A 46,169-nucleotide genomic window follows, 5' to 3' on the forward strand; every position below is an offset into this window, starting at 1 on the left:
GGGACCCTGTGGGAGAGTAGGACGCCGCCGAACAAATTTTGAAGAAAACCCCCGTACCGGGAATCCGGTACGGGGGTTTTCTGCGTTCCAGGGTCTTTGTCATGTGTCGTCTTCTGCCTGATCGCGTCGTTTCGAAGACCAGTCGAAGGCTTCGCTGATACAGGCTGACAGCTGCCGACGACCGTTGTCAGCGTGCTGTCCGCGGGCTGTCAGGGGCGACCGGCAACCTCGTGGTCATCGAGAACGAGGACCTGACGAGGAGTTGTCGAACATGGAGTACGCGATCCGGGCCGAGGGCCTGGTCAAGAAATTCGGGGACTTCACCGCTCTGGACGGCGTCGATCTGGAGGTCCCGGCCGGACAGGTCGTGGGAGTCCTCGGCCCCAACGGCGCAGGCAAGACCACCACCGTGCGCATCCTGGCCACGTTGATGCGCCCCGACGGAGGCCACGCCACCGTCGGTGGCCACGACATCGTCAAGGCCCCTGTGAAGGTACGGCAGTTGATCGGGCTGACCGGACAGTTCGCCTCCGTGGACGAAACCCTGTCCGGCACCGAGAACCTGGTGCTCATCGCGAGGCTGCTCGGGCTGTCCCGGCGCGACGCGAAGGCTCGGGCGGCCCAGCTCCTGGAGCAGTTCTCCCTGGCCGAGGCCGCCCGGAAGCCGATCGCCACCTTCTCCGGCGGTATGCGACGGCGTCTCGACCTCGCGGCGTCCCTGGTCGGCCGGCCCCAGGTGCTCTACCTGGACGAGCCCACCACCGGCCTGGACCCGCACGCCCGGCAGGAAGTCTGGGATGTCGTGCGGCGGTTGGTCGCCGACGGCTCCACGGTGCTGCTCACCACCCAGTACCTGGAGGAGGCCGACCAACTCGCCGACTCCATCACCGTCTTCGACAAGGGCCGAAAGGTCGCCGAAGGCCGGCCGGGTGAGCTGAAGCGCCGCGTCGGCGGGCAGATCCTCCAGGTCCGGCCCACCGTTGCCGCCGATGTGCCGCAGGTCGCCGGGATGCTCGCCGAACTGACCGGACACACGCCCGCCCAGGACTCCGGCGTACTCACCGTGCCGGCCGACGACCCGCTGATCGTCGCCGCGGTCGCCCGCCGCTTGGACGGCGCCGGCATCACCGCCGACGAACTCGGCCTGCGGCTGCCCAGCCTGGACGAGGTCTTCCTCGCCCTGACCGGACACGCACCCGCCGTCAAGGACGACCAGCCCGTCACCGTCTGAGCCCGTCGGCTCCACCGTTTCGCACAGACTTTCCCGGGAGGACCCCGTCATGAGCACCCAGCCCCTCGGCGGCCACGCCGAACTCTCCAGCCGCATCGGCCTCGCGCAGACCGCCCGGCACAGCTTCGCCCTCGCCGGCCGCGGCGTCACCAAGTTCATGAAGTCGCCGATCCAGCTGGTCGATGTGATCCTCACCCCGATCATCAGCCTGCTGATGTTCATCTACCTCTTCGGGGACGCCATGTCCGGCGGCGACACCGACGGCTACCTGCGGCTCGTCGTTCCCGGGGTCATGGTCATGGCCGTCTTCCAGGCCAGCGTCGGTATCGGTGCCTCGCTCTGCGCGGACGCCAGCACCGGGATCTTCGACCGGTTCCGCAGCATGCCGATCGCCCGCTCCAGCCCCCTGATCGGTGCCGTCCTCGCCGACATCGTCCGCTACGTCGTCTGCCTGGCCACCCTGGTCGTCCTCGCCCTGATCATGGGCTACCGCGTCGAGACCGGCCCCGTCGCCTCGCTCGCCGCGCTCACCCTGCTCGTCGGGTTCGCCCTCAGCTTCTCCTGGATCTCGGTCTACCTCGGGATGCTGATCAAGAACCCCACTTCCGTGCAAGGTCTGATGACCATCCTCATCCTGCCGCTCACCTTCGCCAGCAACGTCTTCATCCCCAGGGACGGCATGGCCGACTGGCTCCGGGCCTGGTCCGACGTCAACCCCGTCTCCCTGGTGGCCGAGACGGTCCGCGGCCTGCTCAACGGGGGCCCGGTAGCCGATTCCCTGTTCGGCACCTTCGCCTGGATGGTCGGCGTGATCGTGGTCTTCTTCCCGCTGGCCATGCACGCCTACCGCAAGAACGCGGCATGAGCGTCCGATGACCAGGCCGTCCGGACGGGTTCCGCACTCATCGTGCGGAACCCGTCCGGCCTTCCGCTCGACCGAGGAGGTTCGGCCAGGGGTGCGTCAGGTCCGTCGCGCCGCGCGCAGGGTCTCCGCCTCCAGCCATCTCAGCGCGTCGTCACGGGAGTACGCGGCCCCCTCCTCGTACGCCTTCTCGAAGCCCTCCTTGCCCAGCGTCGCCACGATGCGATCGACGAGCTCGCACCACTCCGGCTCACCCCAGTCGAAGGCTCCGCGCATCACCTGGCTCATGCCGAGCGACCTCGCGCCGTCCTCGGGAGCGCCCTCCAACGTGCGTATTCCGCCGAGCAGTTCGGCCACCCAGGCCAGCGCGGCGCTCGCCCCCTGGCCGAGCAGAGCGCCGGCCGCCTCGGGCAGCAGGGCCCTGGCCCGCACGGCGTCCCCCTCGGCGAGGCGGTTCTCGATCCGGGTGCTGACGATCAGGTCACGTGCCAGTTCCCTCAGGGACGGGCGCCGGACGCTCAGCGCCTCGAGACCGTCGAGCGTCGCGTCGGACCGTGCCAGGTCACCGGCCCTGCGGTGCACATTGGCCAGGCCCACGAGGATGTTGGCCTCCAAGCGCAGCTGTCCGCGCTCCCGGGCCTGCCGATGCGCGGCGTACAGATCGCGGAAGGCGCCCTCCAGATCGCCGCTGCGTCGGCGTTCGCGGGCGAGTCTGGCCTTGCTGAGGTAGAGGTAGTCCTCGGTCCCGAGCTCGGAGCTGAGTGCCACGGTCCGTTCGAAGGTGGCGATGGCCTCGGGATACTCCCCGCGCAGGGAGTGGTCGCGGCCGATGGGCAGGAGGCTCATCACGAGCCCCCAGCGGTCGCCCACCTCCTCGAAACCACGCAGGGCCTCGATCCGGGACTCGGCGCCGGTGAGCAGATCGCCTTGTTCGGTGAGGGCGAAGTCCCGTGCCAGGTGAGCGCTGGCCCGCACCCAGGGATCGGGCGAGTCGAGGGGGTCCGGTGCCACGGTCCCGCCCGGCGCCGAAGCGCTCGTGGGTGAGGAGACCTGGGACATCCGCAGGAGCAGGGCGGCCGGGTGGAACTCCCGTGCCGTCGCCGACTCGCCCTCGGCGGCCGGACGTTCGCCGCTCCCTGCCCGTGCGGAAACCCTTGCCGATACGGATTCCCGTGTGGGTACGAAGTCCTGTGCCCGCGCGGCATCGTGTGCGTCCGCGGATTTACCTGTCCGAGGGGAACCCGGCCCGGTGACCACTGCCAGATGGGCGTCGAGTTGGGTGTTCATCCCCCTGATCCCCCAGTACCAGAACATCGCCCCGGCGAAGCGTGCGGCCCGGTCCCCGTCCCCGGCGTCGACGACCGAGCGCAGCGCGAGGACGAGGTTGTCGTGTTCGGCGTCGAAGACCCCGATCGCGCGCAGTTGTTCGCGGGTGCGGAGCCGGGGTTCGCACGCTTCCGCGAGGGCCAGGAAGTACGCGGCGAAGCGCTCGGCGACGGCGCTCCCGGGCTCGGCGGCGGCCAGTTGCCTCGCGGCGTACGCGCGTACCGTCTCCAGCATCCGGTAGCGCGGTTCGTCCGCTCCCTCGTCGACCATGGCGACCAGCGACTTCTCGACCAGGGCATCCAGGACGTACGGGATGTCGGCGGCCGGGAGTGAGACGTCCGCGCAGACGACTTCGAGCGCGGAGACGGTCGCGCCGCCCGGGAACACCGACAGTCGGCGGGCGAGGATCCGCTCGGGTTCGTCGAGCAGGTCCCAGCTCCACTCGACGAGCGCGAGCAGGGTTCGCTGACGGGGCAGGGCGGTGCGGCTGCCCGAAGCGAGGAGCCGGAAGCGGTCGTCGAGGCGCCGCGCGATCTGCTCGACGCTCATCGAACGGAGCTTCGCCGCCGCCAGTTCGAGGGCGAGCGGCATCCCGTCGAGCCTCCGGCACACCTCGATCACGGCGTCGAGGGACAGGTCGTCGAGCGTGAAGTCCGGCCGGACATCGGTGGCCCGGTCCACGAAGAGACGGACGGCAGGTGACTGAGCCGCCTCGGCGGGCTCCGGTGATCCCGTCGGTACGTCGAGGGGGCCGAGGTGGCACAGGGACTCGCCGGTGATCGCGAGGGCTTCCCGGCTGGTGGCGAGGATGCGCAATTCCGGAAGCTGGTGCAGGAGTTCGGTGGCCAGTTCGGCTGCCGTCTCGACGAGGTGCTCGCAGTTGTCGAGCAGGAGCAGGGCGTCGCCGCTGCCGAAGAGCCCGGCCACGCGCGCGACCGGGGTGGCCCGCCGGCCCTGGCCGGCGTCGTAGAGCCGGCCGTCCGTGGAACTGAGGGCGCCGAGGACCGCGTCGACGAGCTGGTCCGGTGCGCCGACGCCGGCGAGCGGCACGAACCAGACCCGTCCTCGGGCGTGGGCTCGGTCGCGGGTGGCTGCTTCGAAGGAGAGCCGGGTCTTGCCCGCGCCGCCGGGGCCGACGATCGTGACGAGCCGGCTGTGGGCCAACTGCTTCTCAAGTCGGGTCAGTTCACCGTCGCGGCCGACAAAGCTGGTGAGGCGGGCCGGAAGACGACTGGAGACGGCCCGCGTCCGCTCGGACGGCGTTTCCAACTTGCCGCGCAGCAGCGCCAGATGGACCTCTCGTAACTCGGCCGACGGATCGACACCGAGTTCGTCACCGAGCCGCTTCCGTATCGCCTCGTACACCGCGAGGGCGTCGGACTGACGTCCGGCCGCGGACAGCGCGCGCATCCGCAGCCCCGCGACCCGCTCGCTCAACGGCCGCTCGGTTCCGGACGCTTCGAGGTCGGACAGCACCTCCGCGTACCGTCCGAGCCGAAGCTCGGCATCGCAGTGGTCCTCGACCGCCGCGGTGCGCAGATCGTCGAGTCGTTTCGCGACGGGCCCCGCGAACGGGGCGTCGAGCACATCGGCGAGTGCCTCGCCCCGCCACAGGCCGAGCGCCGTTCCGAGCAACGAGGCCGCTTCACCGTACCGACCGGCCGCGAGCTCCCGCCTGCCCCGAGCGGTCAGATCCTCGAAACGGTGGACATCCACGTCCTCGGGCCGCACCGAGAGCCGATAGCCGCCGGACGAGGACTCCACCGCGGCGGATCCGCGCAGCGCTCTGCGCAGCCGGGACACCAGAGCCTGCAGCGCGTTGGCCGCGTCGGCGGGCGGCTGCTCTCCCCAGAGGCCGTCGACGAGCGAGTCGACGGACACCGTCCGGCCCTCTCCGAGGGTGAGCCTGGCAAGGAGCGTCCGCAGCCGGACGCCACCCACCTCGATCGGCGCCCCGTCATCGGCGTACACCTGAATCGGTCCCAGCAGCTCTACGCGCACCACGGCCCCCTTCGGACCGACCGGCCCCTGCCGTGTCGATCATTCCGCCAACGCCGGGACAGCATCACTCACTTGACGCCCCTGGTAAAGGGCCGTACGCACCGGAACGCGTCCGGTGTGCGGTGGTTCTCCGCTGTTGGGAACGATCACGTGCTTCGCTTGCTCTGCGGTTCGCCGATTTCGTCGGTTCGCGACGGACAACACGGGCGCCGGATCAGCCGGGCGTCGTAGGAAACCCCGGTCCGCCCCGATGGAAGGTGTCGGTGATGTGCGGAGGCGGCGCCGGTAGCGTGAGGGGGGTGATGGTGGGTGCCGAAGAGACCAGGCTCGTGATCCTGCGTGGCAACAGTGCCTCGGGGAAGTCGTCCGTCGCGACCGGTGTCCGGGAGAGGTTCGGCCGTGGCCTGGCGCTGGTCGGTCAGGACAATCTCCGTCGGATCGTCCTGCGTGAACGGGACCGTCCTGGCGCGGTGAACATCGGGCTGATCGACCTGACGGCCCGCTACGCGCTGGACGCCGGCTATCACGTGGTCCTCGAAGGGATTCTCCACGCCGATCACTACGGGGCGATGCTCACCCGGCTGCGCGCGGAGCACCGCGGCCGGACGCACGGGTACTACCTCGACGTTCCGTTGGAGGAGACCCTCGCCCGCCATGCCACCAAGCCCATCGCCGATGAGGTGTCACCCGACGCGCTGCGCTCCTGGTACCGGCCGCTCGATCTTCTGCCCGGTGGCGGGGAGACCGTCATCGACGCCGGTACAGGTCTCACGGCGACCGTCGACCGCATCATGCGCGAGACCGGGCTGGCCGGTCTGCCGCCGCTGGAGGAGTGACGACGCGAAGCCCCGGAACGTGACTCCCGGGGCTTCGTGCCGCACTTCACTTGACCTACAGGCACAACGACCGGCCAGGGTCGAGGTCACGCCCTTTCACCGCGCGATTTCGCCGGGGCGGGCGGGGTGCATGCTGGGACCGAGTGAGCTCGCCGGGGTGGCTGGTGGTGCCGTATCTGATCGTGTTCGTCCGTGACCGGTGCCTTGTGCAAGCGCTGTGCTGCGCGCTTCAAGATCGGTCGGCATATCCTGGTGGGCGAATCGGGTGATCCGGGTTAATCGGATGTCTCGGCCTGGGGTGCATGCGCCGCGTAGCTGCCGAGCCCCCGCCGGGCGGCGCGAGGACGGTTTCAGTGGGACGGGCGGTGAGCGGTGCTTCGGGGCGGCTGCGGTCGGCCGCCCCGAAGCCGGGTGCGTCGCACCGATGAGTCTGACCGCGCCCACGGGTCTACCTGTCGACCGAGACGAACCGACTCTTCGGGAGCAAGGCATGGGCCTCATCGATATCGAGCTGTTCGCGACCCTCGACCTCGTCGGGCAGGCGCCCGGCGGTCCCGAGGAGGACCCGGTGGGGTTCCCGTTCGGCGGCTGGCAGGCGCCCCTGCTGGACGAGGTCACCGGGGCGCAGGTACTGGCCGCTTACGAGGACACGGACGCCCTCCTGCTCGGGCGACGGACGTACGAGATCTTCGCCGCCTACTGGCCGCACCAGGAGGGCGGCGAGGACAACAAGATCGCGGCACTGTTCAACAGCGTTCCGAAGTACGTGGCCTCCCGCGGCAGGCCCGACCTCTCGTGGGCCGGGTCCACGCAGCTGGGGCCGGACCTGGCCACCGCGGTGCGCGAGATCCGTGACCGGCACGAGCACGTGAAGGTCGTCGGGAGCCTGAACCTGGTGCAGAGCCTCCTGCGCGAGAAGCTCTTCGACCGTCTCGACCTCTGGGTGCACCCGATCATGCTCGGCGTCGGGAAGAAGGTGTTCGACGGTGGTGTGGTGCCCACCAACGTCACCCTCCTCGAACCGCCGACGGCCGGTCCGAACGGCTCCGTGCACCTGCGCTACGGGCTCGCCGACGGCACGCCCGGGGCGGGGGACATGAGCGCGCCCGATCGTGGTGTCCCGCGTCGGGACTGAAGCCGCCCCCGCGGCGGGCGCACTGTTCGGCATCGAGCCGGCCATGTCGGTGGCCGGCTCCCGGGTGCGGCGCGGGCACGGGCCGGGCGCAGGGGCGGGACGGAAAGTCGCCCCTGCCCGACGAGGTGTCGCAGAGATCAGTAACGTGTCCGGCGACGTTGCTGAACTTCGTTGATCGGAGCCGGAGTTGACTGAACGTGTGTCGGGGCGACGGCCCACGCTCGATGACGTGGCGCGCAAGTCCGGGGTGTCAAAGTCCACTGTGTCGCGCGTGATCAACGACGAGCCGCGGGTGCGGCCGTCGGTCGCGGAGCGTGTTCGAGCAGCGGTGTCCGAGCTCGGCTACGTTCCCAACCAGGCGGGCCGAAGTCTGGTCACGCACCGGACGAACGCCGTCGCCGTCGTGGTCACCGAACCACAGAACCGGCTCTTCGTGGACCCCTACTTCGACGGTCACCTCCGCGGCATTCGGCAAGAGCTCGTGCGCCACGGGGCTCAGCCGGTCCTGTTGTTCATCGAGGAGCCGGACGACTATCCACGGGTCGGCGAGTTCCTGGGCGGGGGGCACGTCGACGGTGCCCTGCTGTTCTCGTTGCGCACCGACGACCCGTTGCCGGGCATGGTCGAGCAGATGGGTCTGCCGGCGGTGTTCGGCGGCCGCCAGGTCGTCGGTCCCGGACACCGCAGTGATGCCTACACCTATGTCGACGCGGACAACCGCGGTGGAGCCAGGGAAGCGGTCCGACATCTCGTGTCGCTCGGGCGTCGGCGCATCGCGACGATCACCGGACCGCTGAAACAGGCTGCCGCGATCGATCGCCTCGATGGCTACCGAGACATCCTTCCGGACGCCCCGCCGCTCATCGCCGAGGGCGACTTCACGCTGCCGGGCGGCGCCGACGCCATGAGGATCCTCCTCGACCGGTGCCCTGACCTGGACGCGGTGTTCGTCGCCTCGGACCTGATGGCGTCCGGGGCCCTGAAGACGTTGCGGGACCGGGGGCGCAGGGTTCCGGAGGATGTGGCCGTGGTCGGGTTCGACGACCTGGAGTCCATCGCCGAGGCGACCGATCCGCCGCTCACGACGGTGCACCAGGACATCGAGGGGATGGGGCGGCTCATGGCCCGACTCCTCTTCCGACGCACGGCGCCCGCGTCCGGAGACGGCGGTCGTCCGCCGTCGTCCGTGGTCACCGCGACGCGTCTGGTCGTACGGAAGTCGGCCTGAGCGGCCCGCTCGGTCATGACCCGAGCCGACACAGCGCGTGGTCGATCAGGACACCGGCCGCGTTCTCCTGTTCCAGGACGTGTTCCTGGGTGTCGCCGCGTGCCTCGGACATGGAGACCACGGCGCTTCGCCTGCCGTCGCGGGTGACGCCGTTGACGGTGATGTAACCGCCGTCCCCGCCGTCGTGGCTCCAGTAGGTTCCTCCGCAGCTCAGGGGGCGCTCCACCAGGCCGAGCCCGTACCGGCCGCCGGGCCACAACTGTTGGACCTCCGCGCTCACGGGGACGGTCCGCTTCATCTCGGCCAGCTGCCGCTTCGGCAGCAGGCGGCCCGAGAGCAGCCCGCGGAAGAGGATGTTCTCGTCCCGCGTGGTCGTGACGAACGAGAGGATGTCGTGGTCCACCGGTATCTGGTCGGTGACGTCCACCCGGGAGCCGGGGCCGAAGTACTGGTAGGCCTGGGCGTGCGGCCGGGGCAGGGCGGCCGAGGTGCCGAGCCACCGGGTCCGGTGCAGGCCCAGCGGGCGCAGGACGCGGTCCTCGATCTCCTCGTGGGCGGGCCGGCCGGTGGCCTTCTCGATCACCGCGCCGAGCAGGACGTACCCGGTGTTGGAGTACCCCCAGCCCTCGCCGGGCGGGAAGTCCGGCGCGTGGGCCATGGCGCGGGCGATCAGCTCCTCGGGGCCGTAGACGATGTGGCGTTGCTCGTAGTACTCCTCCGGCGTCGTGTATCCGGGCAGGTCGTCGTGGATGCCACCGGTGTGCTGGAGGAGCTGGCGGATGCTGATCCGGCTGCCGTCGTTGCCGTTGCCCCGCACCACCCCTGGCAGCCAGTGGTCGACCGTGTCGTCGAGGGACAGCGCGCCCTCGGCCTCGAGCCGGAGGATCACGGTGGCGACCAGGGTCTTGGACGTGCTGGCCATCCGGAAGTAGCCGTCGGACGGGACCGGGCGGCCGGTGTTGAGATCCGCTGTGCCGCTGGTGGCGACCGACTGCCGACCGTCAGGCGCGATCACGCGGGCCTGGACACCGCTGACGCCGAGGGCGTGGATCGCCTCGGTGTCCTGGCGTAATCGCTCCTCGGTGGAGGAGCCGACAGGTTGGGCGACGGCTGTGGTCACCCCGGCGGTGAGCAGCGTGGCGACACCGAGTGCCAGGGCGAGACGCTTGCGCAGGGTCGAAGGCATGACCGAACGCTAGATTCGCCCCCGACGGAGCGCGATCCGGTGCGCCCCAGGGGCGTAAGGGGGTAATCCCCCGGAACGGGCCGTCACCGGTCCGCCGTCGCCCCCGCGCGCCGTGACGGTCGTCGGACCGGTCGGCGCCGTCGGGACCCGCCCGCCGGAACCGCCGCCGAGCGCGACGGCCGGCGGACCCCCGGGGCGGGCACAGGACAGGCCGCGCCGCAGGAACCGGTCACTCGCGTACGCCCGCCGACGCCACCGCCCCGCGGCGCAGGGCGAGGCCGGCCGGGACGACTGCCGAGATCACGGCGAGCACCGCGCAGACTCCCACGACCGCCGCGAGCGTCGCCCACGGCATCGCGATGGACGTCCGCACCGAGAGCAGTCCCAGCGCGCTCCACATGCCCGCCAGGTTGAGCCAGGCGACGACGGCTCCCAGCAGTGCGCCGACCACGACCACCATCAGTGCCTCGGCGCCCACCAACCGCAGCACCTGCCGGCTGGTGGCACCGGCCAGCCGCAGCGCGGCCAGTTCACGGACCCGGTCGGCGGTGGCCATGACCATCGTGTTGGCCAGCGAGATACCGGTGTAGAGCAGGGCGATGCCGAGGACCAGGAAGAAGCCCATCAGGGTCGTCCGGTTGGTCTGCGGATACGTCGCACGCACCCAGGCCTCCCCGGTGAGGAGCCGCCCGCCCGTCGTCCGCAGGGCCTGACGCAGACCGGCGGCCACTGCGGCCGTGTCGGCACCGTCCTCGAGGCGTACGTCGATCCGGTCGACGGGCGCCGAGGGGGCGTTGCGCGGGGTGACGTAGACGCCGTTGCCGCCGGTGCCGACCGTCATCACCGCGGCGATCCTCAACGACCTCCTCGTGCCGTCGCCGAGCCACACGTCCACCCGCTCACCCACGGTCCGGCGCTCCCACTCCTCGTTGACGACGATCGAGTCGTCGTCCAGGTCGCTCGCCTTCCCCTCGGCGAGCGGAAGACGGGCCGTCGCAGCGAACGGAGCCGGCTCGACGGCCCTGGCGTCGGACCTGACGAGCGCCACGCCTTCCTCCAGGACGTACACGGCGCTCGACGCGCTGGGGGAGACCTCGGCGCCGGGCACCGCGCGGAGCCGCTTCAGCGTGTCGCCGTCGAAGCCGCCGCCCGCCGGGGTGAGGACGAAGTCGGCGGACGTCCGCGCGCGCACCTCGGTGGCCTTCGCCGCGTCCAGGGTGGCGGTGGCTCCCAGGAGGGAACCGGCCAGCGCGACCGTGACGAGCACGGGTGCCGCGACCGCGGCGGTGCGGCGCACCGCGCCGGAGGCGTTCTCCCGCACCAACATCCCACCGGCGCCCGGCAGTCGGGCCGACGGCCAGGCGATCACCCGGGTCAGCGGCCGCACCAGCGCCGGCGCGAGCAGCGCGATCGCGGTGATCAGCAGCATCGGGCGGCTGACGTAGGTCTTGCGGTGCAGCAGGTCGCTCGGGTCGGTGACGAGGGCCAGGGCCAGCGTCCCCGCGGCGGTGATCAGCAGGATCACGCCCACCACTCCGCGTCCGCGTGTCAGCGCCCGGGTGTCCACGGACGCCTCGCGCAGCGCCTCGGCGGGACCGGTGCGCCCCGCCCGCCAGGACGCGGCCGTCACTCCGCAGAGGGCCACGAGCAGGCCCGTCCAGAACGCCGAGTGGTACGGCCAGGTGTGGTCGCCGATGCTGAACCAGCCGGGCGCGAGGTGCTCGTCGACCGCCCACGCGGCGAGTTCCGGAGCCCCGTGGAAGCCGAGCACACAGCCGGTGGCCGAGGCGAGCACGCCGATCACGAGCGCCTCCAGGACGACCATGCGCCGGATCTGCCCAGGGGTGGCACCGGCGGTGCGCAGCAGCCCGAACTCACGGCTCCGCTGGGCCACCGCGAACGCGAAGGTCGAGGCCACCACGAACACCGACACGAACCCGGTGACCCCGCCCGCGGTGCCGAACATGGCGTTCATCGCGGTGAGGGCTTCCGCGTCCCGGTCCGGATCGGCGTCGGCGTACCGGCGCGCGTTCCCGGTGAGGACCTGGACGCCCGCGCTGTCGCGCACGGCCTCGCGGACGGCCGCCGCGTCGGCGTCGACCACGAGCTGGAGACTGCGCGGGGACAGTTCGGCGGCGCGGGTGTCGGTGTAGAACACCGCATCCTCGAAACCGAGTCCGGCCACGGTACCGACGACACGCACAGGGCCGCCGTCGGTCCGTACCTCGGTACCGGGCCGTGCCCAGTCACCGCTGACGACGACCTCGCCGGCGGTCCGGGGCGCGCGTCCCGCGTCGAGGTCGTACGGCGCGAAGGCCGCGGTGGACCAGGGGTGGCCCACCAGATGGGCGGGCCCGCCGTCGGCCCGCACGGCGAACGACCGGTCCTCGACGACGGTCCCGAGGTCCCGCAGCCTCGCGATCGCGTCGGCGGGCACGGCGCGCGGCTGCGCCAACGCGGCGGTACGGGCACCGGTCGAGGTGGGCACTTCGAGGGTGTCCCGGCCCTTGACGACCACCGGCGCGGCGGCGAACCGCTCCGGTCCGCGGTCGGGCGCGTCCGCCGAGGACGCCAGGGCCAGCCCCATGACGGCGATCAGCGCGACACCCAGGGAGAGGGCGACGAAGCTGCCGACGAAGGTGATCCAGCGCGTGCGCAGGGTGCGCAGGGTGGTGCTCAGCACGGCGCCGCCTCGAGCTCGATGATCCGCGCCGCGATGTCCTCGGCCGGGGCGCCGACCAGTTCGCCGTCGACACGGCCGTCGACGAGGAAGACGACGCGGTCGGCGTAGGAGGCGGCGACGGGATCATGGGTGACGACGACGATCGTCCGGCCGTCCCGGTCGGCCATGCCGCGCAGCAGGGTCAGCACCTCGCGGCCGGTCCGTGAGTCGAGCGCGCCCGTCGGCTCGTCGCCGAACAGCACTTCGGGGCGGGTGATCAGGGCGCGGGCCAGGGCGACGCGCTGCTGCTGGCCGCCGGACATCTCCGACGGCCGGTGTCCTGCCCGGTCGCCGAGCCCGACCTGCTGGAGCACCTCGCGCACCTGGGCCTTCTTCGGGCGGCGGCTGGCGAGACGCAGCGGCAGGGCCACGTTCTGCTCGGCGGTCAGCGAGGGCAGCAGGTTGAACGCCTGGAACACGAAGCCGACCCGCTCGCGGCGCAGCAGGGTCAGCCTGGTCTCGCTCAGCCCGGTGAGTTCCGTGTCGCCGAGGGTGACCGAGCCCGAAGTCGGCCGGTCCAGACCCGCGGCACACTGCAGCAGGGTCGACTTGCCGGACCCGGACGGACCCATCACCGCGGTGAACGTCCCCCGCCCGAAGGCGAGACTCACCCCGTCGAGGGCGGTGACGGACGTGCCGCCCGCGCCGTAGCGCCGGGTCACGGAGTCCAATCGGATCGCGTCGTCGGTCGTGGGGTTCCCCATCAGCGCTTGCTCCCTGGTTCGTCGGTGCCTCCACGAAACCGCGGACGACCCCCACGACGCAGTAGGGCCGGAACGAGACCTGGGGTAGGGCCAGGCCTACCCTCGGTACGGGCCCTGGAGCGATGGCATCGGCCCGAAGCGGCCGCATACGGTCGTGCCCATGCACCCTCGAAACGTGTGGCAGGCGATGTCCCGGCGGGGCTTCCCGCTGTCGGCCTGGACCTGGCGCTCCGCCGCGTACCTGTTCACCGGCGCGGTGACCGGCGTGGTCACCCTGGTGGCGATCGTGACGCTGGCGGCGGTGGGCGGCGCGCTCGCCGTCGTCCTGGTGGGACTGCCCCTGCTCGTCATGGTCGCCCTGAGCGGGATCCCGGTGGCCTGGGTGGAGCGGCGCAGGCTGCTCCTGATCGACGACGAGCCGGTGTCCGGCCGGCACCGGGTGCCGGCCGCGCCGGGTCTGCGGGCCTGGCTGACCACCAGGCTGCGCGAACAGGCGACCTGGCGGGAGTTCGGGTACGCGTTGCTGTTCGCCGGGCTGCTGTGGCCGGTCGAGGCCCTGGCGCTCGTCGTCGCCCTGATCGTCCCGCTGTCCATGGTCGCCACCCCGCTGCTGATGGGCACGGTCGGCCACGGCCTCGAGGCGAAGGTGCTCAAGCAGTGGACGGTCACCACCTGGCCGACCGCCTGGGGCGTCGCCGTACTGGGCCTGCTCCTGATGGGCCTCGGCGCCTACGTGCTCGGCGTCACGGCGGGCGCCCGCGCCGAGCTGACCCGACTGCTGATCGCCTCCCGGGAGGGCGAGCTAGGGGCCGAGGTGGTCGAACTGGCCCGCTCCCGCGCCCGGTTGGTGGACGCCTTCGAGGCCGAGCGGCGCCGCATCGAGCGCGATCTGCACGACGGAGCCCAACAACGCCTGGTGGCCATGACGATGACCCTCGGGCTGGCGCGCCTCGACGCCCCGCCCGGCCCGCTCGCCGACCAACTCGCCAAGGCCCACGAGGAGGCGGGCAAGGCGCTCGCGGAGCTGCGCGAACTCATTCAGGGCATCCATCCCAAGGTCCTCACGGACTACGGGCTGCACGCCGCGGTCGCCGACGCCGCCGACCGCAGCGCGGTCCCCGTCGACGTCGACCTCGACCTGCCGGGCCGGCCGCCCCGGGCGGTCGAGTCCGCGGCGTACTTCGTGGTCTGCGAGGCACTGGCCAACGTCGCCCGGCACAGCGGGGCCGACCGCGCGCGGGTGAGCGGCGGTCATCGCGACGGACGCCTGGTCGTCGAGGTGCGCGACGACGGCCGCGGCGGTGCGGACCCCGCGACGGGCAGCGGCCTCATCGGCCTCGCGGACCGGGTCTCGGTCTTGGATGGCAGACTTGCGCTGACCAGTCCGCCCGGCGGGCCGACCCTGTTGCGTGTGGAGTTTCCTTGCGAGCTGACCAAGCCGGTCGAACGCTCCGCGTAGTGCTGGCCGAAGACAGCGTGCTGCTGCGCGAAGGGCTGGTCGGCCTGCTCGGCCGCTGCGGTCACGAGGTGGTGGCCGCCGTCGGGGACGCGCGGGCGCTGATCGCCGCCGTCGAGGAGCATGCCCCCGACATCGTGGTGACGGACGTACGCATGCCGCCCGGTTTCCAGGACGAGGGCCTGCACGCGGCCGTGCGGCTGCGCGAGAGGAGCCCGGCACTCCCGGTCCTGGTCCTCAGCCAGTACGTGCAACGCACGTACGCCGCCGAACTGTTGGACTCCGGCGACGGAACCGGCGTCGGCTATCTGCTCAAGGACCGGGTCGGCCAGGTCGAGGAGTTCGTGGAAGCGCTGCGCGAGGTGGCGGACGGGGGGACGGTGGTGGACCCCGAGGTGGTACGTCAGCTGCTGCGCCGCCGCCGGGATCCGCTGGAGCGCCTCACCCCGCGCGAACGGGAGGTCCTGGCGCTGATCGCCGAGGGCAGGTCCAACGGCGCGATCGCCCAGGCGCTGGTGGTCTCCGAAGCCGCGATCGGCAAGCACGTCGGCAACATCCTCAGCAAACTGGACCTGCCCCCGACGGACCGGACCCACCGCAGGGTCCTCGCCGTCCTCACCTACCTGCGGGCCTGACCCGCCCGGGTCCACCGAGCCACCGGGCGGCGCCGGTCCGGCCGTGGACGTCGAACCGTACGGCCCGCGCGGGGGTGGTGTCCGACGCCCACGGTGAACGAACCTGGACCTGCCCGGTGAGAGAAGCCCGGCCGACAGGAGGAGGACACCGATGGCCGACGACGTCGACCTGCACGGTCCGGCGAGCTGGGAGGGACCGCCCCGCGCGTACGGGCCGGTCGCGCGGGTCGCCGTACTCTCCGATGTGCACGCCAACATCCCCGCCCTCGACGCGGTGCTCGCCGAACCGGACGTCGCCGCGGCCGACCTGGTCGTCCTCTGCGGCGACCTGACCTGGGGGCCGCAGCCGCAGGAGACGTACGAGCGGATCGTCGCGCTGGGCGGGCGCGCCCTGTGCGTACGCGGCAACGCCGACCGCTACGCCGCCCAGATCGGCACGGCCGCCCGCGCCGCCGACACCCCGCGCCAGTCGTGGATCGTGGCACGGCATTCGCGGGCGGCCATCGCCTTCCTGGACCGTCTCCCCTTCGGCGTCGTCGTCGAGATCGACGGGCTCGGACCGGTGCACTTCTGCCACGGATCGCCGCGCAGCGACCATGAGTTGGTCACGCCGGGGACACCACCCGGGCGGTTCGCCGAACTGTCCGCGGCCATCGACGCGCGGGTCCTGGTCACCGGACACGCGCATCTGCAGTTCGACCGCGTCGTGGCGGGCCTGCGCAGTGTGAACCCGGGCAGTGTCGGACTGCCCTACCACACGGGTGAACCGGGTACCGCGTACTGGGCGCTGCTCGGCCCCGACGTCTGGCTCAGGACCACCCGCTACGACGTCGGGGACGCCGTAGCGCGAGCCCGCCGCGTCGCCGACCCGGACGCGGAGCGGTACGCGGACACCCTGACGAACGCCCCCGATCCGGAACGGATCGTCGTGGAGGCGGAGGACCGGATCTTCGTCAACTGATGCCGTGCCGGCCGGGGGAGAGGGGACGTTCGTCGTTCAGGCGGTCGACGGCGAGGTGGCCGGGGGGTCGGCGGGGAGGTCGTGACGGTCCTGGTCGTGGTCGTCGTTCGCGTCCGGTGCGTGTGCCGTGAGGTGTCGTACGGCTGGGACGCAGAGGAGGGCGAGGGAGGCCGGGACCCCGATGAGCGTCATCCCGTAGAGCGTGGGTCGTAGGCCGAGGGACTCGGACACCGGCCCGGCGAGTACCAGGCCCAGGGGCATGAGCCCGGCGGACAGCAGGTAGTCGTAGGAGCTGACGCGGGACAGGGCCGCCTCGGGGATGTGTGTCTGCAGCGCGGTTTCCCAGGTGACGAAGAACAGGGAGACGGCGACGCCGGTGACCGCCTCGAGGGCGGCGATCACCACGACTGGCGCGCCGGAGCCGATGATGAGCGCCTGGCAGGAGCCCACGGCGAGTGCGGCGGCGGCGAGCGCCATGGGATGCCTGGTCCTGAGGCGGTAGGCGCAGACGTCTCCGACGATCGAGCCGACGCCGAAGCCCGCGGTCACGATCGACCAGCCCGCCGCGCCGCCCCATTCGTCCTGGGCCAGGACGGGCCCCAGCACGAAGATCGACGGCAGCACGACGACGTGGTAGACCGCTATGGCCCCCATGCCGGACCACACCCACGTCCGGCCGCGTACCTGCGCCCAGCCGGCGCGCAGTTCCCCGAGGAACGCCCCTCGGGTGGGTCGCGCCGGTAGGGACGTTCTGCCGCGGGGCTTCAGCCGGGCGAGGAACGCGGCGCTGGCCGCGAAGGTCAGCGCGTCCGCGCCCAGGGCGCCGCCGGGGCCGACCAGCGCGACCAGCCCCCCGGCCAGGGCCGGGCCGACCACCAGGGCGGACGACTGGACGAATCCGCGCAGCGCGTTCGCCTCTCGTAGCCGGTCGGTCCCGACGAGCAGCGGTATCAGTCCGGTGGCCGCGGGCATGAAGAACGCGTCGGCCGTGCCGAACACGATCATGAGCAGGACCAGGTGCGAAACCTCGGCGACCCCGGTCAGCAGCAGTACCGCCGCGAGTCCCTGCACCGCGAACCGGACCAGGTCCGAGACCAGCATGATGCGGTGCCGCGGGAAACGGTCCGCCCACACCCCGCCCACCAGGGTGAACAGCAGCGTGGGCAGGAGCCCCGCTGCGGCCAGCAGGCCGACGTCGGCCGCTGAACCGCCCACCGAGAGCACGGCGAACGGCACGGCCACGAACGACATGCGGTCGCCCAGCACGGACAGGGACTGCCCGATGAACAGGCGGGCGAACTGCGGCTCAGCACGCAGGACACCGGGGATCAACGACTTCACGAGGCGACCGATCAGGGACAGGAAACAGGGAGTGCAGCGCCCGATGCTAAGCAGTGCCCTCCCCGTCGGTCACCTGAATTCTCCAGGCCAGAACCCTCCGGCGGCCTTTCAAGGGGGATGCCGTGGACCTGGGGACGACCGGCTGCCGTCGCCGCGCCCGCTCGGAGGGCTCGCTCTTCGGCGGAATCCGCCGGGTATCGAAAGCGTCCGGTCGCCTGCCCGGCCGCCAGGGTGGACCCGGGGAGGGCGACACCGTAAGTCGGGGTCGGTTCACGCGGCGATCTGGGTGCGGTCGCGCACGATGATCTTGCCGGTGTTCTCGCCGCGCAGCATTCCCAGGAACGCGTCGACGATGTGCTCGAAACCGTCGACCACCGTCTCGTCCGGAACGAGCCGGCCGCTCTGCAGATGCGGCACGGCGAACGCGTACAACTCCTCCTGGAGATCGCGGTAGTTGCTGACCAGGAAGCCCTCCATGCGGAGGCTCTTCTCCACGATGTCCGCGTAGTCGAAGCGCGGAGCCGGGGCGTGGGGGGTGTTGTACTGGCCTATCGTGCCGACCCGGACGATGCGTCCGAACTCGCGCAACGCTCCCACGGCCGCCGCCAGTTGTTCGCCGCCGACGTTGTCGACGAACACGTCCACGCCGTCCGGCGCGGCCTTGCCGAGCAGTTCGGCGGCGGGACCGTCGTGGTAGTCGAAGGCGGCGTCGTAGCCCACGACCCCGGTGAGGTGGGCGGACTTCGCCGCCGAGCCGGTGCTGCCCACGAGCCGTCCGGCGCCGAGCAGTCTGGCGAACCGTCCGGTGGCCGTGCCGACCCCGCCCGCGGCGGCCGACACGAACAGGTCCTCCCCTTCCTGGAGCCGGGCGATCCGGGTCAGGCCCACGTAGGCGGTCAGGCCGGTGCCGCCGAGGACGCTCAAGTACGCGGTCAGGGGCACCTTTTCGAAGAGGGGCAGCTTCCGGACCACCTCGGGCGCGACCACCGCGTGGGTGCGCCAGCCCTGCCGGTGGAACACGATGTCACCCTCGGTGAGATCGGGTGTGCGCGAGGCGGTCACCCGCCCGAGGGTGCGGCCCTCCAACGGTGCGTCGAGCGCGAAGCCCCCGGGCACGTCGTCCATCATCTCGCGGTGGTAGGGGTCGACGGACCAGTAGAGGTTCTCCACGAGCGCGCTGCCGGCCGCGGGGGCGGGAAGCGGGGATTCGACGAAGGCGAAGTGCTCGGCGATGGCAAGGCCGTGGGGGCGGGCGGTCTGTCGCACGGTGAGCGCGGTCTCGTTCATGTCCGGACCGTAGGACGGGAATGCGCCGCCCGGGCAGCCGGTTCGGCTCATAAGACCCGCCCATCCATGAGCAGTTCTCATACGACGAGGTGAGCGCCCCGTGGCCCGAACGTCCGACGCCGACCTCGTTCCTCAGGAACTGCGCGTCCTCGTGGCGGTCGCGGACGCCGGTGGCTTCTCGGCCGCGGCCGACACCCTCGGTCTGACCCAGTCCGGGGTCTCGCGCTCGGTCCGTGGCAGCGAGCGCAAGATCGGTGCCGTCCTCTTCGAACGCGGCCGCACCGGCGCCCGCCCCACGCCCGCCGGGGAGAAGGCCGTCGCACACGCCCGCCGCGTTCTGCGCCTGCTGGACGTCCTGACCGCGGAGGCGCGTGGCGCGGCCCGGTCCGACGCCCCCGAGGGGCCCCTGCGGATCGCGGCTTTCCGCAGCGCGGCCCTGCATCTGCTGCCGCCCGTCCTGCGGCGGCTTCGTGCCCGGCACCCCGGGATCGAGCCGCGGGTGCGGATCGTACGGGAGGTCGGGCGCGGCACCGCGGGCGAAGTGGCCGACGGGAAGGCCGACCTCGCCATCGCCACCCTGGGCGGCTCCGCGTCGCTTCCGCCGGGTCTGGTCGCGAGCGGGCTCCTCGAGGAGCCGTACGCGCTGGTGCACGCGACGGGCCATGCGGCTCCGCGCTCCCTGCCGCTGATCGACTGGACCGAGAACTGCGGCTCTTGCACGCGCGACTGGTGGGCAGCACAGGACTGGATCCCGCGGGCGACCGTCGAGGCCGAGGACGACGGAGCGGTGCTCTCCTTGGTGAGCGGCGGTCACGGGATGGCGATCATGCCGGCGCTGTCCTTGACCGGAGCACCGCACTCGGTCGAGATCACTGATCTCGGTCCGGGACGCCCGACCCGCCGGATCGGCTACGTCACCACCTCGGAACTGGCCGGATCCGCTGTCGTACGCGCCTTGGTGAGGGAACTGCGGGCGACGGCCCCCCACGGGGTGCGCCTTCTCGGCGGGGATGCCTGACCGGGGTGATCGCGGGGCCCGGGTACGCCGGCAGAGGTCGGGAGAGTCCGACGGCTGCGGCCGGGGCTGCGCCCCGGCGACGACCCGGGCACTCCCCGGACGCCGGAGTGCGGTGGGACCGGGGCCCATGGGGAGCCGACTGGAGGGAATCCGCAGCGGCGGGTCCACCGGACCGCCGCAGATTCGCGTGGGTCCGCAAAAAGACCTCGGCCCCCTCCGACCTAGAGGGTCGGAGGGGGCCGAGTATGCGTAGCGGGGACAGGATTTGAACCTGCGACCTCTGGGTTATGAGCCCAGCGAGCTACCGAGCTGCTCCACCCCGCGTCGGTGTAGCCACCCTACATGATCCGGGGCGGGCGGCCGGAGGTATCAGATCCGCCAGGCGCGCAGGACGTCCGCGACCGCGTAGATCGTCAGGCGGGTCTCGCCGATCTTTCTGACCAGGTCGGAGAAGCCTCCGTAAGGGGGATCGATCCCTTCCCTCGACTGATCCATGTACTGGCCCGCGACGAATGCGGCGAAGAGGCTGTTCCGGTGCGGCAGGGGTTCGAGGCGCACGATCGTGTGCAGGAGTGCGGCCGCGCGCCACGCGGCATCGGGGTTGGACGCCTCCAGCGTCGGCATGCGCGTCTTGTGCCGGGCGACCGCCGCCACCAACGCCGAGTAGTCGGTGACCGACACGTCGTCGCTCCCCAGGGCGGCTTCCTGGACGTCCAGGAGCCAGGGGACGTCGATGTAGAGGATGTCGCTCATCAGGCGGCAGTGGCTCCCTGGTCGCGCTGCGACGGGGGGACCTCGTCGGGGAACGCCTCGTCGAACTCGGCGCGGAGCCTGTCGGCCCATGACGCGGCTCCGGCGACGAACTGTTTGCGGTGCATCTCACGCACGCCCAGGTCGTGCATGTACTGCTTCAGGCTCTTGCCCTCGGCCGCGGCAGCCGTACGCACGCCTTCCATCTCTTCTTCGGTGAAGGTCACATTGAGTGATGGCATACAGGGATGGTACCGATCAGGTACCTGATGGGGCCAGCCCTTGCGAGGGATCAGGAACCCGTTTCGGGCGGGACTGTTGACCTTGCCATCGGTCTCCTGCTCATCGGTGTCCTGTCCATAGGCCGAGCGGTGCGGGCCAGGACCGCGGCAGGAGCCGGTGCTACGGCCTGGCGCCGGTGACCGTCGCCAGCCTCGTCCTGATGGCTTCGGCCTCGGGCATGCCGAGGTCGGTGTAGAGGGAGAGAGCGCGCTCGTAGCGGTGAACGGCGGGGGTGGTGTCGCCGGAAGCGCGGTGTGCGTCGCCGAGTCCGCCATGGGCGCGGGCCTGCAGGCCCGGATTGCCGATGTCCTCGGCGATGGAGAGGGCGTCGGTGTGGTGGGCGAGGGCATCGGTGGGCCGGCCGGCGGCGTGGGCGGCCTCACCGAGCCCGTTGAGGGCTCGGGCCTCACCGTCGCGGTCTCCGTTCTGGCGGTAGATGGTGAGCGCCTGTCGGTGGTACTCGGCGGCCCGCGCGTACCGGTCGAGCCGTGTGTGGATGACCCCGAGGCCGTGCAGGGCCCCGGCTTCGCCGTACCGGTCGCCGACTTCCAGGAACAGGACAAGGGCTTGCTCCTGATGACGGGCCGCGGACCCGAGGCGGCCGAGTTCCACCTCGATGGTGCCGAGGTCGTTGAGCGCGTGGGCCTCCAGGTATCGGTTGCCGGTCCGGCGGAGCAGGGCCAACGCCTGCCGGAGATGGTCGGCGGCCTCTCCGTAGCGGCCCAGTTGCACCTCGACGGAGGCGAGGTCCTTGAGGGCGATCGCCTCGCCCGACCGGTCGTCGACGCGCCGGTACAGCGCCAGAGCCTCTTCGAGGAATTCGACGGCCTGGCGGAAGCGCCCCAGCCGTTCCTCGACGAGGCCGAGGTTGACCAGGGCGCGGGCCTGGCCGGTCAGATCGTCGGCCCGCCGGAACAACGCCAGCGCTGCCTGGATATGCCGGCGTGCCGGTTCGTGCCGGGCCAACTGCCAGTAGGCGGTGCCGATGCCGAGCAGAGCCCGGGCCTCGCTCGCCGGGTCGCCGAGCAGCCGAGCCGCGTCGCGGGCGTGGCCGTGGATCATGAGGCCGTCGTTGTGGTGGCCGCTGATGAGGTAGCGGTACAGCGTGAGGGAGAGCCGGATGGCGTGGGTGGGCCGGCCGTGGATGGCGGCATGGGCGGACACCGCCGTCAGGCACGCTCGCTCGGTGTTCAGCCAGGCGCGCGCGTCGTCGGGATCGGACAGCTCGGGAACGGGGGCGGTGGGCTCGGGAACGGCGGGTCTCAGGTGGGCCTCGGCCGGATGGAGGCGGTTCATGGCGGCGGCCGCGGTGGCGAGGTAGTGGTCGAAGAGCCGGTCGAGCGCCTGCTCGCGGACCTGCGGCGCGTCGTCGGCCGTGGTGAGGCGGGTGGCATAGGCCCGCAGCAGGTCGTGCATGCCGTAGCGGGCGGCGTCGATGCGCTGGACCAGATGGGCTCGGGCGAGGACGTCGAGGGTGCGGCGGGTGTCCGTGAGGCCCCGGTCGGTCAGCGAGGCGGTCGCGTGGGCGTCGAAATCGGGGCCGGGGTGCAGGCCGAGCAGTCGGAAGGTCCGCACCGCGTCCGCCGGCAGGTTGCGCAGTGACCAGGAGAACACGGCGGCGACCGCCGTCCGGGGGTCACCATCCGCGTCGAGCAGGTCCAATCGCCGCTGATGGTCGACGAGTTCGGCGACGAGGTCCGTCAGCGGCGTCGAAGGACGGGAGGCGGCGAGTTCCGCGGCGATCCGCAACGCCAGGGGTAACCGGGCGCATTGCGTGGCGAGGGCGTCGACGGCGGTGGGGTCGGTTTCGGCGCGGGGGCCGACGAGCCGGCGCAGCAGGGTGCGGGCGGTGTCGGGGGGCAGCAGATCGAGGTCGAGGCGGTGCGCGCCGTCCCGCGCGACCAGCCCGGCCATGCTGTCCCGGCTGGTCACCAGTACCGCGCAGGAGCCGGTGCCGGGCAGCAGCGGACGGACCTGTTCGACGGTGGAGGCGTTGTCGAGCACGATCAGGATGCGCCGTCCCGCGACCTCCGTGCGGTAGCGTGCCGCCCGGTCGTCCGGCTCCAGCGGGATGTCCTGCCCGCACACCCCGAGCGCGGTCAGGAACCGGACCAACGCGTCGGAGGCGGTCATGGGCCGTTCTGGGTCGTAGCCGCGCAGGTTCACGTACAACTGGCCGTCCGGGAAACGGTGTCGGGCCCGGTGCGCCCAGCGCACCGCCAGGGCGGTCTTGCCCACGCCCGCGGTGCCGGACACCGCTGAGACCACCACCGCGGTCGACCGTTCCCCCGCCGCGGCCAGGAACTTGTCCAGCCGGGCCAGTTCCTCCTCACGGCCGATGAACCCCGCAGCTTCCAGAGGCAGTTGAGCGGGACGGACCACGGCTCGCTCGGTGCTGGTGCTGGTGCTGGTGGCGTCGGCGCCGGGCGTTGTGCGTCGGGTCGCCGGTGCGGTGGCCGTGCCGCACAGGATCGCCTGGTGTTCCCGGCGGGCTTCGGCTCCCGGGGTGGCGCCGAGTTCGTCGGCCAGCCGCTTTCGCAGGGCGGCGTATCCGGCGAGTGCCTCCGGGGTGCGCCCGGCGCTGTGCAGCGCCCGCATCAGCGCCACGGCGAGCGGCTCGACCAGCGGGTTCTCGGCGACCAGGACGGACAGGGTGTCGATCACCACGACGTGGCCACCGACGCGGAGTTCGGCGTCCGCCCAGGCGAGGACGGCGTCGATCCGCTGGTTGAGCCAGTTCTCGCGCGTACGCGCCGCCCAGTCTCCGCTCAGTCCGGCCAGCGGCTGTCCCTGCCACAGGCTCATGGCTTCCCGCAGCATAGCCACCCGTACCGCATCGGAACCGCTGTCCTGACGGGCACGGGCGACGAGGTTCCGGACGCGGTGCGCGTCGACCCGGTCCGGGCAGATGCCGAGGCGGTAGCCTCCCTGGCCGCGCACCAACGAGGGCGGGCCGTCGGCGGCGTCCGAAAGGTGTGGGCCCGCCTCCGCGAGGACACGGCGGATGCGGGCGATGTGGGCGTAGAGGGTGGCGCGCACCTGTCCGGGCGGGTCCTCCCCCCAGACCCGGTCGATCAAGGTCTCGGCCGACACCCAGCGACCCGTGTCCACCAGCAGCGCTGCCAGGACCGTGCGTCGTTTGGCAGGTCCCAGATCCACCGGGTGGCCCGACACCCATAACTCCACGGGCCCCAGCAGCCGAAATCCCCCCACGTGCTCCCCCTGCCCACCCTGCGCTTGGTGATCCTTCCCCACGCGTCACACAACCATCGGGCCACCCGCGAAGCAAGCTTCACGCAAGGTTCTCGGCCACCACCCACCTCCATCGCGCTCACGGCAACCGCCGTACCACGGACGACTTCCGTCCCATGGGGGAGCTGAACCCGGTCGTCGTGCGGGACGGCGTTGTCGTGGGTGACTCAGGTGCGCGCGGCGGTGGACGAATCGGCTTCGCGGTTCCAGGAAGCGAGGTCCGGAGCTGCCGTTCATCCGCGCACCGGGCCGGGCAGCGACCGGCCCGGTGCGCTGGTCGCGGAGGTGCTGACGGAGTCGTCCAGGGTGGCCGGACCGGAGGTCTGCCCGTGGTCGACACGCGAGGGTCGCTGCCGGAACGGCTGCCCGCCGTGCCGGGAACGTCCGGTCGGCACCACCGGGTCGGCTGACCCGGCGGCGCGCCGGCCGTGCCCTTTCACCCGGAGGCGAAGGCGTCCGTGACGAAGGAGGCCCGGTCGCGGGAGCCGGTGCCGTCGGTGATCCACCAGTACGAGGGGTGCTCACCGTACAAGCCGAACTGCAGGCCCGGCGCCCAGGCCAGGACGAGTTCGTCGCGCCCGTCGCCGTCGAAGTCCCCGGCGCCGACGGGGCGGGCGTGCAGCCACTTGGCCGGCGTGCGCTTGCCGCCGACGGTCGCGGGGCCGCGTCGCAGCACGGTGGTGCGGCGGTCGCCGTCGATCAGGGTGGCGCCCTGGTAGGTGGCGACCAGGATGCCGTCGCGGCCGTCGCCGTCGGGGTCGGCGGCGGTGAAGCCGCCGGGGCCGTAGTCGGTGCCCAAACCCTTGGGGACGTCCGGCAGTCGGTGCACGACGGGCGGCGCGCCGGAGCCGGGGTGGACCGTCAACGAGCCGTCCACGTCCGGGGGTTCGGTACCGGGTGCGTCTTCGTCGTTGCGGCTGCGGTCGTCCCCGACGGCGACGTCGCGCACGCCGTCGCCGTCGAAGTCGCCGAAGGCGTGGGCGTTGCCGCGGCGGAGCGCGGTGCCCCGGGCCGCGAGCCCGGTGCCGCGGTGGGCGACGACGAGCGTGTTGCCGGACTGCTCGTTGTCGTTGGTGCCGTGCACGAGCAGGGAGGTAGCGCGAGGCTTCCCGGACGGATCGATCGCGTCGGCGAAGAGGGAGCCGCCCGACCAAGGCAGCCGGGTCTCGGTACGGGCCGGGGCGCCGGAGCGGCTGAACGGGCCGTAGAGCACGACCAGGGACGACTTGTTCGCGGCGGATCCGGCGAGGTCGTGGTGCCCGTCGCCGTCGAAGTCGCCGCGGACCAACTGCGACATCCCCAGTTTCGTCACCCGGTCCGGCATCCGCAGCGCGGTCGGCTCGGCGCCGGGCGTCGGTCCGGTCGGGCCACCCCAGGAGACGTTCGGGACGGCGCGCGCCACGGGGAATGAGCCCTTCTCCTGGACGGTGGGCCCCCTACGGACCGACACGAAGTCCGGGAAGCCGTCGCCGTCGAGGTCGGCGGCGACGGGGAGGGGTTCCGTGACGCCGTTGGCCAGGTCCGGGTCGCCGGTTTCGGCGCGCGACCAGACGCTGCGAACGGCGGGGTCGAGGCCGTGGGCGGAACCGAAGACGACACCGGCGGGGAGCAGCAGGTCCCGGTAGCCGTCACCGTTGACGTCGTCGGGGTCCTTGGAGCCCTTTCCGGGCTGTGGGGCACGGCGGGCGGGGAGCGTGGCGGGTATCGCGCCGGACGTCGCCTGGGCCGTACCGGAGGACGGGCGGTCGCTCGTCGCGCCGCCGCACCCGGCGAGGGCGAGGCAGGCGAGCACGGCGCAGGTGACGCCGACCGCGAAAACCGGCGACGGGACTCGGGACTTCATCCGCACACCCTCGCATCCCCGCACGGAGCGTCGGTAGGGGGGGGGAGACGCGGCGACTCCCGGTGCGGACCACGGTCCCCGCCCGCGCGGCGGAGCATGGTCCGCCGCGCGGACGGGGCGTGAGGAGCGGATGAACGGGACGACGGACGGCGGGGACGGCACGGATGCCATGGCGAGGGGCACGTCCCCGCCGGAGGAGACCGGCAGCCCTCAGAATTCGGCAGCGGTACGAGATGCCGTCAGGGTCGGCAGTGCGGCCATCGCGGCGATGGCGAGGCCCGTGCCGGTGAGCGCCAGCATGGGGGGCCACGTTCCCGAGTACCAGCCCGCGTACCGGCCGTTGAGCTGGAGCCAGGCACTGCCCGAGACATGACCGGTCACCAGGGCGAGACCGAAGGAACAGCCGAGCGGCGTGATGATCTCGACGAGCTGGGCAGCCCGGACCCACCGGTTCGGCACGCCCAGCACGAACAGGTGCGCCACCTCCCCGCGCCGTTGCGCGATGTGATCGGCCGCCGCGATGAGAAGAGCCAGAGCGGCCAGCAGGAACCCGACCGCGACGGCGAACGTCGTCACTCCCCGGTGGGCCCGGTACGTCTCCAGCGCCACCGGATTGCGATCCTTCACATCGATGACGGCCAAGGGCTCCACGGCTGACACGGCAGCGGCGAAACGGGACGCCCGGGATTCGGGGCCGTCGACGCTCACGTAGGTGAGTGTCTGTTTCGCCCAGCCGAACCGGGGCTGTTCGCCGGTGACCAGGATGCCGCCCGGCCCCAGCGGGGTGCGTTCGGCCTGCGGGATCGGGAGGAACGCCTCCGGGGTGCGGTACCGCGACCGGCCGCCCGACGCGTTGTCGAAGACGAGGTCCAGTCCGGCCGGGGGTGCCGCGGAGAACCGGACGGGGCTCCCGAAGCGGTACTCGGCGCCGTCGCGGCAGTCGGGAAGCGGCGCCCCGGTGAGCTTGCGCACGACCTCACAGGAAGCGGTCACCATGGGAGTCACCCCCGCGGCCGAGGTCTCGGCCGTCTCTGCGGGAGCAGCGCTCCCCGAATCGGTGTTCCCTGAATCCGCGCTCCCGTTGGGGGAGGCGGTGGACCCTGAAGCACCGGTCCCGGAGGGCGCCGACGGGAGCGCCGAGTACTGGAGCAGCCACACCCGGTCGGCCGCCTCCCGGGCGACGGCGGTCACCTCGGCCCGCCCCCGGGCCTCGGGCACACGGCGCGCGTCGACGCTGATGTGGAAGTCGCGCGGGTCCGGAGCGGCGCCGAGTTCCTGGTCGTGCAGTACGCCCGCGCCCACCCCCGCCATCAGGACGAACCCCACGAGCAAAGAGTGCGGGCTCATGACCGGGGACGCACCGTACTGGAGTCGCCGCCCGGCGATACGCACGGTCAGTGGCAGCCGGGGGTGCGCCAGGGCCCGGCCCGAGAGGCGGGCAAGGGGCCGCGACAGGCACAGAGTGCCGAGTGCCGCGAGCGCCATGCCCGTCAGTACGAGGACGATGAGCAGGCCGGGTACGTCGGCACGCTCTCCCGATGGGATCCGCGCGGACCGTGTCAGCGGCGGGAGCATCAGTCCCAGACCGGCCAGCAGCGGGACCAGCATCCACCAACGGAAAGAAGAAAGCATTTCGGCGACCGGCCGGCGCGCCGTCCCCCGCCACACCCCTGCTGCGCCGACCAGCGCCGACAACAGGGCGGTTCCCACGACCACCACCGCGCACAGGCTCAGGGCGGGCAGTGACCGGGCCGGATACCAGGTGAACCCGAGCAGTCCGCTCCCGGACAGCCAGGGCTCCACGAACGCGTACCCGAAGAGTCCTGCGACCGCGCCCGCCGTACCGGCCACGGCGGACTCGACGGCCGCGGCGCCCGTCACCGTGGCCCGGCCGGCTCCCAGCAGTCGGAGCGCGGCGTTGCGCCGGGCGCGTATCGCCGCGCCGAGCCGCCCGCACACGGCGAGGTAGCACAGGGTCGGCAGGAGAAGGATGGCGGCGAGCTGCCGTGCGACCCCCTCGTAGACGGAGACGACCAGGTTGTCGGTCTCGGCCGTTCCGAACCCCACGGCAGGAGTGCCCGCCGCCAGACGGCGGGCGGGCAGCCCGACGTATGCGTACAGTTCGCCGGGACCGAGCAGCCCGTCCGGGGCGATGCGGCCGGTCAGCCGGCCGGGTGCCTTCGCCGCGGTGGGCCCGGCCCGGCGGAGCAGCTCGGCCGCGGCGTCGGAGGCGATGACCTCGCCAGGACCGGGGAAACGGTCGGTGCCGGGTGGCGGAGCGGTGCCGGGCGCAGCGGGGGAGAGGAAGATCCTCGTGAACTGCCGGCCGTTCCAGTCGTCCTCCACGGAGACGAAGTGGAACGCCGCCGGCCGGCCGGGCGGGGCCACGTCCGGCAGCCGGGCCGCCGAGGACTCCGCCCGTGCGTTCAGTACGCCCGGCAGGACGGCCGCGAGCACGACCACCGCCACACCGGCTGCGGTACCGGCGGCCATCAGCGCCAGCCGGAGGGCACCCGCCCGGCCTCCGCCGCGTACGAGCCGCAGGGCCAGTGTCAGAGTCGTCCTCATGTGGCCACCCCGGTCATACCGCGCGGCACTCCCGCCGGTGCTGTCTTCCCGTCGCACATCTCCACGGTGCGGTCCGCCCGCTCCGCCACGGTCGCGTCATGCGTGACCAGCACGACCGCCGTGTCGTCCGCGCGGGCCAGCTCCATCAGCAGGTCGAGAACCGCGGTGCCGTTCTCACGGTCGAGGGCGCCCGTGGGTTCGTCGGCGAAGACGATGCGGGGCCGGTGCGCGACCGCCCGTGCGACCGCGGCGCGTTGCGCCTGTCCGCCGGAGACCTGCGCGGGCCTGCGGTCGCCCTCCCGAGCGATGCCCAGGCGGTCGAGCAGTTCGGCGACCCGTCCCGCGCGCTGCGCCCTGGGGAAGCCGGTGAGTTCCAGCGGCAGTGTCACGTTCTCGCGCAGGGTGAGCTCCGGGACCAGTTCGCTGTTCTGGAAGACGAAGCCGAACTCCCGCAGCCGCAACCGCGAACGCGTCCGTCCGCTCAGGGACGTGAGTTCCGTGCCGTCGAAGGTGACCACACCACTGTCGGGGCGGACCAGTCCGGCCAAGCACTGGAGCATGGTCGACTTCCCCGAGCCGCTGGGTCCCCGGACGGCCACCACCTCGCCGCGGCGCACGGTGGCGCTCGCCGAGGCGAGCGCCACCGTGCTGCCGTAGCTCAACGCGAGGTTGTCCGCGGCAAGCACAGGCAGATCCCCCACTACCGGTTGAGCCGGCCGGAACCCTTGCAGGTGTCCGAACCCAGGTCGTCGGTGCAGACCTGGTAGTAGCCGTAGGAGGTGTACGTCGTGGCCGGGTCGTACCACTCCTTGTTCACCGAGCCGCAGCCGGCCGCGGAGCCGTTGGAGTCGCCGACCTTGCCGGACCAGCTGTAACCGTGGACGCGGCCCTCGCTGTAGACGCCGTCGCCGTCCCCGCTGGTGTCGCACACGCTGCCCGTCACGTGCATACCGCCGTGGCCCGTTCCCTGCGGGTAGAACGACCAGCTGCCGGTGAACTTGCCCGTTCCGTTGTCGAGGTTGAGCGACCCGCTGCCCAGGGCGTAGGCGGAGGACGCCACGCCGAGGGCGAGCGCTCCGGCGAGGCCGGTGGCGGCCAGCAGTCGCTTCTTCTGGATGAATCGCATGGATTTCCCCCTGAGATCGGCAAACCTCCGTGGTCGGGAGGCATTCACAGGTTCTTCCAGGGACCTTGCGCAGACCTTGCGAAAATCTTGTGCCATCGGCATCCGGACGGCTGGGTCGGCATGCGCGCCACGAGGAACGCGTACGTCCCCGTGCGGGTCGGGGCCCACCTGGGCAAGCGCGGCATCCGTGCGGCAATCCGCGTGCCGGCAGATCAAGGTGGTCATCGGCCGCGGCGGGGCAGCCGGGAGATTCCCTCGGTCCTCCCGGCCGGCGGCCTGCTCGTCAAGGCGCGGGCAGGCCGCCGGAGCCATCTTTGGTGTCCATGTATATGAACTCGGCTCCGGGCCTCGCGACTCCAGGCGACATGGAGCCCGGCCCTTCTTGCGCGTGAACTGCATGTTCGCCCGAGAGTGACCGTGCTGCGGCAAAACCCGGCCGGTCGATCCGTGTTCACATGCTTGTCAAGCCGGCGACGGGCGCCCTATTCTCGCGTCTAGAAAGCGCTTTCCAGCTGAGTGTGCACCACGCAGCGGAGGGCGGACCCGCGGTATCAGCCGTGGAGCAGCCCATGAGCCGCAACCGATCCGGCGCGGGGCTGCCCCGGGGGCTGGCCGCACCGAGGTGCCGACGTGCCATGCCTCCGGGATGAGCTCCGGGGCGCGGACGCACCCCAGCGCCCGTCGCCGTGGCCACGGTGCCGAGCACCCACACAGGGGACGCCCGGAGCGTCCACCGTCATTCGGCTGCCGTACGCCCGGCCCGGTCCGCACGGTCGAGGAACACCTCGGTGGTGCCGGCCAGTTCGCGGTGCGGGGGAGTCAACAGGGTCCGTACGACGGTGTCCTGGGCCTTCGTGCCCCGATCGTCGCGTGTCCGCGGCATCCGCGTCCGGGCCGCACCGGCAGTTCGCGCTCCGGCCCGGCACGCCGCCGTGCCACCCGCGAGTACGGCTGAACCAGCGCCACCAAGCAGAAAAGCCCGCACTGCACCAGCACCGCAGTCCCCCTCCCGCCGCTCGGCGGGCGCGACATCCGCACAGGGCCGTAGGTGGCCCGCTTCGGCACACACATGGCATGGGAGTGGGGTCCCGACGACCCCTGGACCCGGTACGGACGTGCCGGCACCCCCGGCGCGCGAAGACGAAAGACGAGGCGAGGATGAGAAAGCCAGTCGCTCTGCGACTTTCCGCGGCACTCGGCACGCTGGCCCTGGCGGCGGCGACAGGCGTGGTCCTGTCGATGCCCACCGCGTCGGCGGCGACCGCCGGCGCGACCGGGTTCGCCACCCAGAACGGTGGCACCACCGGCGGTGCCGGCGGGACGACGATCAAGGCCACGACAGGCACCCAGATCCACCAGGCGCTCTGCGGCCGGGCCGACAGCAGCACCCCGATCACCATTCAGGTCGAGGGGACCATCACCGTCGGCAACACCGCCAAGGTGTCGGGCGACAGCTGCAACACCGCGGCCGGTGTGATCGAGCTCAAGCAGATCAGCAACGTCACGCTGATCGGTGTCGGCAGCGGTGCCGTGTTCGACCAGATCGGCATCCACATCCGCGAGTCCAGCAACATCATCGTCCAGAACGTGACCGTCCAGAACGTGAAGAAGTCGGGCTCGCCCACCTCGAACGGCGGTGACGCCATCGGCATGGAGACCGACGTGCACAACGTGTGGGTCGACCACGCCACGCTGGTCGCCTCGGGCGGCGAGTCGGAGGGCTTCGACGGACTGTTCGACATGAAGGCCAACACCCGTTACGTCACGCTGTCCTACAGCGTCCTGCGCAACTCCGGACGCGGCGGACTCGTCGGCTCCAGCGACAGCGACCTCGCCAACGGACCGGTCACCTTCCACCACAACCGGTACGAGAACATCGACTCCCGTACACCCCTGCTGCGCGGCGCCACCGCCCACATCTACGACAACTACTACGTCAGCCTGAACGAGTCGGGCATCAACCCCCGGGCCGGCGGCAAGGCCAAGGTCGACAACAACTACTTCAAGGACTCCAAGGACGTCCTGGGCACCTTCTACACCGACCTTCCCGGATACTGGCAGGTCAGCGGGAACATCTTCGACAACGTGACCTGGTCGGCGGCGGGTGAGGACAACAACCCCGCCGGGCCGAATCCGACGTCGAACACGACCGTCAGCATCCCGTACTCCTACAGTCTCGACGCCGCGTCCTGCGTGCCGTCGATCGTGGCCGCGACGGCGGGCGCCAACAACGGCCTGAAGGTGTCGGACGGCAACTGCGCGGCGACCACTCCCACACCGACCCCCACTCCCACCCCGACGCCCACTCCCACCCCGACGACACCGACCGGGACCAACCTGAGCATCGGTGCCGACTCCGATGGCTCCAGCAAGGCCGCCGGCACCAGCTATGGCAACGTCCGCGACGGAGACACGAGCACCTACTGGTCGCCGACCGGCTCGACCGGCTCCATCTCGATCAAGTGGGGCTCGGCGACCACCGTCTCCAAGGTCGTCATCCGGGAGGCCGCAGGCGCCACGGGCAACATCGGCTCCTGGCGGGTGCTCAACGCCGACACCGGAGCGGTGCTGACCTCGGGCAGCGGAGCGGGGACCATCTCCTTCGCCTCCACGTCGCTGAAGAAGGTCACCTTCGAGATCACGGGCTCGGGCGCCACCCCGAAGGTGACCGAGTTCGAGACGTACGCCTGACCGGAGCCGGTGCCCCGGGTCATGATTCGCCGCCACACCCGCGCGATCACCTCCACCTGGCACGAACGGACGGTGAGCGAGCGGAAGTCCGCCCCTTCCGGAGGTGTCGAACCTCCGGAAGGGGCGGCATCAGGGCGGTGGCCTGACGGCCTTTCGCACGAAGACCGGCGACCCGCAGATTCGGCCGCGGGTCGCCGCGTCACCACCGCGTGTCAGTGGCGCTCCGCGACGGCCACCCGGCCTGACCGCAAGGATGTCCGCCCGCGTGTGGGACCGCCGAGGGTGTGCGCGAGGGCGAGGAGGTTGTCGTCCGACACCACCGGCAGGCCGAACTCCGCGAGCAGCGCGGCCATCTGCTCCGGCGTCCACAGTGAGCGCCACGGCTCGCCCGAGGTGATGGAACCGCCGAGCACGCGTGCCAGCAACCGACCTACGGACGCCTTGGCCGATGGCACCTGGTAGTTGACGACGAGGGCGCTGCCCGGAGCCGTGCGTGCGGCGAGCGCGGCCACCGCGGCCCGCACCTCGTCGTGCGTGAGATAGGGGACGACGCCTTCCCACAGCCAGGTCGTCGGCGCGGACGGGTCGTGCCCGGCGGCGTCCAGCGCCGTGCCGAGGTCGTCGACGGCGAGATCGACCGGAGTGAACCGCACGAGACGGGCGGTGGTGGGCAGTTCGGCGGCGATGTCATCGCTCTCGTCCGGTCCTCGGAGCGGTTGCGCGGCCTCGGCGAGGCGGGCCCGCTTGTCCTGCTGGGAGGCCGGATGATCGACCTCCCACACATCGGTCCGCGTGAGGTGGGGCAGACGCCACGCGCGTGTGTCCAGCCCGGCGCCGAGGATCACGAGCTGGCCGGTCACGCGGACGCGCAGCGCGTCGTCGATCGCGACCGTCCGGGGCACGACCACTTCGGCGCACGCCCGCACGCTCTCGTACACGGTGCGCTCCCGCCAGCCCCGGGGCGGCGTGTTCGCGCGTACTTGGTCGACGGGTGTACGTTCCGCGGCGCGCAGCAGCCGGACCGCGATCGCGTCCGTGAACCGGCCAGCGGCGGCGATGCCGTCCGCGGCCGCCCGCCCCTGGCAGACCAGCACCGCCGTGCGGCTCGCGGAACGCCCACTCTCGCTCATGCAGCGATATTCAACACCACGGCTCCCCCGCACGACCTCGGCGAGAAGCGGCCCGGCCTCTGGTCCCACCGGCCCTGGTGCGACGAGGTGCCCGGAGCCGGTAGGAACCGTGTCAGTCCGCGAGGCGGTACGCGAGGGAGAGCAGATCCGCCAGGTGGAGTACTCGTCCGTCGAATCCGGGGAGGGGGACCTGGAGGGGCTGGGTCCAGCGGGCGGGGATCGCGTCCAGCCCGTAGGAGGCTCCCGCGAGACCTCCGGTCACCGCGGCGACGGTGTCCGTGTCACCACCGAGGTCGACCGCGGCGCGTACGGCGTCCTCGAAGGTGGTGGTGGTGCGCAGGGCCCATACGGCGGAGCCCAGACAGGGCCAGACGGCACCGTTGAACTCGGTCGCCCGATCGGGGTGCCAGTCGGGTGCGAGGACCGTGGCGTAGCGTTCCCGGTGGTCGGGATGGACGAGGTCGAGGATGTCCGGGAGCGCCGCGAGGGGGTCGGTGTCCTCGAGTGTGACGCGGATGAGTTCGTGGAAGATCGCGGTGCCTTCCCAGGCCGCGCGGTCGCCGTGCGTGAGGGCGGCGATGCGGCGGGCCGCGTCCGTCGTGGCCGCCCGGCCCGCGGAGGCGAAGTGGACCGCGGACGTCGATGCCCGCATCAAGGAACCGTTGCCGGCGGCTCGCAGGTTGACCTGGAAATGGACGGCGGCGGCGAGGTCCCAGGTCATGCCGTTGGTGAGGACGTCTTCGGTCTGCAAGCCGATGTCCTTGGGTTCCGACGCGGCCCACCGCTGGAAGCGGGCGAAGATGTCCGGCAGATCCAGCCCGCCCCGCTCCAACAGGGACTCCGCGACCAGGACGGCCATCTGCGTGTCGTCGGTGGCCTCCCCCGGGTCCCAGCCACCGCCGCCGCTCATCTCGTCACCGGCACCCGGCACGGGAAACCGTGCGGTGAACGTTCCCGGGAGGCCGAACTCGAAGGGCGCGCCCAGCGCGTCCCCCACAGCTGAGCCGACGACCGCCCCGGCGGCTCGCTGAATCCGCTTCATCCACGCAGGCTACCCGCACGGCGCGGGCTCGGGGCCGGTGACGGCCGGTCGGTGGGGGGCGGGGTCGTGCGGTGGTCCGCGGCGACGAGTGCGGGGTCCCCGACACATGTTGCCGTTCACCGAGCCGGCGCCCAATGCCTTCGCCAGTCACGGTAGTTGCCCGTACGAGGGCCGCCCGGATGCGCGACGGGCTATCGGCGGGCCCGGCGGTAGGCGATCAGCAGTCCCAGAAGGATGCCGACGAGGAGGGTCACGGACAGAACGATCCACAGGGGGAGGGTGACCTCGGGGATCCAGAGCCGGATGGTCACGGAATTGGTGTTCGCGGCGATGAACCAGATCGTCAGAGCTGCGAGCACGAAGAATCCGATGGAACGCAGCCGGTAGTCCCGCCCCTTGACCGTCACGGTGGACGGCCCATGTGCCTTCGCGGTCTTATGGGCCATGAGTCCAGTATCCGGCGGTTCACCCGAGTGGGCGACTCGGTTGTGCGCCGGGCCGTCCCTGGTGGCACGGCCGCCGCGCGGGTCGGGACTGAGCGGTGCGGCCGGTGCGCATCGGTGGCGTGGGCCCACGCCGCTCCCTCGTGTTCTGTCGCAGGCGGCTCGGACCTCTCGGGCCTGGGCTCGGACACCCTGTTCGCGGACTGCGGCGCCTCGTCCTGCCGTCGATGCCGGGGCGGACGCCGTGGTCCTCGGCGTCGGTGTCGTGGTCGGGGTCGGTTCGCGCTCGGGTCTCGCGTGGGTGGGTGGCGGCGATATGCGGGCCGGACCGGCATACCGCGAGGCCAGGGCCATTATTGTTGCAACCTCAAGTACGTCCGGGATGGGGGATGGTTCGGTGAAGCGTGGCGCGTGCCCGGTGTGTGAGCGCTGGGTTCCGGTCGACGAGGAGGGCATCGTCAGCTCCCATCTGCGGGGCGCGTCGGCCTGTCAAGGTGTGGGCCGGACCGCTGTGGGCTGGACCGCTGTGGACCGGACCTCGGCGGGGCGGACCTCGGTGGGCCCGCGGACGCTGGAGTCGGACGGTTCGCGGAAGGGCGGCGAGGACCCGCTGGACGAGTACGGCCCTCCGTCGCCGGGCGACGCCCGTTTCGAGTCGGTCACCGGCGTGATCGGCTGCGTGGCCTTCATCGGGATGGGCGTCATGCTCGTCGGGTTCTTCATCTCCCCCGCTGTGTGGGGGGTCGGGGCAGGCGTGCTCGCGCTCGGCCTGGTCGTGCAGTGGGTGCGCGACAGGACCCCGGCCGGCCGGCGCAGCGACGCCCGCGCCCAGCTGTCGCGGGAGCGCCAGGCGCAGGAGAAGGCCGACGCCGCGGCGCGGGCCGGGCAGAAGCAGCGGGAAGCGGCCGCGGCGGAGCAGGAACGCCGTACGGCCGAAGCGGCCCGCGCGCTGCGGGAGGCCGTCCGCGCACTGATCGAGGAACTCCCGGAGCGGGGCACACCGCAGGACGAGGCACTCGCCCACTGTCTGGCCAGGGCGGGCCGGGCGCGGCAGCCCCGTCTTCAGGCCGAGGCCGGACGGCTGGCGCGACGGCACATCGCGGTCGACGAACGCATCCTGTGCGTGGCCTGGTCCGAGCCCGAGAGCGACCGTCAGCGACCCGCTCTGCTCATCTTCACCGACCGCGGGGCCGCCGTGGCCGACAAGGGCCTGTCCTACCGATGGGTGCCCGAGCCCCGGGACCTCGTCGAGTCGACGCATCACGACTGGGGCATGCTGATGATCGGCGACCTGGTGTTCTCCTTCGTGAGCAACCCCGAGCTGCGGATCGCCCTCGCGGCCCGGGCCGAGGCCGCCGCGGGTCCGGCGCCCGCTCCTCGGGCCGACCGTCCCGAGGACCGGCTGATCCGTACCGCCCGGGACGCGGAACTCGTCGCGGTCGACTGGATGCGCCACCTGGGCTTCGCCGACGCCGCGGCCACACCCGTCGGCGCGGACGAGGGGATCGACGTGCTGGCCGAACATGCCGTGGCCCAGGTGAAGATGGAGGGCAGCCCCACCAGCCGTCCCACCGTGCAGCAACTGCACGGCGTGGCCGTCGCCAAGAGCAGGACGGCCCTGTTCTTCGCCCTCGCCGGCTACACCCCACCGGCCGTCGACTGGGCGTCGCGGCACGGCATCGCGTTGTTCCAGTACGACCTGCAAGGAGTGCCCACCCCGGTCAACCCGCCTGCCCAGCAACTGGTGCAGACGGCTGAGTCCCGCACCGCCCCGCCGAGCGGGCCGCGTACCGCGGGCTCCCGTCGCCCGGCTGCCGCTCGCCCGGCTCCGTCCTCCCCGGCGGCCGGCGCGCGGCGGGAGGAGGACTACATCCGGCAGGCCGAGCGGGCCGGGCTGCGCGTCGAGATCCTCCGCGACATCGCGGACGCTGTCGTCTCCGAACGACGCGCCACCATGGTGATGCTGCAGGAGCGCTTCTCCCTCCCGCGTCCTCAGGCCCGCAAGGCACTTGAAGCGCTCGAACACCTCGGTGTGGTGTCCGCGCCGTCCTCCAACGGACGGCGGACCGTCACAGCGGACACGCTCGACCCGCTGTGACAGCCCGCCCGCTCCGACCCCGACGGAAACCGCGGCACGGTCGCGCTCGTCGGCGGGGCGGCGAGAACCCTCACCGTTCCTGCGGGCGCACCGGACCCGCGGGAACGGTGGACCGGTGCACGGCGACGGGGGGTGTTCGGAAGGCCTAACGTCACTCGTCGATCGCTGCCCCGAACCGCGCGTCGTCCGCCGACGCCCCGAGGCGTACCGCGTCGTAGGTCCACGAACCCTTGGCGACGAGTCCCGACGCCGAGGCCGGAAGGACCCATACGAAGCCGTCGTCGGTGTTCTCACCGGGTGCCGATGCCAGCAGGCCGAAGCGGCCGTCCTTGTCGGCGTCGATCAGCCGTACCTGGCCGCCCCAGTGGTCGGACGCCTCGGCGGCGCCGGGAACGCCGGAGGAGTTCTGGTCGAAGCTGCGTGCCCCGGTCGCCGTCAGCCCGCCCGGCGCACCGCGCAGTGTCCAGACCGCGCCCGCGTCGGACACCGATCCCACGTCCTCCCCGGGCGCCCCGATGGCGAGGTCCGGGCGGCCGTCGCCGTCGGTGTCGCCGGAGGACAGTTCGGAGCCCCACCGGTCGCCCGCCTCGGCCGTGCCCGGCACACCGGGGGAGTCCTGTGTCCAGGTCTGCGCGGGGGTCGACCCGAGGCCGGAGAGGTCGCCCTGGCCCAGGTAGACGGAGACGGATCCGCCGAGGGGCGAACCGACGCCCGTGTCGCCGATGGCCAGGTCGTCCTGCCCGTCGTGATCGAAGTCGCTGGAGACCACCGAGGGACCGCCCTCGAACGTGCCGCCGTCGCCCAACTCCTCCACATCGGGTGCGCCGTGCAGCACCCGGGTGCCGCCGATGCCAGGCTGGTCGCCCGTGGTCACACCGGAGACCGCCAGGTCGGCCCAGGAGTCCTCGTTGTAGTTGCCGTGGCTGAGGCTCCGGAAGGCGAAGCCGGTCTCCAGGGGGCTCACGTCCCGAGCCCGAACTCGTGTGTCCGAGGCCTTCAGCTGCCGGGCTCTCACCTCCGGCGCGGCCGTGAAGAACAGCAGCGTGTCGTTCTCCAGGACGGCGACGCTGTCGCGCAGATGGGCGTCCGGGTCCGCCGGGTCGGGGGCGAAATAGCGGGCCGCTTCGATGGCCAGACCGAAGTTCGCCCCGGCCCGCGGTCCGTCGGGGTTCTCCAGCCAGGTGCTGTCGCTCCCGTGCAGTCCGCTCGGCGAGCCCCAGAGGACGACGGCACCTCCCGCTTCGGAGCGCCCGTCCACGTCCTCACCGGGGATGCCGACGATCGCGTCGTCGTAGCCGTCGTTGTCCAGGTCGCCGGAGGCGACGGCACTCCCGAAGCCGTCACCGGTCTCGGCGGCGCCCGGGACGCCCGAGGTGTTCTGGTGGAGGACGCTCTTCCGGGTGGTGCTGAGACCGCTCGACGAGCTGTACTGCACGGTGACGTAGCCGGCGGCCTCGGCGCCGTCGACCGTGGCACCAGGGGCGCCGGTCAGCACGTCGTCGAACCCGTCGCCGTTGTAGTCGCAGTTGTGCTGCTGCCAGCCGATGGACGGAAAGGGCACCGAGGCCTGTGCCGCGGGGGCGGCGATCATCGTGCTGCCACCGAGGGCGACGAGCGTCGCGGCCGTCACGGCCGCGCTGTTGACATGACGCACAGGACAGAACCTCCTGGGTTTCCTGGATCGCCCGCGGCGTCCCGTCGGGCCGGGGCGTGGGGTGCGTGGGGGTGGAGCGGGTGCGCGACCGGTCGGTCCACCGACCGACGCCGGCCTACGGGAGGCCGCGGGTGCCACGGAGTTCGGGGGAGGGCCGTGACGCGGTCGCGCCCGACGCAGCGGCACGGATCCATGTGAGGTCCCCTCGTCGGACAGCGCGGTGAAGGCGAACCCCCTGGCACTCACCAAGAAGACATCCGAAGTTCGCCCAGGGTTGTATTCGGTGTGCCGGGCAATCACTCCGGGGAACGCGGTCTCCGGGACGGGGCGGGAAACGACACGGCCCACCGGCGGCCCCGTACGCGAAGTGCGTGCGTGGCAGCCGGTGGGCCGTGCCGGAAAACCGGCACACAGAGGGCAGCGCGGTCGCGCGTGAAGCGGGAACGGGCCGCCCGAGTACGGGTCTCAGCGGGCGAGGGCGGCCTCGCTCGACGCCTGACTGCGCGGGTCGGAGGCGAGCGCGCGAAGGATCTCCTCGACACTCTGCTTGGCATCGCCGAAGAGCATGCCGCTGTTCTCGCGGAAGAACAGCGGGTTCTGCACGCCCGCGTAGCCGGAGGCCATGGAGCGCTTGAAGACGACGACCTGCTCCGCCTCCCACACCCGCAGCACCGGCATGCCCGCGATCGGACTGCCGGGGTCCTCCATCGCGGCCGGGTTCACGGTGTCGTTGGCGCCGATGACCAGGACGACCGAGGTGTCGGCGAGGTCGTCGTTGATCTCGTCCATCTCCAGCACGATGTCGTACGGCACCTTGGCCTCGGCCAGCAGCACGTTCATGTGCCCGGGCAGACGGCCCGCCACGGGGTGGACGCCGAAGCGGACCTCCACACCGCGCTCCCGCAGCTGACGCGTCAGCTCGGCGACCGGGTGCTGCGCCTGTGCCACGGCCATGCCGTAGCCGGGGGTGATGACGACGGACCGGGCCTGCGTCAGGAGTTCGGCCACCTCCTGGGCGTGGATCTCGCGGTGCTCACCCTGCTCCTCGTCCCCGGCGGCGGGTGCCTCGATGCCGAATCCGCCCGCGATGACCGAGAAGAAGGACCGGTTCATCGCCTTGCACATGATGAAGGACAGGTAGGCACCCGAGGATCCGACCAGCGCGCCCGTGACGATCAGCAGGTTGTTGTCGAGCAGGAATCCCGCTGCCGCCGCCGCCCAGCCGGAGTAGCTGTTGAGCATGGAGACCACGACGGGCATGTCGCCGCCGCCGATCGAGGCGACGAGGTGCCAGCCCAGGACGAGCGCGAGCACGGTGACGGCGATCGTCAGACCGAGACTCGGACTGATCGTGAACCAGACCGTCAGCGCCACGAACGCCACCAGCGCCGCGACGTTGAGCGCGTTCTTGCCCGGCAGAACCAGCGGACGGGACTTGATGCGCGCCGACAGCTTGAGGAACGCGACGATCGAGCCGGTGAAGGTGACCGCACCGATGAAGATCCCGATGAACACCTCCGCGTGGTGGATCTCCAGCAGATCGGCCGTGACATGCGTCTGCGCGGCCCCGTGCGCCTCGACCTCCAGATAGCTGTTCCAGCCCACCAGCACCGCGGCGAGACCGACGAAGCTGTGCAGCACGGCGATCAGCTCGGGCATCTGGGTCATCTCGACCTGCCGGGCCCGCCAGACGCCGATCGCCGCGCCGAGCACCATCGCGACGACGATCAGCGTGACCGCGCCCGCGGTGATGCTCTGTGCGGCGAGCACGACGGTGGCGACCAGCGCGAGGGCCATGCCGGCGATGCCGTACACGACACCGGCACGAGAGGTGCGGTGCTGGGACAGCCCCGCCAGGCTGAGGATGAACAGCAGGGCGGCGACCAGGTCCGCGGCGTGGGAGGCTGTGGTGGAAGTCATTGCGGCTCAGCCCTTCGAGAACATGGACAGCATGCGGCGGGTGACGGCGAAGCCGCCGAAGATGTTCACGCTCGTCAGCAGGATCGCCACGAACGAGAGCGTGGTGACGACCGCGCTCTCGTGCCCGATCTGCAGCAGCGCTCCGATCACCACGATCCCGGAGATCGCGTTGGTGACCGACATCAGCGGCGTGTGCAACGCGTGGTGCACCTTGCCGATGACGTAGTAGCCGATCACCACCGCCAGCGTGAACACCGTGAAGTTCGCCGCGAGTTGCGCCGGCGCGAAGGCGACCAGGGCGAACATCGCCAGCATGCCGGCGCCGATCAGACCGAACCGGGCCGCCGGGGTGAGCCGTGACTCCTTCGGCTGCGGGGCCGCTGCCACGGGGGCGGGCTGCGCCGCGGCCGGGGCCGAGACGGAGACGGGTGGCGGGGGCCAGGTGATCTCACCCTCGCGCACCACGGTTACCGCCCGCTGGACGACGTCGTCGAAGTCGAGGACGAGGCGACCGTCCTTGCCGGGCGTCAGCAGCTTGAGCAGGTTCACCAGGTTGGTGCCGAACAGCTGTGAGGCCTGCGTCGGCAGCCGGGACGTGAGGTCGGTGTAACCGATGATGGTGACGTCGTTGTCCGTGACCACGGTGCGGCCCGCGACGGTTCCCGCGACGTTGCCACCCTGGGCGGCGGCCATGTCGACGATGACGCTGCCGGGCTTCATCGCCGCCACGTCCTCGGCCGTGAGCAGGCGCGGGGCGGGGCGGCCCGGGATCAGCGCGGTGGTGATGACGATGTCCACGTCCTTCGCCTGCCCGTGGTACATCTCGGCGGCGGCGCGGTCGTAGTCGTCGGACGTCGCCTTGGCGTAGCCGTCGGTGCTCTCCTCCTGCGCGACGTTCACCGCGAGGTACTCGCCGCCCAACGACCGCACCTGGTCCGCCACTTCCGGACGCGGATCGGTCGCCCGGACGATCGCGCCGAGACTGGAGGCGGCGCCGATCGCGGCCAGCCCGGCCACACCGGCGCCCGCCACCAGCACCTTCGCGGGCGGGACCTTGCCCGCCGCCGTCACCTGGCCGGTGAAGAAGCGCCCGAACACGTGCGCCGCCTCGATCACGGCGCGGTAGCCGGCGATGTTGGCCATGGAGCTGAGCACGTCCATCGACTGCGCTCGCGAGATCCGCGGTACCGCGTCCAGGGCCAGTACGGTGATGGGCCGGCTCGCGAGCTCCGTGAGGAGGTCCGGCCGCTGGGCCGGGCTGATCAGCCCGATCAGCGTCGCACCGTCGGGCACGCGCGCGATCTCGCCGGGCGAGGGGGAGTTGACCTTCAGTACGACGTCCGCCTGCCAGGCGTCGCCTATCCGCGCCCCCGCCTCGCCGTAGGCGTCGTCCGTGAAGCCCGACGCCGTGCCGGCGTCCGACTCGACGACGACCTCGTAGCCCAGCCCCACCAACTGGCGCACTGTGGCGGGCGTCGCCGCGACACGTGTCTCCCCGGGAGTGGACTCGGCCACCACTCCGATGTGCTGGGGCGGGTGGTGGGCCGATTCTTGTGCGGGCATGGCGATGTCTCCCTGAGGGGGCGCAGTTGTGCTGGCACGAATGGGTGATCAGGGGGAGTCCGCACCCCTTGGACGCAGGAACTTACATGGTCGAGCAGGCTGTTCGGCACAGCGCACGACCGTGACTTGTTTCACGCGAGGACTGTCGCCGACAACACGTCGACAGGGACCGCCGAGCCGTGTGTCACGACGGTTCGGCCGGCTCAGGGGGTGTCTTTACGCCTTTCGGGACGGGTGCCGTGACGCAGGGCTGTCGACTTCAGGTCACTCGATGTGCCGAGTTCCGGGCGCGGCCGACGGCCGCGGGTCCGCCCACTGCCATCACGACGTCGACTCAGGTCACGAGCCGCACCGCAGCACGTCTGCGTCCGTGTCCGTGTCGGTGCCGGGCAGCAGTTTGACCTGCTCCTCAGCCGTCGCCTTCCCACGTATCACCCTCACGTCGACCGTGCCGCTCGTCAGGTCGGGGAACTCGACCGCGTAGATGGTGCGTTGCCCGTCGGCCATGACGCCGACCCTGCGCACGTCCACCGCTACGCCGTTGCAGGTGACGGAATCCGCCAGCTCGTGTTCGGCGCCGAACACGACGTTCCAGCCGATGGTCGCCGTGGTCAGCAGAGACACGAGTCGAGGGTTTTCGCCGACCTTCCGGGGATTCGTGTCGCAGCCGACGACGGAGGCGCCGCCACCGTTCGAGAAGCCGTGACAGAACCGTCCGTCCCGCGTCTCCCAGACGAACAGGGCCGCACGGCGGTTGCTGGCGGCCAGCAGCGGCCCTTGCGCGTCGGGCGCGTTCCTGCCCATCGTGCTCGGTTCGGAGAACAGCGCCTTTCGCGCCGCGTCGACGCCCTTCTCGTTGACCGTCGCCCTCTCAGGTGAAGCGGTCCGCGCAGAGGGCGAGGCTGGAGCCGGTCCGCCCGGTTCGGTCGAGCCGGAGCACGAGGTCACGGAAACGAGCAGGGCTCCTACGACCAGACAGGTCCGCGTTTTCCACATGTCCATCCCCCCAGATGGCCGGTCGAACACTCTAGCGCTTGAAGGGCGGATCATGTCGGAGACGGTCAGCCTGGTGTGTCCCCGGGTCACTTCCGCCAGAACAGGTGGTGGATCACGCCGCTCGGGCTGGGCACGATCTCGAGGTGGAACCGGTCGAGCAGTTCATCGGGGGAATGCCAGAGTCGTGTTCCCGATCCGAGCTCCACCGGTGAGACCACGATGTGCAGGGTGTCGACGAGGTCGGCGTCGAGGAACTGCCGGATGGTGGTGGCCCCGCCGCCGAGTCGGACGTCCTTGCCCCGCGCCGCGTCCCGCGCTTGTTCGAGGGCCGTGGCCGGGTCCGCGTCGACGAAGTGGAACGTAGTGTCGGAGAGGGTGAACGAGGGACGCTCGTGGTGGGTCATGACGAACACGGGGGTGTGGAACGGGGGCTCGTCACCCCACCAGCCGCGCCACTCGTAGTCCTGCCAGGGACCGCGTTGGGGGCCGAACTTGTTGCGGCCCATGATCTCGGCTCCGATGTTGCGGTCGTAGTCGCGGGTGAAGTAGTCGTCGAGGCCGCGGCTTCCGTCAGGGTCCGTGCGAAGGTTCCAGCTCGCCGTGGGGAAGGCCCAGGCGAGCAAGTCACCGGGCTCGGCGTGACCGAACGGTCGCTCGAGGCTCTGGTGCTCACCGGCGCCGAACCCGTCACGCGAGATGCTGAAGTTCTGGACTCGCAGTAGCTGAGCCACGTGTTCCTCCTGTGTTGTCGATGGCGGTGGTGAGACTCTCCGGGCGGGGAGAACTCATCGCTGTGTCCGTGACCGGTCAGCGGCTGGACTGTTCGACGCTCGACAGGATGGCGTCGCCGACCAGGAGGCAGCTATGCACGCGGGGCACGTGGTGGACGCCGCGGAAGGCCGCCGGGACGCGGGTGGGGCGACGTTGTTCGGCTGGCAGGATCCGCCGCTTGGCCGCACGCCCAGGGGTCCGAGCGCGTCGGAGGCGAGACCCCGCATCACCGCCCGTCGGCATCGCACCGAACCGGTGCTGCCCCGGCGCACGATCGTCTGCACCCGCCGGTCCTCCTGGTCGGTCAGCCTCCGGACCCTGGCCGACTCCGCCACGCCCGCCTCCCGGCACCGTGCCTGAACGCCCCCGGAAATCCAAGCGCGCCACACCCGGATGCCGCCGGTGCGGACCGCGGACGTCGACGCCCCAGGCAAGGAGCCGTTTCCAGCAGCTCGCTGGTCGACCTGGAAAGTGATCGCGGCGGGGAGGTCCCAGATCGCCCCATCGGCGAGAACGGCTGCGGTCCGAGAGGCGATGCCTTTGGGCTGCGCCGCCGCCCACCACTTGAAGCGGGCGAAAGCCGTCACCCTGCCGACGGCTCCGCCGGTGGGCTGTCGGGCGACCACGAGAGCACGCGACCATGACCGGTCGCAGCCGGTCCCTTCCCTCCGTCCCGGCAGGTCGGCCGGGCGACCGACGAGGTCGGCCTGCCGTACCGCGCGGGGGATGATGGGGATGGAATGACGGAACGCGAGGTCAGGAGCTTCCATGGCGAAGCCGGTTCACCAACCCCGTGAGGACGCGGAGTTCGATTTCATCCTCAAGATGAGCGGAGTCCCGGTCCTCGCCTACTTCACCGGGACATGGCCCAAGGCGATCGAACCCTGCCGGGCCATGGACCTCGTCGTAGGCGGCATCGCCGACGAGTACAAGGCTCGCCTCACGGTCGTCCGTACCGACATCACGCGCTGTCCCGCCGCCACGGAGCGGTACGGGATCACCGGAGCCCCGTCCTGCGTCCTGCTGAAGGAGGGGGAGGCGGTGGCGCACGGCACGGGGCTCATGACCGACGCCGAGGTACGGAATCTCCTGGAGGGCCACCTCTGAACGGCGGCCGCGGCGCTGTGGCCGCGGCGTCGGCGCCCAGCTGGGTCGACCCCGGCGGCGTGAGAGGCACGCCCTGTGACAGGCGCAAGCACGGGCGCACCGCTCGAGCCTCACCCGCCCTGCCGGGTCGCGGGTTTACGCCATCGCGTTGTCGAGATGAGTGATGACGGCCGGCACGTCGTCACTCCCGGTGCTCCGGATCAGATGGAGAGCGGGCCGGACGAGTCCGCCGGGCCGCGCTGTCAGGCGCGCCGGTACGGCGGCCCGGACGTCGAGCCGCTCGATGCCGGCCTCGCGCTCCGCCTCGTGCTGGCCGGCGAGCAGGACGGCGTCGTACCAGGCCTCTTCCCGGGACTGAGCGGACACTGAAGTCGAGGATCCGCTCGTCGGCGCGGCCTCCGACCTGACCCAGCAACGACATGAGCGGCGACAGGGCGCCGACCGAGTCCTCCACCCCCAGGACCACCCGCGCGAGGATGTCGTTGATCAGCAGGAAGTCGCGTCGCAACGGGTTGATGGCCTTGCCCGGCGTGGTCCGCGCGGCGGCTATGGCCAGGTCGGGGTCGATGTGCGCGTTCACCCCGAGCAGCAGGTGCTGGACGATGACGGTCTCGGATTCTTCGAGCAGCCCGAACGCCACGCGCCGACACCGCGGTCCGCTCCGGTCACGACGCCGCTCACCACGTGCGCGGCGCCGGACGTCGGCGCCGGTGCCGACGCGAGAGCGGGGCCGACCCCGCTGTCGGTGCCGGATGGCACCATCCGGCTTTGACATCCTCCCCGCCCTAAAGGACGGGGATTCCCGCCTGCCTGCCGGTGGTCACCGGCTGGGCCTTCGGGTGGGTTCCCCGTTCAACGGGCTGTGCCTGACACGGGTTTTCCGCGCCAGGGCTGACCGGCCCTCCAGGAGCGTTTAGCCTCTCCGCCTGCCCGGCGGCGAGGATCACACGCGATGCATTGAGGTCACGATCATGCTCGGTACCGCAGCCGCTGCACCGCCAGGC

At 71.7% G+C, this 46,169-nt stretch carries 35 protein-coding genes, 1 tRNA gene and 1 pseudogene; 12 read left to right on the top strand and 25 right to left on the bottom strand.

The annotated features are described in order from the left end of the window. The first annotated feature begins 271 nt into the window (after window positions 1–271). Together ACFYW7_RS37510 and ACFYW7_RS37515 are read left to right on the top strand one after the other, a co-directional pair. Window positions 272–1,231 (top strand): ATP-binding cassette domain-containing protein, encoded by a 960-nt coding sequence (locus ACFYW7_RS37510; protein WP_389510920.1) that lies wholly within the window; start codon window positions 272–274, stop codon window positions 1,229–1,231. A gap of 49 nt (window positions 1,232–1,280) precedes the next feature. Next, window positions 1,281–2,096 (top strand): ABC transporter permease, encoded by an 816-nt coding sequence (locus ACFYW7_RS37515; RefSeq protein ID WP_389510922.1) that lies wholly within the window; start codon window positions 1,281–1,283, stop codon window positions 2,094–2,096. Window positions 2,097–2,192: 96 nt separating this feature from the next. On the opposite strand, the gene ACFYW7_RS37520 is transcribed toward ACFYW7_RS37515, so the two are convergent. Next, a complete protein-coding gene (locus ACFYW7_RS37520; protein ID WP_389510924.1) occupies window positions 2,193–5,420 on the bottom strand; it encodes a BTAD domain-containing putative transcriptional regulator in 3,228 nt (1,075 codons plus the stop codon). 302 nt (window positions 5,421–5,722) lie between these two features. Here ACFYW7_RS37520 and ACFYW7_RS37525 point away from each other — a divergent pair, with 302 nt between their 5' ends. From ACFYW7_RS37525 to ACFYW7_RS37535, 3 genes are all read left to right on the top strand, one after another. Then, a complete protein-coding gene (locus tag ACFYW7_RS37525; protein ID WP_389510926.1) occupies window positions 5,723–6,256 on the top strand; it encodes a kinase in 534 nt (177 codons plus the stop codon). A 490-nt stretch (window positions 6,257–6,746) separates the two neighbouring features. Next, the gene (locus tag ACFYW7_RS37530; protein WP_389510928.1) at window positions 6,747–7,391 is read left to right on the top strand and encodes a dihydrofolate reductase family protein; all 645 of its coding nucleotides are present in this window, start codon (window positions 6,747–6,749) and stop codon (window positions 7,389–7,391) included. A gap of 187 nt (window positions 7,392–7,578) precedes the next feature. Next, window positions 7,579–8,619 carry a LacI family DNA-binding transcriptional regulator gene (locus ACFYW7_RS37535; RefSeq protein WP_389510930.1) on the top strand — a complete coding sequence of 347 codons (1,041 nt, stop codon included), beginning with the start codon at window positions 7,579–7,581 and terminating at the stop codon, window positions 8,617–8,619. A 13-nt stretch (window positions 8,620–8,632) separates the two neighbouring features. Here the strand turns inward: ACFYW7_RS37535 and ACFYW7_RS37540 are convergent, their stop codons facing one another. The 3 genes from ACFYW7_RS37540 to ACFYW7_RS37550 all read right to left on the bottom strand — a co-directional run bounded on the left by ACFYW7_RS37540 (window position 8,633) and on the right by ACFYW7_RS37550 (window position 13,231). Beyond that, window positions 8,633–9,805, bottom strand: a complete 1,173-nt coding sequence (locus ACFYW7_RS37540) for a serine hydrolase domain-containing protein (RefSeq protein WP_389510932.1) — start codon at window positions 9,803–9,805, stop codon at window positions 8,633–8,635. A 229-nt stretch (window positions 9,806–10,034) separates the two neighbouring features. Then, on the bottom strand, window positions 10,035–12,488 hold the full coding sequence (locus tag ACFYW7_RS37545; RefSeq protein ID WP_389510934.1) for an ABC transporter permease: 2,454 nt from the start codon (window positions 12,486–12,488) through the stop codon (window positions 10,035–10,037). After that, entirely contained in the window at window positions 12,482–13,231 is a 750-nt protein-coding gene (locus ACFYW7_RS37550; RefSeq protein WP_389510936.1) for an ABC transporter ATP-binding protein, read from the bottom strand. Before ACFYW7_RS37550 ends, ACFYW7_RS37545 begins: the two co-directional genes overlap by 7 nt. Window positions 13,232–13,418: 187 nt before the next feature. On the opposite strand from ACFYW7_RS37550, the gene ACFYW7_RS37555 reads away from it, so the two are divergent. The 3 genes from ACFYW7_RS37555 (at window position 13,419) to ACFYW7_RS37565 (ending at window position 16,283) form a co-directional block, all read left to right on the top strand. Beyond that, window positions 13,419–14,690: a sensor histidine kinase gene (locus ACFYW7_RS37555; protein WP_389510987.1), complete on the top strand. Its 1,272-nt coding sequence runs from the start codon at window positions 13,419–13,421 to the stop codon at window positions 14,688–14,690. Then, the gene (locus tag ACFYW7_RS37560) at window positions 14,690–15,322 is read left to right on the top strand and encodes a response regulator (protein WP_389510938.1); all 633 of its coding nucleotides are present in this window, start codon (window positions 14,690–14,692) and stop codon (window positions 15,320–15,322) included. The genes ACFYW7_RS37555 and ACFYW7_RS37560 overlap by 1 nt, the downstream gene beginning before the upstream one ends. 151 nt (window positions 15,323–15,473) lie before the next feature. After that, window positions 15,474–16,283: a metallophosphoesterase family protein gene (locus tag ACFYW7_RS37565; protein ID WP_389510940.1), complete on the top strand. Its 810-nt coding sequence runs from the start codon at window positions 15,474–15,476 to the stop codon at window positions 16,281–16,283. Window positions 16,284–16,319: 36 nt separating this feature from the next. On the opposite strand, the gene ACFYW7_RS37570 is transcribed toward ACFYW7_RS37565, so the two are convergent. Together ACFYW7_RS37570 and ACFYW7_RS37575 are read right to left on the bottom strand one after the other, a co-directional pair. Further along, on the bottom strand, window positions 16,320–17,624 hold the full coding sequence (locus tag ACFYW7_RS37570) for an MFS transporter (RefSeq protein WP_389510942.1): 1,305 nt from the start codon (window positions 17,622–17,624) through the stop codon (window positions 16,320–16,322). Window positions 17,625–17,894: 270 nt separating this feature from the next. Then, entirely contained in the window at window positions 17,895–18,911 is a 1,017-nt protein-coding gene (locus ACFYW7_RS37575; RefSeq protein WP_389510944.1) for an NADP-dependent oxidoreductase, read from the bottom strand. Window positions 18,912–19,011: 100 nt separating this feature from the next. Between ACFYW7_RS37575 and ACFYW7_RS37580 the strand changes: the two genes are divergently transcribed. Then, the gene (locus ACFYW7_RS37580) at window positions 19,012–19,929 is read left to right on the top strand and encodes a LysR family transcriptional regulator (RefSeq protein ID WP_389510946.1); all 918 of its coding nucleotides are present in this window, start codon (window positions 19,012–19,014) and stop codon (window positions 19,927–19,929) included. A gap of 250 nt (window positions 19,930–20,179) precedes the next feature. Here the strand turns inward: ACFYW7_RS37580 and ACFYW7_RS37585 are convergent. From ACFYW7_RS37585 to ACFYW7_RS37625, 9 genes are all read right to left on the bottom strand, one after another. Next, window positions 20,180–20,253 (bottom strand) — tRNA-Met (locus tag ACFYW7_RS37585). Between the two features lie 45 nt (window positions 20,254–20,298). Beyond that, window positions 20,299–20,682 (bottom strand): toxin Doc, encoded by a 384-nt coding sequence (locus ACFYW7_RS37590; RefSeq protein WP_389510948.1) that lies wholly within the window; start codon window positions 20,680–20,682, stop codon window positions 20,299–20,301. Further along, a complete protein-coding gene (locus tag ACFYW7_RS37595) occupies window positions 20,682–20,921 on the bottom strand; it encodes a hypothetical protein (protein WP_389510950.1) in 240 nt (79 codons plus the stop codon). The genes ACFYW7_RS37590 and ACFYW7_RS37595 overlap by 1 nt, the downstream gene beginning before the upstream one ends. A 160-nt stretch (window positions 20,922–21,081) precedes the next feature. Further along, window positions 21,082–24,135 carry a tetratricopeptide repeat protein gene (locus tag ACFYW7_RS37600; protein ID WP_389510952.1) on the bottom strand — a complete coding sequence of 1,018 codons (3,054 nt, stop codon included), beginning with the start codon at window positions 24,133–24,135 and terminating at the stop codon, window positions 21,082–21,084. Window positions 24,136–24,649: 514 nt separating this feature from the next. Further along, window positions 24,650–26,056, bottom strand: a complete 1,407-nt coding sequence (locus tag ACFYW7_RS37605) for an FG-GAP repeat domain-containing protein (protein WP_389510954.1) — start codon at window positions 26,054–26,056, stop codon at window positions 24,650–24,652. A gap of 210 nt (window positions 26,057–26,266) precedes the next feature. Then, a complete protein-coding gene (locus ACFYW7_RS37610) occupies window positions 26,267–28,624 on the bottom strand; it encodes a hypothetical protein (RefSeq protein WP_389510956.1) in 2,358 nt (785 codons plus the stop codon). Beyond that, window positions 28,621–29,310 carry an ABC transporter ATP-binding protein gene (locus ACFYW7_RS37615; RefSeq protein WP_389510958.1) on the bottom strand — a complete coding sequence of 230 codons (690 nt, stop codon included), beginning with the start codon at window positions 29,308–29,310 and terminating at the stop codon, window positions 28,621–28,623. The genes ACFYW7_RS37610 and ACFYW7_RS37615 overlap by 4 nt, the downstream gene beginning before the upstream one ends. A gap of 14 nt (window positions 29,311–29,324) precedes the next feature. Continuing rightward, window positions 29,325–29,750, bottom strand: a complete 426-nt coding sequence (locus ACFYW7_RS37620; protein WP_389510960.1) for a hypothetical protein — start codon at window positions 29,748–29,750, stop codon at window positions 29,325–29,327. 736 nt (window positions 29,751–30,486) lie between these two features. Beyond that, window positions 30,487–30,633, bottom strand: a complete 147-nt coding sequence (locus ACFYW7_RS37625) for a hypothetical protein (RefSeq protein WP_389510962.1) — start codon at window positions 30,631–30,633, stop codon at window positions 30,487–30,489. 275 nt (window positions 30,634–30,908) lie between these two features. On the opposite strand from ACFYW7_RS37625, the gene ACFYW7_RS37630 reads away from it, so the two are divergent. After that, window positions 30,909–32,441, top strand: a complete 1,533-nt coding sequence (locus tag ACFYW7_RS37630; RefSeq protein WP_389510964.1) for a polysaccharide lyase family 1 protein — start codon at window positions 30,909–30,911, stop codon at window positions 32,439–32,441. A gap of 212 nt (window positions 32,442–32,653) precedes the next feature. Here ACFYW7_RS37630 and ACFYW7_RS37635 read toward each other — a convergent pair whose 3' ends face one another. The 3 genes from ACFYW7_RS37635 to ACFYW7_RS37645 all read right to left on the bottom strand — a co-directional run bounded on the left by ACFYW7_RS37635 (window position 32,654) and on the right by ACFYW7_RS37645 (window position 35,059). Beyond that, on the bottom strand, window positions 32,654–33,571 hold the full coding sequence (locus tag ACFYW7_RS37635) for a class I SAM-dependent methyltransferase (RefSeq protein WP_389510966.1): 918 nt from the start codon (window positions 33,569–33,571) through the stop codon (window positions 32,654–32,656). A 112-nt stretch (window positions 33,572–33,683) separates the two neighbouring features. After that, a complete protein-coding gene (locus tag ACFYW7_RS37640; protein ID WP_389510968.1) occupies window positions 33,684–34,613 on the bottom strand; it encodes an ADP-ribosylglycohydrolase family protein in 930 nt (309 codons plus the stop codon). Between the two features lie 191 nt (window positions 34,614–34,804). Continuing rightward, on the bottom strand, window positions 34,805–35,059 hold the full coding sequence (locus ACFYW7_RS37645; RefSeq protein ID WP_389510970.1) for a lipopolysaccharide assembly protein LapA domain-containing protein: 255 nt from the start codon (window positions 35,057–35,059) through the stop codon (window positions 34,805–34,807). Between the two features lie 394 nt (window positions 35,060–35,453). On the opposite strand from ACFYW7_RS37645, the gene ACFYW7_RS37650 reads away from it, so the two are divergent. Next, window positions 35,454–37,154, top strand: coding sequence for a restriction endonuclease (locus ACFYW7_RS37650; protein WP_389510972.1), 1,701 nt, complete (start codon window positions 35,454–35,456; stop codon window positions 37,152–37,154). 151 nt (window positions 37,155–37,305) lie between these two features. Here the strand turns inward: ACFYW7_RS37650 and ACFYW7_RS37655 are convergent, their stop codons facing one another. From ACFYW7_RS37655 to ACFYW7_RS37675, 5 genes are all read right to left on the bottom strand, one after another. Continuing rightward, window positions 37,306–38,808 carry an FG-GAP repeat protein gene (locus ACFYW7_RS37655; protein ID WP_389510974.1) on the bottom strand — a complete coding sequence of 501 codons (1,503 nt, stop codon included), beginning with the start codon at window positions 38,806–38,808 and terminating at the stop codon, window positions 37,306–37,308. A 465-nt stretch (window positions 38,809–39,273) separates the two neighbouring features. Next, a complete protein-coding gene (gene pntB, locus ACFYW7_RS37660) occupies window positions 39,274–40,728 on the bottom strand; it encodes a Re/Si-specific NAD(P)(+) transhydrogenase subunit beta (RefSeq protein WP_389510976.1) in 1,455 nt (484 codons plus the stop codon). A 6-nt stretch (window positions 40,729–40,734) separates the two neighbouring features. Then, complete coding sequence (locus tag ACFYW7_RS37665; RefSeq protein ID WP_389510979.1) at window positions 40,735–42,291, bottom strand: Re/Si-specific NAD(P)(+) transhydrogenase subunit alpha; 1,557 nt, start codon at window positions 42,289–42,291, stop codon at window positions 40,735–40,737. A 339-nt stretch (window positions 42,292–42,630) separates the two neighbouring features. Next, entirely contained in the window at window positions 42,631–43,293 is a 663-nt protein-coding gene (locus tag ACFYW7_RS37670) for a hypothetical protein (RefSeq protein ID WP_389510981.1), read from the bottom strand. A gap of 80 nt (window positions 43,294–43,373) precedes the next feature. Next, a complete protein-coding gene (locus ACFYW7_RS37675; protein ID WP_389510983.1) occupies window positions 43,374–44,018 on the bottom strand; it encodes a dihydrofolate reductase family protein in 645 nt (214 codons plus the stop codon). 808 nt (window positions 44,019–44,826) lie between these two features. On the opposite strand from ACFYW7_RS37675, the gene ACFYW7_RS37680 reads away from it, so the two are divergent. Further along, window positions 44,827–45,165 carry a thioredoxin family protein gene (locus tag ACFYW7_RS37680; protein WP_389510985.1) on the top strand — a complete coding sequence of 113 codons (339 nt, stop codon included), beginning with the start codon at window positions 44,827–44,829 and terminating at the stop codon, window positions 45,163–45,165. A gap of 135 nt (window positions 45,166–45,300) precedes the next feature. Here ACFYW7_RS37680 and ACFYW7_RS37685 read toward each other — a convergent pair whose 3' ends face one another. After that, complete coding sequence (locus ACFYW7_RS37685) at window positions 45,301–45,531, bottom strand: hypothetical protein (RefSeq protein ID WP_389510989.1); 231 nt, start codon at window positions 45,529–45,531, stop codon at window positions 45,301–45,303. A gap of 49 nt (window positions 45,532–45,580) precedes the next feature. Then, window positions 45,581–45,940, bottom strand: a pseudogene (locus ACFYW7_RS37690) (DUF5995 family protein); the annotation flags it as partial. Window positions 45,941–46,169 lie beyond the last annotated feature (229 nt).

Origin of the sequence: Streptomyces sp. NPDC002580, from assembly GCF_042889485.1 — a bacterium.
Lineage (GTDB): Bacteria > Actinomycetota > Actinomycetes > Streptomycetales > Streptomycetaceae > Streptomyces.

Excerpts from the sequence above, each read along its gene's own strand:
- ACFYW7_RS37510 (WP_389510920.1), top strand. The coding sequence starts at position 272 with ATGGAGTACGCGATCCGGGCCGAGGGCCTGGTCAAGAAATTCGGGGAC.
- ACFYW7_RS37525 (WP_389510926.1), top strand. The coding sequence starts at position 5,723 with ATGGTGGGTGCCGAAGAGACCAGGCTCGTGATCCTGCGTGGCAACAGT.
- ACFYW7_RS37670 (WP_389510981.1), bottom strand. The coding sequence starts at position 43,293 with ATGGACATGTGGAAAACGCGGACCTGTCTGGTCGTAGGAGCCCTGCTC.
- ACFYW7_RS37620 (WP_389510960.1), bottom strand. The coding sequence starts at position 29,750 with ATGCGATTCATCCAGAAGAAGCGACTGCTGGCCGCCACCGGCCTCGCC.
- ACFYW7_RS37530 (WP_389510928.1), top strand. The coding sequence starts at position 6,747 with ATGGGCCTCATCGATATCGAGCTGTTCGCGACCCTCGACCTCGTCGGG.
- ACFYW7_RS37515 (WP_389510922.1), top strand. The coding sequence starts at position 1,281 with ATGAGCACCCAGCCCCTCGGCGGCCACGCCGAACTCTCCAGCCGCATC.
- ACFYW7_RS37610 (WP_389510956.1), bottom strand. The coding sequence starts at position 28,624 with ATGAGGACGACTCTGACACTGGCCCTGCGGCTCGTACGCGGCGGAGGC.
- ACFYW7_RS37550 (WP_389510936.1), bottom strand. The coding sequence starts at position 13,231 with ATGGGGAACCCCACGACCGACGACGCGATCCGATTGGACTCCGTGACC.
- ACFYW7_RS37575 (WP_389510944.1), bottom strand. The coding sequence starts at position 18,911 with ATGAACGAGACCGCGCTCACCGTGCGACAGACCGCCCGCCCCCACGGC.
- ACFYW7_RS37540 (WP_389510932.1), bottom strand. The coding sequence starts at position 9,805 with ATGCCTTCGACCCTGCGCAAGCGTCTCGCCCTGGCACTCGGTGTCGCC.
- ACFYW7_RS37565 (WP_389510940.1), top strand. The coding sequence starts at position 15,474 with ATGGCCGACGACGTCGACCTGCACGGTCCGGCGAGCTGGGAGGGACCG.
- ACFYW7_RS37665 (WP_389510979.1), bottom strand. The coding sequence starts at position 42,291 with ATGCCCGCACAAGAATCGGCCCACCACCCGCCCCAGCACATCGGAGTG.
- ACFYW7_RS37595 (WP_389510950.1), bottom strand. The coding sequence starts at position 20,921 with ATGCCATCACTCAATGTGACCTTCACCGAAGAAGAGATGGAAGGCGTG.
- pntB (WP_389510976.1), bottom strand. The coding sequence starts at position 40,728 with ATGACTTCCACCACAGCCTCCCACGCCGCGGACCTGGTCGCCGCCCTG.
- ACFYW7_RS37605 (WP_389510954.1), bottom strand. The coding sequence starts at position 26,056 with ATGAAGTCCCGAGTCCCGTCGCCGGTTTTCGCGGTCGGCGTCACCTGC.
- ACFYW7_RS37680 (WP_389510985.1), top strand. The coding sequence starts at position 44,827 with ATGGCGAAGCCGGTTCACCAACCCCGTGAGGACGCGGAGTTCGATTTC.
- ACFYW7_RS37635 (WP_389510966.1), bottom strand. The coding sequence starts at position 33,571 with ATGAGCGAGAGTGGGCGTTCCGCGAGCCGCACGGCGGTGCTGGTCTGC.
- ACFYW7_RS37555 (WP_389510987.1), top strand. The coding sequence starts at position 13,419 with ATGTCCCGGCGGGGCTTCCCGCTGTCGGCCTGGACCTGGCGCTCCGCC.
- ACFYW7_RS37625 (WP_389510962.1), bottom strand. The coding sequence starts at position 30,633 with ATGCCGCGGACACGCGACGATCGGGGCACGAAGGCCCAGGACACCGTC.
- ACFYW7_RS37640 (WP_389510968.1), bottom strand. The coding sequence starts at position 34,613 with ATGAAGCGGATTCAGCGAGCCGCCGGGGCGGTCGTCGGCTCAGCTGTG.
- ACFYW7_RS37645 (WP_389510970.1), bottom strand. The coding sequence starts at position 35,059 with ATGGCCCATAAGACCGCGAAGGCACATGGGCCGTCCACCGTGACGGTC.
- ACFYW7_RS37590 (WP_389510948.1), bottom strand. The coding sequence starts at position 20,682 with ATGAGCGACATCCTCTACATCGACGTCCCCTGGCTCCTGGACGTCCAG.
- ACFYW7_RS37630 (WP_389510964.1), top strand. The coding sequence starts at position 30,909 with ATGAGAAAGCCAGTCGCTCTGCGACTTTCCGCGGCACTCGGCACGCTG.